This window comes from Leifsonia sp. 2MCAF36, from assembly GCF_052115525.1.
In the GTDB taxonomy this organism is placed as follows: domain Bacteria; phylum Actinomycetota; class Actinomycetes; order Actinomycetales; family Microbacteriaceae; genus Leifsonia.
The window spans coordinates 170,360-228,030 of record NZ_JBFRGV010000005.1 but is presented as its reverse complement, the minus strand read 5'-3'; the positions used below and the strand labels follow the sequence as shown (position 1 = coordinate 228,030).

48 protein-coding genes and 1 tRNA gene (1 of these 49 cut by a window edge) are annotated in these 57,671 nt (G+C 65.7%); 32 read left to right on the top strand and 17 right to left on the bottom strand.

All coding sequences use genetic code 11. The features are described from left to right. Nucleotides 1–69: 69 nt before the first annotated feature. The 6 genes from AB4079_RS09935 to AB4079_RS09910 form a co-directional block, all read right to left on the bottom strand. Complete coding sequence (locus tag AB4079_RS09935; RefSeq protein ID WP_441787131.1) at nt 70–1,092, bottom strand: LacI family DNA-binding transcriptional regulator; 1,023 nt, start codon at nt 1,090–1,092, stop codon at nt 70–72. Nucleotides 1,093–1,119: 27 nt separating this feature from the next. Continuing rightward, entirely contained in the window at nt 1,120–2,586 is a 1,467-nt protein-coding gene (locus tag AB4079_RS09930) for a GH1 family beta-glucosidase (RefSeq protein WP_441787130.1), read from the bottom strand. A gap of 2 nt (nt 2,587–2,588) precedes the next feature. After that, the gene (locus AB4079_RS09925; RefSeq protein WP_441787129.1) at nt 2,589–3,479 is read right to left on the bottom strand and encodes a carbohydrate ABC transporter permease; all 891 of its coding nucleotides are present in this window, start codon (nt 3,477–3,479) and stop codon (nt 2,589–2,591) included. Continuing rightward, entirely contained in the window at nt 3,476–4,540 is a 1,065-nt protein-coding gene (locus AB4079_RS09920) for a carbohydrate ABC transporter permease (RefSeq protein WP_441787128.1), read from the bottom strand. Before AB4079_RS09920 ends, AB4079_RS09925 begins: the two co-directional genes overlap by 4 nt. A gap of 70 nt (nt 4,541–4,610) precedes the next feature. Continuing rightward, on the bottom strand, nt 4,611–5,933 hold the full coding sequence (locus AB4079_RS09915) for an ABC transporter substrate-binding protein (RefSeq protein WP_441787127.1): 1,323 nt from the start codon (nt 5,931–5,933) through the stop codon (nt 4,611–4,613). Nucleotides 5,934–6,155: 222 nt separating this feature from the next. After that, complete coding sequence (locus AB4079_RS09910) at nt 6,156–8,168, bottom strand: MDR family MFS transporter (protein ID WP_441787126.1); 2,013 nt, start codon at nt 8,166–8,168, stop codon at nt 6,156–6,158. A 313-nt stretch (nt 8,169–8,481) separates the two neighbouring features. Here AB4079_RS09910 and AB4079_RS09905 point away from each other — a divergent pair, with 313 nt between their 5' ends. Next, nucleotides 8,482–9,390 carry an amidase domain-containing protein gene (locus AB4079_RS09905; RefSeq protein ID WP_441787125.1) on the top strand — a complete coding sequence of 303 codons (909 nt, stop codon included), beginning with the start codon at nt 8,482–8,484 and terminating at the stop codon, nt 9,388–9,390. A gap of 57 nt (nt 9,391–9,447) precedes the next feature. Continuing rightward, nucleotides 9,448–10,281, top strand: coding sequence for a M15 family metallopeptidase (locus AB4079_RS09900; RefSeq protein ID WP_441787124.1), 834 nt, complete (start codon nt 9,448–9,450; stop codon nt 10,279–10,281). Between the two features lie 144 nt (nt 10,282–10,425). On the opposite strand, the gene pgm is transcribed toward AB4079_RS09900, so the two are convergent. Together pgm and AB4079_RS09890 are read right to left on the bottom strand one after the other, a co-directional pair. Beyond that, entirely contained in the window at nt 10,426–12,045 is a 1,620-nt protein-coding gene (pgm, locus tag AB4079_RS09895) for a phosphoglucomutase (alpha-D-glucose-1,6-bisphosphate-dependent) (RefSeq protein ID WP_441787123.1), read from the bottom strand. A 64-nt stretch (nt 12,046–12,109) separates the two neighbouring features. Next, nucleotides 12,110–12,829 (bottom strand): hypothetical protein, encoded by a 720-nt coding sequence (locus AB4079_RS09890; protein ID WP_441787122.1) that lies wholly within the window; start codon nt 12,827–12,829, stop codon nt 12,110–12,112. Between the two features lie 115 nt (nt 12,830–12,944). On the opposite strand from AB4079_RS09890, the gene pheA reads away from it, so the two are divergent. Continuing rightward, nucleotides 12,945–13,913 (top strand): prephenate dehydratase, encoded by a 969-nt coding sequence (gene pheA / locus AB4079_RS09885; protein ID WP_441787121.1) that lies wholly within the window; start codon nt 12,945–12,947, stop codon nt 13,911–13,913. A gap of 96 nt (nt 13,914–14,009) precedes the next feature. Next, nucleotides 14,010–14,639: a hypothetical protein gene (locus AB4079_RS09880; protein ID WP_441787120.1), complete on the top strand. Its 630-nt coding sequence runs from the start codon at nt 14,010–14,012 to the stop codon at nt 14,637–14,639. A 16-nt stretch (nt 14,640–14,655) separates the two neighbouring features. Here the strand turns inward: AB4079_RS09880 and AB4079_RS09875 are convergent, their stop codons facing one another. Beyond that, nucleotides 14,656–15,651, bottom strand: coding sequence for a diacylglycerol/lipid kinase family protein (locus AB4079_RS09875; RefSeq protein ID WP_441787119.1), 996 nt, complete (start codon nt 15,649–15,651; stop codon nt 14,656–14,658). A 44-nt stretch (nt 15,652–15,695) separates the two neighbouring features. On the opposite strand from AB4079_RS09875, the gene serS reads away from it, so the two are divergent. The 4 genes from serS to AB4079_RS09855 all read left to right on the top strand — a co-directional run bounded on the left by serS (nt 15,696) and on the right by AB4079_RS09855 (nt 19,301). Continuing rightward, on the top strand, nt 15,696–16,961 hold the full coding sequence (gene serS / locus AB4079_RS09870; protein WP_441787118.1) for a serine--tRNA ligase: 1,266 nt from the start codon (nt 15,696–15,698) through the stop codon (nt 16,959–16,961). After that, complete coding sequence (locus AB4079_RS09865) at nt 16,958–17,761, top strand: HAD family hydrolase (protein WP_441787117.1); 804 nt, start codon at nt 16,958–16,960, stop codon at nt 17,759–17,761. Before serS ends, AB4079_RS09865 begins: the two co-directional genes overlap by 4 nt. Nucleotides 17,762–17,857: 96 nt before the next feature. Beyond that, entirely contained in the window at nt 17,858–19,147 is a 1,290-nt protein-coding gene (locus AB4079_RS09860) for an LCP family glycopolymer transferase (protein ID WP_441787116.1), read from the top strand. 69 nt (nt 19,148–19,216) lie between these two features. Continuing rightward, nucleotides 19,217–19,301, top strand: a tRNA-Ser gene (locus AB4079_RS09855). A gap of 186 nt (nt 19,302–19,487) precedes the next feature. On the opposite strand, the gene AB4079_RS09850 is transcribed toward AB4079_RS09855, so the two are convergent. The 3 genes from AB4079_RS09850 to AB4079_RS09840 all read right to left on the bottom strand — a co-directional run bounded on the left by AB4079_RS09850 (nt 19,488) and on the right by AB4079_RS09840 (nt 22,003). Then, the gene (locus AB4079_RS09850; protein ID WP_441787115.1) at nt 19,488–20,072 is read right to left on the bottom strand and encodes a hypothetical protein; all 585 of its coding nucleotides are present in this window, start codon (nt 20,070–20,072) and stop codon (nt 19,488–19,490) included. A 185-nt stretch (nt 20,073–20,257) separates the two neighbouring features. Further along, entirely contained in the window at nt 20,258–21,409 is a 1,152-nt protein-coding gene (locus AB4079_RS09845; protein ID WP_441787114.1) for a tyrosine-type recombinase/integrase, read from the bottom strand. Nucleotides 21,410–21,421: 12 nt separating this feature from the next. Then, on the bottom strand, nt 21,422–22,003 hold the full coding sequence (locus AB4079_RS09840) for a helix-turn-helix domain-containing protein (RefSeq protein WP_441787113.1): 582 nt from the start codon (nt 22,001–22,003) through the stop codon (nt 21,422–21,424). A gap of 133 nt (nt 22,004–22,136) precedes the next feature. On the opposite strand from AB4079_RS09840, the gene AB4079_RS09835 reads away from it, so the two are divergent. The 13 genes from AB4079_RS09835 to AB4079_RS09775 all read left to right on the top strand — a co-directional run bounded on the left by AB4079_RS09835 (nt 22,137) and on the right by AB4079_RS09775 (nt 33,097). Further along, nucleotides 22,137–22,304, top strand: coding sequence for a helix-turn-helix transcriptional regulator (locus AB4079_RS09835; protein WP_441787112.1), 168 nt, complete (start codon nt 22,137–22,139; stop codon nt 22,302–22,304). Nucleotides 22,305–22,751: 447 nt separating this feature from the next. Continuing rightward, the gene (locus AB4079_RS09830) at nt 22,752–23,516 is read left to right on the top strand and encodes a sigma factor (RefSeq protein WP_441787111.1); all 765 of its coding nucleotides are present in this window, start codon (nt 22,752–22,754) and stop codon (nt 23,514–23,516) included. Then, nucleotides 23,513–24,616, top strand: coding sequence for a hypothetical protein (locus tag AB4079_RS09825; protein ID WP_441787110.1), 1,104 nt, complete (start codon nt 23,513–23,515; stop codon nt 24,614–24,616). The genes AB4079_RS09830 and AB4079_RS09825 overlap by 4 nt, the downstream gene beginning before the upstream one ends. 87 nt (nt 24,617–24,703) lie before the next feature. Further along, nucleotides 24,704–25,357 (top strand): hypothetical protein, encoded by a 654-nt coding sequence (locus AB4079_RS09820; RefSeq protein WP_441787109.1) that lies wholly within the window; start codon nt 24,704–24,706, stop codon nt 25,355–25,357. A gap of 4 nt (nt 25,358–25,361) precedes the next feature. Beyond that, complete coding sequence (locus AB4079_RS09815) at nt 25,362–25,517, top strand: hypothetical protein (RefSeq protein ID WP_441787108.1); 156 nt, start codon at nt 25,362–25,364, stop codon at nt 25,515–25,517. After that, entirely contained in the window at nt 25,514–25,837 is a 324-nt protein-coding gene (locus tag AB4079_RS09810) for a hypothetical protein (protein WP_441787107.1), read from the top strand. The genes AB4079_RS09815 and AB4079_RS09810 overlap by 4 nt, the downstream gene beginning before the upstream one ends. A gap of 5 nt (nt 25,838–25,842) precedes the next feature. After that, nucleotides 25,843–26,883 (top strand): hypothetical protein, encoded by a 1,041-nt coding sequence (locus AB4079_RS09805; protein WP_441787106.1) that lies wholly within the window; start codon nt 25,843–25,845, stop codon nt 26,881–26,883. Nucleotides 26,884–26,886: 3 nt separating this feature from the next. Continuing rightward, on the top strand, nt 26,887–28,419 hold the full coding sequence (locus AB4079_RS09800) for a PrgI family protein (RefSeq protein WP_441787105.1): 1,533 nt from the start codon (nt 26,887–26,889) through the stop codon (nt 28,417–28,419). Between the two features lie 2 nt (nt 28,420–28,421). Beyond that, nucleotides 28,422–29,867: a hypothetical protein gene (locus AB4079_RS09795; protein ID WP_441787104.1), complete on the top strand. Its 1,446-nt coding sequence runs from the start codon at nt 28,422–28,424 to the stop codon at nt 29,865–29,867. Then, on the top strand, nt 29,864–31,669 hold the full coding sequence (locus tag AB4079_RS09790) for a type IV secretory system conjugative DNA transfer family protein (protein WP_441787103.1): 1,806 nt from the start codon (nt 29,864–29,866) through the stop codon (nt 31,667–31,669). The genes AB4079_RS09795 and AB4079_RS09790 overlap by 4 nt, the downstream gene beginning before the upstream one ends. Next, the gene (locus tag AB4079_RS09785; RefSeq protein ID WP_441787102.1) at nt 31,669–32,073 is read left to right on the top strand and encodes a hypothetical protein; all 405 of its coding nucleotides are present in this window, start codon (nt 31,669–31,671) and stop codon (nt 32,071–32,073) included. Before AB4079_RS09790 ends, AB4079_RS09785 begins: the two co-directional genes overlap by 1 nt. After that, on the top strand, nt 32,070–32,540 hold the full coding sequence (locus tag AB4079_RS09780) for a hypothetical protein (protein ID WP_441787101.1): 471 nt from the start codon (nt 32,070–32,072) through the stop codon (nt 32,538–32,540). Before AB4079_RS09785 ends, AB4079_RS09780 begins: the two co-directional genes overlap by 4 nt. Nucleotides 32,541–32,653: 113 nt before the next feature. Further along, nucleotides 32,654–33,097: a single-stranded DNA-binding protein gene (locus AB4079_RS09775; RefSeq protein ID WP_441787100.1), complete on the top strand. Its 444-nt coding sequence runs from the start codon at nt 32,654–32,656 to the stop codon at nt 33,095–33,097. A 208-nt stretch (nt 33,098–33,305) separates the two neighbouring features. Here AB4079_RS09775 and AB4079_RS09770 read toward each other — a convergent pair whose 3' ends face one another. After that, nucleotides 33,306–34,424, bottom strand: a complete 1,119-nt coding sequence (locus AB4079_RS09770) for a helix-turn-helix domain-containing protein (RefSeq protein WP_441787099.1) — start codon at nt 34,422–34,424, stop codon at nt 33,306–33,308. 457 nt (nt 34,425–34,881) lie between these two features. On the opposite strand from AB4079_RS09770, the gene AB4079_RS09765 reads away from it, so the two are divergent. Genes AB4079_RS09765 through AB4079_RS09755 form a run of 3 tightly spaced genes read left to right on the top strand, consistent with a single transcriptional unit; the run spans nt 34,882 to nt 36,723 of the window. Further along, nucleotides 34,882–35,178: a multiubiquitin domain-containing protein gene (locus AB4079_RS09765; RefSeq protein ID WP_441787098.1), complete on the top strand. Its 297-nt coding sequence runs from the start codon at nt 34,882–34,884 to the stop codon at nt 35,176–35,178. Beyond that, nucleotides 35,153–36,322: a ThiF family adenylyltransferase gene (locus AB4079_RS09760; RefSeq protein WP_441787097.1), complete on the top strand. Its 1,170-nt coding sequence runs from the start codon at nt 35,153–35,155 to the stop codon at nt 36,320–36,322. Before AB4079_RS09765 ends, AB4079_RS09760 begins: the two co-directional genes overlap by 26 nt. Then, the gene (locus AB4079_RS09755) at nt 36,322–36,723 is read left to right on the top strand and encodes a DUF6527 family protein (protein WP_441787096.1); all 402 of its coding nucleotides are present in this window, start codon (nt 36,322–36,324) and stop codon (nt 36,721–36,723) included. Before AB4079_RS09760 ends, AB4079_RS09755 begins: the two co-directional genes overlap by 1 nt. Before the next feature lie 573 nt (nt 36,724–37,296). Here AB4079_RS09755 and AB4079_RS09750 read toward each other — a convergent pair. The 3 genes from AB4079_RS09750 to AB4079_RS09740 all read right to left on the bottom strand — a co-directional run bounded on the left by AB4079_RS09750 (nt 37,297) and on the right by AB4079_RS09740 (nt 44,292). Then, nucleotides 37,297–40,017 (bottom strand): AAA family ATPase, encoded by a 2,721-nt coding sequence (locus AB4079_RS09750; RefSeq protein WP_441787095.1) that lies wholly within the window; start codon nt 40,015–40,017, stop codon nt 37,297–37,299. A gap of 841 nt (nt 40,018–40,858) precedes the next feature. After that, nucleotides 40,859–43,123 (bottom strand): glycoside hydrolase family 3 N-terminal domain-containing protein, encoded by a 2,265-nt coding sequence (locus tag AB4079_RS09745; RefSeq protein ID WP_441787094.1) that lies wholly within the window; start codon nt 43,121–43,123, stop codon nt 40,859–40,861. Between the two features lie 182 nt (nt 43,124–43,305). Further along, nucleotides 43,306–44,292: a LacI family DNA-binding transcriptional regulator gene (locus AB4079_RS09740; RefSeq protein ID WP_441787093.1), complete on the bottom strand. Its 987-nt coding sequence runs from the start codon at nt 44,290–44,292 to the stop codon at nt 43,306–43,308. Between the two features lie 168 nt (nt 44,293–44,460). On the opposite strand from AB4079_RS09740, the gene AB4079_RS09735 reads away from it, so the two are divergent. From AB4079_RS09735 to AB4079_RS09725, 3 genes are read left to right on the top strand one after another with little or no spacing between them, the layout of a single operon-like run. After that, the gene (locus AB4079_RS09735) at nt 44,461–45,810 is read left to right on the top strand and encodes an MFS transporter (RefSeq protein WP_441787092.1); all 1,350 of its coding nucleotides are present in this window, start codon (nt 44,461–44,463) and stop codon (nt 45,808–45,810) included. Between the two features lie 31 nt (nt 45,811–45,841). Then, nucleotides 45,842–48,340: a family 78 glycoside hydrolase catalytic domain gene (locus AB4079_RS09730; RefSeq protein WP_441787091.1), complete on the top strand. Its 2,499-nt coding sequence runs from the start codon at nt 45,842–45,844 to the stop codon at nt 48,338–48,340. After that, complete coding sequence (locus AB4079_RS09725; RefSeq protein WP_441787090.1) at nt 48,337–49,080, top strand: GDSL-type esterase/lipase family protein; 744 nt, start codon at nt 48,337–48,339, stop codon at nt 49,078–49,080. Before AB4079_RS09730 ends, AB4079_RS09725 begins: the two co-directional genes overlap by 4 nt. A 65-nt stretch (nt 49,081–49,145) precedes the next feature. Here AB4079_RS09725 and AB4079_RS09720 read toward each other — a convergent pair whose 3' ends face one another. Next, on the bottom strand, nt 49,146–50,138 hold the full coding sequence (locus tag AB4079_RS09720) for a LacI family DNA-binding transcriptional regulator (RefSeq protein ID WP_441787089.1): 993 nt from the start codon (nt 50,136–50,138) through the stop codon (nt 49,146–49,148). A 324-nt stretch (nt 50,139–50,462) separates the two neighbouring features. Here AB4079_RS09720 and AB4079_RS09715 point away from each other — a divergent pair, with 324 nt between their 5' ends. The 5 genes from AB4079_RS09715 to AB4079_RS09695 form a co-directional block, all read left to right on the top strand. Next, nucleotides 50,463–51,860, top strand: a complete 1,398-nt coding sequence (locus AB4079_RS09715; RefSeq protein WP_441787088.1) for an ABC transporter substrate-binding protein — start codon at nt 50,463–50,465, stop codon at nt 51,858–51,860. Nucleotides 51,861–51,921: 61 nt separating this feature from the next. After that, nucleotides 51,922–52,863, top strand: coding sequence for an ABC transporter permease (locus tag AB4079_RS09710; protein WP_441787087.1), 942 nt, complete (start codon nt 51,922–51,924; stop codon nt 52,861–52,863). Then, nucleotides 52,860–54,644, top strand: coding sequence for an ATP-binding cassette domain-containing protein (locus AB4079_RS09705; RefSeq protein ID WP_441787086.1), 1,785 nt, complete (start codon nt 52,860–52,862; stop codon nt 54,642–54,644). The genes AB4079_RS09710 and AB4079_RS09705 overlap by 4 nt, the downstream gene beginning before the upstream one ends. Next, on the top strand, nt 54,641–55,465 hold the full coding sequence (locus tag AB4079_RS09700) for an ATP-binding cassette domain-containing protein (RefSeq protein ID WP_441787085.1): 825 nt from the start codon (nt 54,641–54,643) through the stop codon (nt 55,463–55,465). The genes AB4079_RS09705 and AB4079_RS09700 overlap by 4 nt, the downstream gene beginning before the upstream one ends. A gap of 37 nt (nt 55,466–55,502) precedes the next feature. Next, nucleotides 55,503–57,671, top strand: the 5' portion of a protein-coding gene (locus tag AB4079_RS09695) for a glycoside hydrolase family 2 TIM barrel-domain containing protein (RefSeq protein ID WP_441787084.1). The gene runs 345 nt beyond the window's last position; 2,169 of the gene's 2,514 nt are visible here — the first part of the coding sequence; it begins with the start codon at nt 55,503–55,505; its stop codon lies off the right edge, out of view.

Here is a 57,671-nt window from a genome sequence, read left to right as displayed (position 1 = left end):
CGGCGCGGAGAGGCGCGTCTACTCACGACTCGACGCCCGGAGCGCCCCGCCCACGCGGACGGAGAGCGGTCAGGAGCTCTGCCGCACCACCAGCTCCGTAGGGAGCAGCGTTACCCGCTCGACCGGCTCGCCCGCGAGCAGGCCGACCAGCACCCGCGCCATCGCCTCGCCGAGGGCGATCGACGGCTGGTGCACCGTGGTCAGCGGCGGCGTGGACATCAGGCCGAAGCTGTCGTCGTCGTACCCGACTACCGCGATGTCGCCCGGGATGCTGAGCCCGGCCTCGTGGATCGCCGAGTATGCACCTGCCGCCATCTGGTCGTTGGCGGCGAACAGTCCGTCGATGGGCCGGCCGTCGGCGAGCAGCCGGCGCATCGCATCCAGGCCCGACGCGGGCGAGAAGTCGCCGTACGCGACCATCGAGGTGTCGAGTCCCGCGCCATCCATTGCCCGCTTCCAGCCGTTGTAGCGGTCGAGGCCGGCGGGCATGTCCTGCGGTCCGGTGATGAGCGCGATGTTGCGGCGGCCGCGGTCGATGAGGTGTTGGGCGGCGACCTGCGCGCCCGCCACGTTGTCGACATCCACGTAGTACGACGAGTGCTCCGTCTCGCTGACCGGTCGTCCACCGAACACCAGCGGCAGGGAGGCGCCCAGCTGCGCGTAGGAGTGGTCGCCGGAATGGTGCGAGACGACGAGCGCACCGTCCACGTTGCCGCTCATCAGGTAGCGCCGCGTCTTGTCCGGGTTGGTCTCCGACGCGATCACCATGTTGAGCGTGTACTCGGTGTCCGAGAGGCTCAGAGCGACGCCCTGCACGATGGATGCGAAGAACGGGTCGGCGAAGACCTTGGCCGTCGACTCCGGCACCACCAGCGCCACCACCTCCGTGCGCCGCGAGGCCAGGGATCGTGCCGCCCGGTTGGGGACGTAGTTGAGGTCGGCGATGGCCCGCTCGACGACCGCAACCACCTCGGCGGTCACCTTCGGCGAGCCGTTGACGACGCGCGAGACGGTCGCCCGGGAGACGCCGGCGCGCGCGGCGACGGCCTCCAGGGTCGGAACCGCACGGGCTGCGATCTGCTCCGTCGTCATCGGGTCTCCTCGTCGCTTGCGTCCATGCTAGACGCGCGACGCGGCGGCCCTCTCCACTGTGCCCTCGACGGTGCCCTCGCCGGCGCGAGCGGCGGCGATGACCCGGGCGAACGCGTGCCCGGAGTCCTTCACGGTCCGTTCCTGGGTCTCGTAGTCGACCCGCACGATCCCGAACCGCTTCGCGTACCCCCACGCCCACTCGAAGTTGTCGAGCAGCGTCCAGACGAAGTAGCCGCGCACGTCCGCGCCCTCGTCGATGGCGCGGCCGACCGCGTCGATGTGGGAGAGGATGTAGGCCTCACGATCCGTGTCGTGCACGCTCCCGTCCTCCGCCATGACGTCGTCGTAGGCGGCGCCGTTCTCGGTGACGTACAGCGGCGGCAGGGTCGGGTAGTCGCGGGTGAGCCGCCCGAGCAGGCTGCGCAGCCCGTCCGGGTTGACCTCCCAGCCCATCGCGGTGGTCGGCAGGTCCCGCGAGGGGAACGTCACGTACTCGCTGCCGACGAACGGGGACGAGGTCGGACGCGCGGTCGGCACCACGGCCGGGGGTGCGTCCTCCCCCTGCGCGTGCCCGCTGACGTTGTCGTCGTGGTAGTGGTTCACGCCGAGGAAATCGAGCGGCTGGGCGATGGTGGCCAGGTCGCCGTCGTGCACCAGCTCCTCAAAACGGAACTCGCGCACGTCCTCCAGCACGTCGGCGGGGTACGCACCGAGCAGCAGCGGCTCGAGGTACATCCGGTTCCAGAGGCCGTCGATGCGGCGAGCGGCTTCTCGGTCGGCGGGATCCGCCGGGTCGTTCGGCACCGCGGTCGTCAGGTTGAGGGTGATGCCGAGTTGGAGGCCGTCCTCGCGACCTTGTTCCGCAGCCAGCGAGCGGATCGCCGCAGCAGCCAGCCCGTGCGCGAGGTGCTGGTGGTGCAGGGCGGCGAGGCCCGCGCGGGGCTCCCGTCGGCCGGGCGCGTGCTCGCCGCCCGCGTAGCCGATCAGCGATGAGCAGAGCGGCTCGTTGAAGGTCGTCCAGTGGTCGACCCGGTCGCCGAGCGCCTCGTAGACGGCGACCGCGTAGTCGCGGAACCGGTACGCCGTGTCGCGGGACGCCCATCCACCGGTCTCCTCGACCGCCTGCGGCAGATCCCAGTGGTACAGGGTCAGCCAGGGCAGGATGCCGGCGCCGAGCAGCTCGTCGACCAGCCGGTCGTAGAACTCCACCCCGGCCGGATTGATCTCGCGGTCGCCCGGCTTGACTCGGGCCCACGAGGTCGAGAAGCGGTACGACTGCAGTCCGAGGGACGCCATCAGTGCGACGTCCTGCGGCATGCGGTGGTAGTGGTCCACGGCGACCTCGGGGGTGTCGCCGCCCGCGATCGCGCCGGGGACGCGGGCGAACGCATCCCAGATCGAGTCCTCTTTGCCGTCCTCGTGGGCGGCGCCCTCGATCTGCGCGGCAGCGGTGGCCGACCCCCAGAGGAAGTCGGCGGGCCAGGTGCGATTCATTCTCAACCTTTCACAGCGCCGGCCATGATGCCGGAGACGAGCTGCCGGCCGGCGAGCACGAAGAGGATCAGCAGGGGGATGGTGGCGAGCACGGCTCCGGCGAGCACGATCGAGTAGTCGACGTACTTCGCCGACTGCAGCTGGCTCAACGCCACCTGCAGGGTCGGGTTCTGCGGCGCGACGAGCAGCGGCCACAGGTAGTCGGTCCACGCGGTCATGAACGTGAACAGGCCGAGGATGGCCATCGCCGGCCGTGCCGCGGGGACGCCGACGTGCCAGAACGTGCGGATCATGTTCGCGCCGTCCACACGGGCAGCCTCGATCAGCTCGTCCGGGATGACGTCGACCAGGTACTGCCGCATGAAGAAGACCCCGAACGCGGTGACCAGGGTGGGCACGATGACCGCGCCGAGCGTCCCGGTCCAGCCGAACTGCTTCATCACCATGAAGAGGGGGATGATGCCGAGCTGCGTCGGGACGGCGAGCGTCGCGACGACGAACACCATGAGGCCCTCGCGCCCCCGGAAGCGCAGCTTCGCGAAGGCATAACCGGCGAGGGTGGAGAACGCGACGACCGACGCGGTGATGACCGTCGCGACGATGATCGAGTTGCCGAGCGCCTGCCAGAACGGGACCGTGTCCAGCACCTGGCCGATGTTCGTCCAGAACCGGCCGCCGGGTAGCAGCGGCGGCCAGGTGGCCGTGAGGACGCTGCTGTCGCTGCAGCCGGCGACGAACGACCACCACAGCGGGTAGGCGCCGCCGATGAAGATGGCCAGCAGGATGCCGTAGGTCAGGAATCCGGGACGGCGGTCGATGCCGAGCGCGCGGCGCTTGGCTGCGCGGGTGGCCGTGCGCCCTGTTGGCGCGGTGGTGCGGGCGGTGGCGGTCACAGGTTCTTCTCCTCACTGGCGGCGGCCAGGATGCGCGACGCCTGCAGGCGGCGGGCGGTCCGTTTGCGATGAAGCCGGGATTCGGTGGAGGCGATCCGGCGCGAGATCAGGAAGTTGAGCACCCCGAAGATGACGATGAGCAGGAACAGCAGCCACGCGATCGCGGAGGCCTTGCCGAAGTTCTGCCGGTTGAAGGCCATGTCCCACAGGTAGAGCACGGTGGTCTGGTACTGCCGCTGCGGCCCGCCGGGGACGGCGCTGGACGGGTTGAACAGCTTGGGTTCCGTGAAGATCTGCAGGCCGCCGATGGTCGCGGTGATGATCACGAAGATCATCGTCGGGCGGATGCTCGGCAGCGTGATCGAGAAGAACCGGCGGAACGACCCGGCGCCATCGAGGGCCGCCGACTCGTGGATGTCGCGGGGCACCGCCTGCATGGCGGCCAGCAGGATGAGCGCGTTGTAGCCCGTCCACCGCCAGTTGACCATGGTGGCGATCGCGACGTGCGACGGGAACGTCTCGGTCTTCCACATCACCGGGTCGAGGCCGACGGCCTGGAGCATGTTGTTGATCAGGCCGTACTTCTCGTCGAAGGCGCTCGAGAAGATGAGCGTCACAGCGACCGGGGTCACCACGTAGGGGAGCAGGACGCTCATCCGCCAGAACGTCTTCGACCGGATGTTCTGGTCGAGGATCGCGGCGATGAACACGGCCGCGATCAGCTGCGGGATGGCGGACAGCAGGAAGATGCTGAGGGTGTTGAACAGCGAGTTCCAGAAGAACGGGTCCGACAGCTCGGCCGCGTAGTTCTTGAAGCCGACCCACTCGCCGGGTCCGGTGAGCAGGTTCCAGTTGTTGAGCGAGACGACGAACGTGTAGATCAGCGGGAACAGTCCGACGAGCGCGAAGAGGATGAAGAACGGCGCCACGTAGAAGTAGGGCGACGCCTTCACATCGAAGCGGCTGAGCCGCTGCTTGTAGGTGAGGCCGCCGCGGCCGGCTCGCCCGCGCGGCGACGAGGGGGCGGCGGGTGCGGTCTCCCGTGTGGCGGTGGTGGTCATGGCGTTTCTCCCGTGGAGCGGGCCCCCGCCGCACGTCTCACAGCGGGGGCCCGGGGTTTGGTGGTTCGGGTTACTTGTTGACGACCAGCTGGTTGAGCAGCTTCATGGCGTTGCTCCACGCCTGGTCGCCGTTCGCCTTGCCGGAGTCGAGCTGCTGCACGGAGGGGCCGAAGACCTGCGACTGGATGACGGAGTCGTCGGGCCCCTTGTACTGCGCGACGACACCCTTCGCGCGCTCACTGAGGATCTGCCCCACGGGTGCGTTGTTGAAGAACTTCGTCAGGTCGCTGGCCCCGGTGACACCGGAGTCGGACTGCGCAGCCGTCACCGACGGGAACGTGCCGGCGGCCTGGAAGGTCTGGACCTGCGACTTGGCGGTGGTCAGCCAGGCGGCGAGGGCTGCAGCCTCCTTCGGGTGCTTGGACTGCTTCGGCACGGTCAGGAACGACCCGCCCCAGTTGGCTGCGCCGCCCGGGAACACGTTGGCGAAGTCCCAGCCGGTGGTGGCGTCTCCGCCGCCCGCCTTGACCTGTCCCTGCACGACGCCGAGCATCCAGCCCGGGCACACGAACGTGGCGAAGGAGCCGTCGGTGAACGCCTTGCCCTTGCCCCAGTCCCACTGGGTCTGGTTCGAGGAGAGGCCGGCTGCGGCGCCCGAGGCGAGCTTCGACCACAGCGCCTTGAGGTCGCTGTTGTTCTCGATGTTGAGCTTGCCGTCCTTGGTGTAGTAGCCCTCGGGCTGCTGGTTCACCATGGCGTTCCAGATGAAGCCGGACTGGTCGTAGAAGGCCTTACCGGTGGCGGCCTTGTACTGCTGGCCGACTGTGAAGTAGTCGTCCCAGGTCGCGTTCGCGCCGCCGAACAGCTTGGCGACCGACTCGCGGTCGCTGGGCAGGCCGGCCGCGGCGAAGAGCTTGCCGTTGTAGCAGAGCCCCTCCGGTCCGATGTCGGTGCCGTAGCCGATGATCCGGCCGCTCTTGTCGGTGGCCTGCTTGAGCTTCCAGTCGACCCAGCGGTCCGTGATGTCGTTGGCGCCGTAGTCCTTCAGGTCGTTGAACTGGTCGGAGACCTGCATGACCTTGCTGAGCCAGCCCTCTTCGACGGCCTGCACGTCGGGGAGGCCGCTGCCGGCCGCTTCCTTCGTCTGCCAGTCGGTGAGCGCGTTGTCACCGGTGTCGATGTTGGTGGCCTTGATCTTGATGCCGGGGTGCTCTTTCTCGTACTGCGAGTAGAGCTTGTCGAAGCCCATGGTGCCGAACGTGGTGACGCTCAGCGTGATGGGGTCCGAGCTCGATCCGCTGCCGCCGCTCGACGAGCATCCGGCTGCGATGAGGGCGAAGGATGCTGCGCCGGCGACGGCCGCTGCGATCCTCACGCGTCGTGAAAGCTTCACGGTTCACTCCTTTGTGGTTCGGGTCTGTCTGCACTTGGTGCGCTGAGAGCGCTCTCATTCGAAGGGTGTGAGAGCGCTCTCACGCGTTTCATGAGAATCTAGAACGGCTCGGGCGGTCCTGTCAAGTCTTTAATGATCGCGCTCTCATCGCCGTGATTCCGGGAGAAACGCAAAACGGCCGCCACCTCATAGAGGTGACGGCCGTTTCGGCGGAGTGGAACGTCAGTCGATCGCGGGCCGCGGCCGCTGGGCCCGCGTGGATGCGGTGTCGGCACCGGGCTCGATCAAGGCGCCGAACTCCGTTGCCGCCCGGTTGGCGAGGATGCCGGTGTCGTACTCCTCGGCGTCGTCGTCCTCCGCCGCAGACGCGAGTACGCCGACGGGGGTCAGTGCGCGGTCCTTCTCGGCCTGAGCGTCCGCTTCGTCCGCTGCGTTGTCCGCCGCCTCCTGCAACGCCGACTTGGCGCGCAGCGGCGGGGCCTTGAAGAACAGCGTGAGCACGAAGGCCAGTAGCACGACGATCATCGCGACCCAGTAGACCTGCACCGCCGAGGCGTTGAAGCCGACCAGGAACGGCTGCGAGAGCCGCGGGTCCGCGTTGTTCAGGAACGACGTGTCGTTGGTGGCGGAACTGCTGTTCCCCGCGTTGCTCGACTTCTCGAGCTGCGCCTGGACCTGCGGGACCGCCTTGGACACGACGTTGGCGCGCTGGGCCGGGTCCGAGAAGTCGATCGGGGCGGCGCCCGCCTGCTGCGCCTGCGCTTGGGCGCCCTTCTCGATCGGGTCGACGATCTTGTTGTAGATCTGATCCATGATCTGCTTGTTCTCGGGGGCGTTCGCCACCGAGGGCGTGAGGGCGGCATCCAAAGCGCTGGTCAGGGTCGCCTTGTCGGACAGTGCGTTCTGGATGTTCGTCGGGAACACCGTGAAGAGCAGCGACAGCAGCACGGCGGTGCCGAGCGTTCCACCGATCTGACGGAAGAACGTGGAGGCGCTGGTCGCGACACCCATATCGCGCAGGCCCACCGAGTTCTGGCTGGCGATCGTCAGGGTCTGCATCAGCTGGCCGAGGCCGAGACCGATGAGCAGCATCGCACCGGCGATGAACCAGTACGAGTCGCCCACCTTGATGAACGTGAGGTAGAAGAACCCGCCGGCGAGCATGGCCGTACCGATGATCGGGAACTGCCGGTAGCGGCCGGTGCGCGCGATGATCTGGCCGGAGGCGATCGACGAGATCATCAGACCGAGGATCATCGGCAGCAGCTGCAGGCCCGACACGGTCGGCGAGGAGCCGAGCACGAGCTGCAGGTACAGCGGCAGGGTCAGCATCGCGCCGAACATCCCGAAACCGACGAAGACGCCGATGATGGTCGCCATCGAGAACGTGCTGGAACGGAACAGCTTGATCGGGATGAGCGCGTCGTCCTTCATCGCGATCTCGATGAAGATGAACGCGATGACGCCGACGACACCGATCACGTAGCAGGCGATCGCAGCGGGGCTGCCCCAGCCCCAGTCGCGGCCCTGCTCGGCCACCAGGAGGAGCGGCACCAGGGCGACGATGACGCCGGCGGCCCCCCACCAGTCGATCCGGGCCGAGCCGCGCTCACGCTTCGGCAGGTGGAGGAACCGCAACACCATGCCGAGGGCGAGGATGCCGATCGGGACGTTGATGAGGAACACCCAGCGCCACCCGGCGATCCAGAGGATCTGGTCGGCACCGGCGAAGAGCCCGCCGATCAGCGGGCCGATGAGGCTCGAGATGCCGAATACCGCGAGGAAGTACCCCTGGTATTTGGCGCGCTCGCGCGGCGCGAGCATGTCGCCCATGATCGCCAGAGGCATCGACATGAGTCCACCGGCGCCCAGGCCCTGAATGGCGCGGAAGGCGGCGAGCTCGATCATCGACGTCGAGAACGACGCCAGGACGGAGCCGGCGATGAAGATCAGGATCGCGATGACGAACAGCGGCCGCCGGCCGAAGATGTCGGAGAGCTTGCCGTAGATCGGCGTCGAGATCGTCGAGACGATCAGGTATCCGGTCGTCACCCACGCCTGCTCGCTGAGGCCGTGGAGGTCGTCACCGATGGTGCGGATGGCGGTACCGACGACGGTCTGGTCGAGGGCGGAGAGGAACATGCCGGCCATGAGGCCGAAGATCACGAACAGGATCTGCCGGTGCGACATGATCGGTTGGGGAGCGGTGTTCGCCGCGCTGGTCTGAGTGGACATCTGTCTCCGTGTCGAGAGTCGGGTGAGGGGACGCCCGTCAGCGGAACGTCACACCGGTGTGGGGCAAAAGAATTTTGCGGAGACTGCAAAGTTACACCCCCTGCCACGTCGGCCACAACGCAGGCCAACCGGATCGGCGGGGGGCGTTCGCCACCAGCGAACGGTGCGCCGGATCCCGCGATGAAAGCGGCCACATGCGGTCGGGATGCGGTGGAAAACGAACAAAATGGCCCCCTTCCAGGTCACGCAAATAATCCAGGCGTACCGTTGAAAGGTCCCCGCCCCCCACCTCTCAATCCGCCACGAAGGATGTATGAGTCCTCTCAGCGCCCACCGTCGCGCCCGTCGCGCGGTCGTCCTCACCGCCGTCGCCGCGACAGCCGCCCTCGCGTTCACCGCGTGCGCCGGTGAGCCATCGCCCGTGACGAAGGCCGTCGCCCACGCCGTGGCGCCGTCTGCGACCCCGGTGTCGTCGGTGGTGTCGTCCATCCAGCCCGCAACGGGCAGTGTGTCCGGCGGCACGGTGACCCTCACCGGCACGAATCTTCAGAAGGTTGGCACGGTCCAGATCGGCGGTCAGCCGGCGACCGTCACGCAGGCGAGTGCGGACAAGGTGGTCGTGAACGTCCCGGCCGCGGCGAACTTCCAGGCAGGATCCGTCCCCGTCACGGTCACCGACAAGACCGGAAAGCCGGTCACCACCGCGGCAGGCAGCTACGACTACCAGGTGCAGACGCCGGTGGACAAGCAGCTCGCCTACGCGCTCACCTACTGGAAGAACTACAACACCGCCGAGTTCGGTGACCTCAACCCGGTCGGCGGCGACTGCGCGAACTTCGTCAGCCAGACGCTCCTCGCCCGCGGGTGGCAGATGAACGCCCAGTGGTACAACCGCGACGCCGCAGCGAAGTGGAGCCCGGCGTGGGGCTACGTGCCCGCAATGGACAACTACTTCCGCGCCAATGCGGCGCAGCTCGGGCTCACGGAGTACTCGTTCGACCAGCGCGACAAGATCAAGGTCGGCGACATCGTGATGTTCGACTGGAACGACAACGACTCACTGGACCACGTGCAGATCGTCTCCGGCGTCCAGAACGTCAACGGCAAGATCATGATCAAGATGGCCGGCCACAACGAGGACAGCGACTATCGCGACCTCGACCAGGCGATCACCGTCGACCACCCAGGCGGCGTCGGCCACTTCTGGAGCCTCTCGAAGTAACGGACGGCTTGCGGCCGATCTCACCGGACGGCCTCCCGCGTGAGCTATGCTCAGCCCGTGAGTCTGGGGGGTGCCCGCGACAGGCGGGTTCATGCGATGCGGGCTGCCCGCGTGGGCGGCGCGATCGTGGCCGTCCTGATCCTGGCGGGATGCGCGTCCGCGGCGGTCTCCGCCGCTCCCGCCAGCCACCGTCCGACACCGCACCGCTCTGCGCCGACCCCCCGGCCGCTGCGGCCCATACCGACGCCGACCATCCCGCCGGCGCCGACGGTCGTGGGGTTCGACAAGACCGCCCTCTCGGTCGACGACCCGGCCAGCCTCTGGGTCGTGGTCAACAAGCCGCGCGCGCTCACTCCGCTCGGCTACGCCCCCGCCGACCTGACCTACCCTGACGTCGTCTACGTCAACCAGCAGCCGATGCGCCAGGCGACCGCTGCAGGCCTCGTCTCGATGTTCCAGGCGGGCAAAGCCGAGGCGGGGCTCGACTTCTCCGTGCAGAGCGCCTACCGCCCCTTCGATTCGCAGACCCGTGTGTACGACGAGGATGTGGCCGCGCACGGTCAGGCCTACGCCGACACGGACACCGCCCGCCCGGGCCACAGCGAGCACCAGACCGGCCTCGCCGTCGACATCAGCGCGGTGCCGGCGCAGTGCTCGCTCGACGCGTGCTTCGGCGAGACCGCGCAGGGCCGCTGGCTCGCGGCGAACGACTGGCGCTTCGGCTTCATCCTGCGTTACCCGGCCGACAAGGTCGCTGTGACCGGCTTCACGTACGAGCCGTGGCATTTCCGGTACGTGGGCGTCCCGCTGGCGACCGAACTGCACAGCACCGGCGTGACGACGCTCGAAGAGTTCTTCGGCTGCGCCGGCGGCACCGCCTACCCCGGCTGAGGCCCTCCGTCCGAAATCGGCGCGCCTCCGTCGGAGGTCAGCGCGCCTCCGTCGGAGATCTCGTGCAGGCCGATCCCGCTTCTCCGTCTGGCCGCGGAAAGTCGGAGATCCGCGGCACTTCCCCCAACCTTGCGCGGCCCGACGTCAGGCGCCCAGCGCGTCCCCGACGATCCGCTTGGCCTCGTCCTGCACCTCGCGCAGGTCGTCCTCGCCGACGAACGACTCGGCGTAGATCTTGTAGACGTTCTCCGTGCCGGAGGGTCGCGCGGCGAACCAGGCCTTCTCGGTCTGCACCTTCACGCCGCCGAGCGGCGCGTCGTTGCCCGGTGCGCGGCTCAGCTTCGCGGTGATCGGCTCACCGGCGAGCTGGGTGGCCGTGATCGCGTCGCCGTCGAGCTTCGACAGCGCGGCCTTCTGCTCGGGGCTCGCGGGCGCATCCACCCGCTGGTACACCGGGTCGCCGAACCGCTCGGTCAGCTCGCGGTACAGCTCCGAGGGCGACTTCCCCGTCACGGCGCGGATCTCGCTGGCGAGAAGGGCGAGCAGGATGCCGTCCTTGTCGGTCGTCCACGCCGTCCCGTCGAAGCGGAGGAAGCTCGCGCCAGCGCTCTCCTCGCCGCCGAAGCCGACCGTCCCGTCGATCAGGCCGGGGACGAACCACTTGAAGCCGACCGGCACCTCCCAGAGCCTGCGGCCCAGCGACTCGGCGACCCGGTCGATGATCGACGACGACACCAGCGTCTTGCCGACCGCCGCATCCTTCCGCCACTCGGTGCGGGTGCGGAACAGGTACTCGATCGCGACAGCGAGGTAATGGTTCGGGTTCATCAGCCCGCCGTCGGGCGTGACGATGCCGTGCCGGTCGGCGTCCGCGTCGTTGCCGGTGAGGATGTCGAAGTCGGCGCGGCGCGCCACCACCGAGGCCATCGCCGAGGGGCTTGAGGGATCCATGCGGATCTTGCCGTCCCAGTCCAGCGTCATGAAGCCCCAGGCCGGGTCGACGTCCGGGTTCACGACCGTCAGGTCGAGGTCGTAGCGCTCGGCGATCGCCTGCCAGTAGTTCACGCTGGCTCCGCCGAGCGGGTCGGCGCCGATCCGGATGCCGCTGTCTTTGATGGCCTTCACGTCGATGATGTTCTCGAGGTCGTCGACGTAGTGGCCGCGGAAGTCGTAGGTCTCGACACCGGACGGCTCCGCCATCCGCACCTCGGTCATGCCGTTGGCGATGATCTCGTTGGCGCGCTTCGCGATCCAGCTCGTGGCGTCGGTGTCGGCCGGTCCGCCGTGCGGCGGGTTGTACTTGAAGCCGCCATCGGAGGGCGGATTGTGGCTCGGGGTGACGACGATACCGTCCGCCTGGTCGTCATGTCCTTGCCGGTTGTAGCGGATGATCGCGTGCGAGACGGCGGGGGTCGGCACCCAGTCGTCGAACTCGTCCACGAGGACGCGGACCTCGTTGCCGACCAGCACCGCGAGCGCAGTCGTCGTGGCGAACTCGCTCAGCAGGTGGGTGTCCGCCCCGATGAACAGCGGGCCGGTGATGCCCTGGCTGTTGCGGTACTCGACGATCGCCTGGGTGGTCGCGGCGATGTGGTCCTCGTTGAAGGCGGTGTTGAGCGACGACCCGCGGTGGCCGGATGTGCCGAACACCACGCGCTGCTCCGGGATGCTGACATCCGGCTTCAACTCGTAGTACGCCCTGCGCAGGGCGTCGACGTCGATCAGGTCGGAGGGCTGCGCGGGGGTGCCGGCTCGTTCGTCCATGCCCCTACTCTTCCACGGCCGCTGGCTCCCGGCGAGGTCGGGGAGGGACGAGGAGCGCCCTCGATCAGAACCGGGGAGTCCGCTGGCCCGAGATTGTGGCCGGTCGATCGGCGACGATTCCGGGCAAACGCGAGTGCGAGGTGATCCAGGTGCGCAGGTCTGCGCTCACATATCCGGCCAGGTCGCAGATGTATCCATGGTCGACCATGAGGTCGCGAGCGAAGATCGGTTCGTGGTGAGCCGCGCGATTGCGGAGGAGTCGGAGCCGCTCCATCCGGGAGCGCAGTTCTGCGCGCCGCCCGGAGTAGTTCGGGAACGCCTCGGAAAGGCCGCGTTCCCAGAGCGACGCGTGATAACGGTTTACCAGGAGGCTTTCCCAAAACGATGCCCGCAGTTCGGCGATCAGGTGGCCGGGGCTCCAGCAACCGACACCTCTTCGCCTATCGAGATATGCCGCAGCGTCCGCGATCTGGCCCCGCTCGCTCGCACGGAGCGGTGCTTGCGTCCACCAGTCCGCACGCGCGAACACGCCCGTCAGCCGGCCATGTATTGCGTTGCGGACACCGACTTCGAGCGCTGCGAATGCGCCCAGAAGGCCCGCTGAGGCTTCGATATTCCAGGCGTAGAGGCGGAGCCCTTCGGCCTCCGATCCGTCCTGGGCCGCCAGGTAGGGCGCGAAACGATCCGAGCCGACGATGTCAGGGAGCGAGGACAGCGTTGCCGGATCGATGTGTTGCATGAGTTCCTCGATGGTGGTGCAGCGCACTTCGCGCGGGTGGGACAAGCTGATATCCTTTCAGCTGTAAGCCCCGGACGGGACGCCCTGAGCGTCGGCGCGCCGGGGCAATCACGTTAACGCGACGGCTGGCTCCCGCCAACGGCTCGGTAGGCTGAGCGGCATGTCTTCCGCTCCTGACGGCGCTCCGGCCGAGCTGCCCGCCTCCCTCGACGACGTGTACAGCTTCCTCGGGCCGTCGGGCACGTTCACGGAGGCCGCGCTGAAGCAGGTGCCGGAGGCCCGCGGCAAGCAGTGGCGTGCCGTCAACAACCTCGGCGAGGCGCTCGCCGACGTGGTCGAGGGGCGCAGCGTCGCCGCCATGATCGCGATCGAGAACTCGATCGAGGGCGGCGTGTCGGTCGCGCAGGATGCGCTGGCCACCATCCAGGGGCTGCGCATCATCGGCGAGTACCTGGTCCCCGTGAACTTCGTGCTCGTGGCCCGGCCCGGTACGACGCTGGCCGACGTTCGGACGATCAACGCCCATCCGGTCGCCTACGCGCAATGCCACCAGTGGCTCGACAGCCACCTGCCGGACCACGGTCACCTTCCCGCCTCGAGCAACGTGGCCGCCGCGGCCTCCCTCTTCGAGGGCAGCGCAGCGGACGCCGCCATCGCTCCTCCCGGCATCGTGGACCACCACGAGGTGGTCGTGCTCGCCGAGAACATCGGCGACAACGCCAACGCGGTCACCCGCTTCGTCCTGGTCAGCACCACGCGCAGCGTTCCGGAGCCGACCGGCGCGGACAAGACCAGCCTGATCGCCGAGCTGCCCGACGACCGGCCGGGAAGCCTCCTCGACCTGCTGGAGCAGTTCTCCACCCGCGGGGTCAACCTGAGCCTGATCGAGTCGCGACCGGTCGGCGACGAGCTCGGGCGCTACCGGTTCGTCATCGACGCCGACGGTCACATCCGTGACGAGCGGGTCGCGGATGCGCTCCTCGGGCTGCGGCGGTTCAGTCCCTCGGTCATGTTCCTCGGCTCCTACCCGCGCGCGGACGGTGCTGCGGTCGAGTTCGACCAGCGGTACCGGGACGACGTGTTCACGGAGGCGCGCGAGTGGCTGGCGTCGTTGACCGACGAGGGGTGACCGGCGAGGCGTGACCGACGGGACCGGCGAGGCTGCGGTCCACGAGCGACCGCCGTCGGCGTAGGCTGCGAACAGCACGACGGTCGGGAGGTCAGCATGGTCGCCGAAGAGCATGACGACAGCGGTCGAGCCGACGGCTTCGACCCGCGGTTCGACCCGTCCTTCCAGCGCGGCTACCAGCCGCAGCCCGGGGAGCGGCCGCGCACCCGCGTGCGCGAGAACGCGCCGGATGCGGCGTACCGCCGCCCGTCGTCGGTGCTGCAGCGGCCGGACGAGCGGGACCGCGACCCGGATCGCGTCGCTCCAGCGGCCGACGACGACACCACTCTCGCGCTCGCGGATGCGTCGAGCGCGCTCGCCCGTGACACTCCGTCCGGCAGAGAGACGGCCCCCTTCACGGATGCCGCGATCGTGGTCGGCGGCCCCGGCCTGCTCGCCCGACTGGAGCTCGACCCGCGCCGCAACCCGATCATCCTCACGCTCTGGATCGTCGGCGCCGGGTTCGTGCTCCTCGGCATCGTGCTCTACTGCATCTCGGTGACCTCGTCGTACAGCGGTCCGACACCGAGCAGCGACGTCGGTTCGCTCGTCTTCGCGCAGCTCGGCTGGATGCTCGCCGGCCCGCTGATCACCGTCGGGCTGCTCACCCTGGTCGGCCTGCTGTTCCTGACGGCCCTCGCCGGGCGGCGGACGCGGGAACCCGTTCCCCTCGACGACGAGCTCTGACCCGGCCCCGTTCCGATCAGGGAACAGCCACCAGCAGGCTCCGCGCTTCCACGGAGAGGTCGAGGCCGACGATGTCGCCGAACGCGTCCCCGTCGAGCTCGAACGGCTCCGGCGCATCCACCTCGAGCCGCACGGACGCGCCGCGCAGGTAGCTGAGCCGCGTACGCACGGCGCGGTCGGTGAAGCGGATGATCCGCCGGCCGAGGGCGGACTTGCGCAGCACCCGGTTCTCCCAGGTCACCTTGCGCCAGATCGCCAGCCAGCCGAAGACGGACGCGGGCTGCAGGATGGCCACGTCGAGCAGCCCGTCGTCGATCGCTGCGTCCGGGATGAGCTCGATGTTCCCGGGCAGTGCGCCGCAGTTGGCGACGAGGAGGGTGCTGACGTGCGCCGAACGCTCGGGTCCGCCATCCAACCGGAACCGCACGTGCACCTTCACGGAGGCCGGGAGGGCGCGGACCGCCGCATCCACGTAGGCGAGCCAGCCGAAGCGGCGCTTCAGTTCGGGGCGCGCCGCCGCGATCATGGCCGCGTCGATCCCCACGCCCGCCATCACCAGGAACGCGTGCTCGGTGACCGTCCCGTCGGGACGCAGTGCGGATGCCGCCCCCAGGTCGATTCGGCGCGTCTGGCCCCCGAACGCGATGGCGCACGCGCTCTCCACGTTCGCGAACGGGATGCTCAGGTTGCGCGCCAGCAGGTTGCCGGTGCCGCCCGGGATGACCGCGAGCGTGGCATCCCGGCCCCGGAGGGCCTCGGCGACGGCTCGCACGGTTCCGTCCCCGCCGGCGGCCAGCACCAGCGTCGCGCCCCGGTCGAGCGCCTCCCGGGCCTGCGCCTGGCCGGCCTCCTCGGGAGTCGTCTCCAGCCACAGCAGTTCGGTGCGGCCGGCCTCCGCTTGGGCGGCAGCGGCGGCCGCTTCGACAGCGGCCCGCACGCGGGGCACGTCGACCCGAACCGGGTTGTAGACGATCGCGACGAGCCTGTGCTCTTGCCCGCCCCGTCCGTTCACGGTCCTCACGCTACCTGTTCGGCATCGGTCGATAAGCTGGTCAGGTGATCGATCCTGTGCTCCTCCGCGAGAATCCCGATGTCATCCGCCGCTCGCAGGAGGCGCGCGGCGACTCCGTGCGGCTGGTGGATGAGGCGATCCAAGCCGACATCGAGCGCCGCGCCGCCATCACCGCCTTCGAGGAGCTCCGCGCCGAGCAGAACGCTTTCGGCAAGACCGTCGCGCAGGCGCCCAAAGAGCAGAAGAAAGAGCTCGTCGCCCAGGCGCAGCAGCTCGCCGGCCGCGTCAAGGAGGCCCAGCAGACGGCGAACGAGGCGGACGCGCGCTTCGATCAGCTGGTCCGCAGCATCGGCAACCCGATCGTCGACGGCGTGCCGTCCGGCGGCGAAGACGACTATGTCGTGCTCAAGACCGTTGGGGACATCCCCGAGTTCGGCTTCGAGGCGCGCGACCACCTGGAGCTCGGCGAACTGCTCGGTGCGATCGACATGGCCCGCGGCGCCAAGGTGGCGGGCGCCCGCTTCTCGTACCTGCGCGGCATCGGCGCCCGGCTGGAGCTGGCGCTGATGAACATGGCGCTCGACAAGGCGCTGCAGAACGGTTTCATCCCGATGATCACGCCGACACTGGTGAAGCCGGAGATCATGCAGGGCACCGGCTTCCTCGGGGCGCACGCCGACGAGGTCTACCACCTCGCGAACGACGACCTCTACCTGACCGGCACGAGCGAGGTCGCGCTCGCCGGCTACCACTCCGACGAGATCATCGAGGTGGGCGAGCCGGTGCGGTACGCCGGCTGGTCGACCTGCTACCGGCGTGAGGCCGGCTCGGCGGGCAAGGACACGCGCGGCATCATCCGCGTGCACCAGTTCACCAAGCTGGAGATGTTCGTCTACGCCCGTCCTGAGGAGGCCGAGGCCGAGCACCAGCGGCTGCTCGGCTGGCAGGAGGAGATGATGCAGGCGCTCGGCCTCAGCTATCGGGTCATCGACACCGCCGCAGGCGACCTGGGTTCGAGTGCCGCGCGCAAGTACGACGTGGAGGCGTGGATCCCGACCCAGGGCCGCTACCGCGAGCTCACCTCCACCTCGAACTGCACGACCTTCCAGGCGCGACGGCTCGACATCCGCTACCGCACCGAGAGCGGCAAGACGGCGCCGGTCGCGACCCTCAACGGCACGCTGGCCACCACGCGCTGGCTCGTCGCGATCCTGGAGACCCACCAGCAGGAGGACGGCTCCGTGCGCGTCCCCGAGGCGCTGCGCCCGTACCTGGGCGGCCTCGAACTGCTGGAGCCGATCTCCCGGTGAGCGGCGACGACCGCCTGCTGATCGCGCTCGACGTCGACGGCACGCTCATCCACGAGGACGAGACCGTCGGCGACGCCGTGCGGGCGGCGGTGACCCGCGTCCGTGAAGCCGGCCACGAGGTCATGCTCGCGACCGGTCGCAGCTGGGAGACCGCTCGCCCCATCCACGAGGAGTTCGGCCTGACCAGCGAATTCGTCGTGTGTGCGAACGGCGCGCTGACGATGAAGCGCGACGAAACCCTCGAGGGCAGTTACCGGCGCGAGTTCATCGAGGTGTTCGACCCGACCGACGTGCTGCAGACCATCCGTCCGCACCTCCCCAGCGGAAGCTTCATGGTCGAGGGTCCGACCGGTTTCCGTCGGTACACCGAGGGCATGACCGATTGGGAGCTGGTGAACGCCGAGGAGGTGCCGTTCGACGAGCTGCTGGAGCATCCCGCCACCCGCGTCGTCGTCGTCTCGCCCGAGCACGACACCGAAGAGTTCCTCTCCATCGTCGACCGGATGGGGCTGCAGCGCGTCAGCTACTCCATCGGCTGGACGGCATGGCTCGACATCTCGCCCGACGGCGTGAGCAAGGCGACGGCCATGGAGCGGGTGCGGCACGCGCTGGACATCCCGCGCACCCACGTCGTGGCTGTCGGCGACGGCCGGAACGACCTGGAGCTGCTGCAGTGGGCGGGCGCGGAGGGGCTCAGCGTGGCGATGGGGCAGTCTCCGGACGAGGTGAAGGCGGCCGCCACGCGCACCACGGGACCCGTCGTCGACGATGGCCTCGCAGAGGTGCTCGACGCGTTCTAGGTGCACTACCAGCCTCCCGTGTCAAGCTCTTAGATGGCGTGCGCTCTTCCGGGTGCACCCCTGTGGATGCGAACATGGCTGATCGGAAGGAAGTGAATGAGCGAGATGCCCACCCGCGCGCAAGCGCGAGCGCAGGAGAAGGCGGCAGGACCGGCGGTCCGTCACGGACGGCTGAAGCAGCACCATCCGCTCAAGGCACTCCTCAAGATCTTCGTCGCCCTCATCGCCGTTGTCGGTGTGACGGGCGTCTCGCTCGCGGCGTACGCGGCGGTGGATGTGGCGTCCAGCGTCAAGAAGTCGGTCAAGCTGGTCGACGCGAAGGGCCACGAAGTCACGCCTGGCGTCGGCGCAATGGACGGCGCCTTCAACGTCCTCCTGGCGGGCAGTGATTCCGGCGGCGGCAACGCGGCGTACGGCGACCGCGGTGAGAACCTGAACGACGTGACGATGCTGCTGCACGTCTCCGCGGACCACCAGAACGCGACCGTGATCAGCTTCCCCCGCGACATGTACGTGGCCATCCCGTCGTGCCCGGACCCCAAGGGCGGCAGCTTCGACTCGATGAGCCGGCAGAAGATCAACAACTCGCTCAGCTACGGCGGCCTCGCCTGCACGGTGCTCACGGTGGAGAAGCTGACCGGACTCGACATCCCGTACGCGGGTGTCATCCAGTTCGACGGCGTGATCGAGATGTCGAACGCGGTCGGCGGCATACCCGTGTGTGTCGCCGGCGACATCACAGACCCGTACACCGGTCTGGATGTGAAGGCCGGCCAGAACACCCTGCAGGGCGCGCAGGCGCTCGCCTTCCTCCGGACCCGGCACGGCGTCGGCGACGGCTCGGACCTCGGCCGCATCAGCAACCAGCAGGTGTTCCTCTCGTCCCTCGTTCGCACGATCAAGAGCGCGGACGTGCTGAGCAACCCGGTCAAGCTGTACGGGATCGCGAAGGCGGCGACCAGCAACATCACGCTCTCCAACAGCCTCAACAACCCGACGACGATCGTCTCGATGGCCATGGCGCTGAAGAACATCGACATCAGCAAGGTCGTGTTCGTGCAGTACCCGAACCACTACCAGGGCGACGGCGTCGTGCCGACGACGGATGCGGCGCAACAGCTCATGAGCGCCCTCCGGAACGACCAGCCGGTCGCGCTGACCGGCAACACCGGCGTCGGATCGGAGACCGATCCCAACGCCCCGGCCACGCAGGCCCCGGCGTCCCAGGCTCCCGCGACCCAGGCGCCCGCCACGCAGGCGCCGGCAACGCAGGACCCGGGCGACGGCTCGACACCGGCACCGACCGACGGCGCCGTGACCCTCCCGTCCGACGTGCACGGCCAGACCGCGGCGCAGTACACCTGCTCCAAGCCGTTCACCGACTGAGGCCGCTCTCCCCTGACGCGCCTGCCGGTTCGTTAGACTCAGGCGACGCCGGATTCCGATCCGGCGCCGGGAGGGCTGTCCGAGCGGCCGATGGAGCCAGTCTTGAAAACTGGTGGGCAGAAATGTCTCGTGGGTTCGAATCCCACGCCCTCCGCCCCGAAATGCAGGTCTAAATCCCAGTGATATACTGGGATTTCGGGCCGGATTACTGGCTGAACGTGGCTGGTTTGACAACAAATTGACAACAATGCCGTCCACGAGTAGGTCGGTCGAGCTGATTATTCGTGATCGCCAAGCACTGAATCGCCGTTCGCTTCGAGCGAGAGGCGAATGCCGTTTTTTAGCGGTAGCCGCCTGGCGGTTCAGGCGCATCTCCAGGGGTCCCGACGATAGCGTTCGGGACGTCGGCTCGGATATGACCCATCGCCACCCTGGTCCACGACAGCAGAGAATCTCGCGTCTGCCCATCATCGCTGAATGGTCCGCGTAGCCAACGGGGCGCGGTCACCCAGATGCCTCGCAGTCTCCACGCCATCGTCATCAGATCCTGGCTAACGGCGTGGAGTTCCAACAGCGGTCGCGGCGCCGCAGATGTCCGCATCGAGCGCACCAGGTTCGAATCGAAGTGGTCCTGCATCAAGAGATCGTGCGCGACTGTGTTTCGCCTCTGATGTGCCGCGTGGGTGGCCTCGACGACTTCGAGCGCAATTTTGCGGAACGGCTCGGGGACGGCTGGGAGCCGCAGAGTCTTCCGAACCTGCGGAATCAAGAACCCGAAGTTCCGTTGCATAGGTCCGATGGGCAGCTGCGCGTTATGCAGCGCACGCCACACCGAGCGCATCTCGCTCTCGGCCCAGACGTCGTTTCTGACGACCTCACCGATGAGGTACGACAGTCGGTACTTAGCGTCGAGGTCTTCGAGCATGCCCTCACCATATGACTGGGGACTGTTCTGACGCCTTGGTTCGAGTCGTCGGATGTGGACTACACGGAGCGCGGCCATTGATTCTGCCCGGGACGATCCAGTGTTGCGCGTCGCTGGTCCCGGCGCCCCGCTTGCCGGCGGTTCCAATACGGGTTGTCCATGCCGGGGTTAAGTGCGTGGGCAAGCTAGCGAGGTATGTCGGCGGCGCGTATTGGTCTAGTCATCACCGACGGAGAACGCTCGGCGAGGTGGTCTCCGCGATCGACGGACCGTCTTGCGGCAGTGTCGAGCGCTTGGGCAACCGCGTCGAGGTCGTCGTCGAAAAGGTCCGCGTAAACGTCCAGCGTCATCGCGGCGGACGCGTGGCCGAGCATTCGCTGCACCGCCTTCACGTTGGCGCCCGCGCTCACGGCGAGGCTGGCAGCTGTGTGACGCAGGTCGTGGACCGTCATGGGCTCAAGCCCGGACCGTTCGAGAGCGCTCTTGAACCAGGTTCGCTGACCCCGGGTCGCGCGCTTCAAATGTTCGCCAAACCGGCCGGAGAAGAGGAGGTCGTCACCCCGCTTTCCCGAAACAGCTCCGGCCAGCGCGTCGTCAAGGAACGCCGGGAATGGCACCGATCTCCGCTTGTGACTCTTCGGAGTCCCGACGATCGTCTCCGGTCCAACCTCTACCGCGTTCTCGGAGATCGCGAGCCGGCGGCGAGTGAAGTCGACGTCGCGTGCGCGCAGGGCGATCACTTCGCCCCAGCGGAGGCCGGTGTAGGCGAGCAAAAGCACGAGGGCTTCGTGCTTGCCGCTCGCTGCGGCGAGATCATGGACCTGCTGGTGAGTGAGGTACCGGTGAGCACGAGGAACTTTGCGCGGCAGGCGTGACCCTCGCGCGACATTGACCGGCACGCGACGGTCCTTGACCGCGACATCGAGAATGCCGGCAAGGACGCCGAAAGCCCGCAAAACGGTTGTCGCCGACCTGCCAGCGCTCAGCGAGGTCACCCACGCCTGGACATCCGAGTGCCTCACCTCGCCGACTGGGACCTTCCCCCAGCGGGGTTCAACCTGGAGCCGCCATGCGATTTCCAGCGGTCGGAGTGAGGACGGTTTGAGGTGCATCTGGTTCGCCAGCCACTCGGCCCCGAGGGAGGCGATTGTCACCCGCGCGGCGCTCGCGTCGATGTACTCTCCGCGTGCCTTGTTTGTCTCGACAGAGGCGAGGTACAGCTCGGCTTCACGTTTCGTTTTGAATCCGCGCTTCGTTGTCTGGCGGTGATCCGGGGCTCGGTACAGAACGCGATAGCGTCGACCACCCGCAGACTCATAGGACAGGACGCTGCCCATTTTGACCCTCCCCTAGGGTGCTCCCACTTCTGCGATGCCAGCCGACATGAGAAGTGCGGCTAGCCGCGTGACCTCACGCTCAACCGATTGGAGGCGGTCCTCGAGGCCGGAGTCAGATGCGAGTTCGGAGTCTCCAGAGGACTTGCCGACATCGCGAACCAGCCGTAGGCGGTCAATCTCCCGTCGCAATGTGGCGAGCTCACGAAGTGCGTTCAACGTGGCGATGTCTTCTCGCTCGGAGGCGAGTCTGGGCTGGTAGGAGCTCAGAGGTGTGGCCGAAAACCAGCAGTCGAACTCGGCTGCGGTCATTCCGGTGAAGTCGTCGCTGAGGTTTGGTAGGTCAAGCTCGGATGAGGGTGCACCGATCGGCGCCAGCAGCATGCTCACGGGCACATCCAGCCCGCGCGCAATGTTGAGCAGCTGGCTAACGCTGATGTCTGCCTTCCTGCCGGACTCGATGTTCTCGAGGACTGCCCGGGTGACATTGCCGCCGGGAATTACGTCCGCCAATTCCCGAGTTGTCCGGAATCCGCGTTCCCGCCGCGCCGCCTTGATTCGCGCGCCAACGCTGGTTTCGGATCGGTAGTCCGTCATTTCGACAGCCTAACGCACAAGTCCTTGTCAATCTACAGAATGATTGCTATCGTCGATCTAACAATTCAGTGACTCCCCGGTTGTCGAAACGAAGGAGATCGAAATGACGGGAGATTTCATTCAGCCATCAGAAGTGGTTGAAATCACGGGGCTCTCTCTCGCAGCGCTGGCCCAGCTGCGTTATCACGGCAAGGGGCCGCGGTTCTATAAGCCGACGCCTCGCACCGTCCTCTACAAGCGGGCGGAGGTGTTGGCATGGCTGGAGGCGAGCGCCCAGACGAGGACGGGAGTGTACGCGTAATCCACTCGCTGCCGCCCGCTCCTGGGGTCATCCAGGACTTCGTTGACGGGTATCTCGTGCCGGTCGATCCGATGGATGACCTGCAGTGCGAGAGCTGTCAGTAGAACAGCTGGTTCGCCTCGGCGTGCCGCTCATCCGCGACCCCTGTTCGGGGGTAGCGTGCGGCAGCAAATGGAGCGGTTGGTCCTTACCCACTTCGCCGTAACGCAAGGCTCCCGATTCGAGTCCGGGCGGCGGTGACGCATCGTGGCTGAGACTCCCGGACCCCTTAGTCGCAGTCGCCTCTCCACCTCTGAACCAGGGCGCGCCGCCCTCAGCGATACATTCCCGGCGTCGCCTTGGACATTCCTCGCTGCTTACAGGGGGCTTCCGCGCGCTCAGTTGCGCTGAGTCTCAAGCTCTGACGGGTCTAGAACCCGAACTCGATCCTTCGCATTAGCCACCTCCGTGAAGGAAGGTTGTGTTCTCGTGGCTGGAGGAACCCAAATCCGCACGCGTGCGGATGCCCGGCTGACGGAGTTGCTCCGTGAAGTCGACACCCTGCGACCGTATGTCCGCTTTCAACTGCGCGGCCGCCCGAATGAAATTGATGCTGTTCTGCAGATCGTCCGGGAATCGGTCTGGCGCCGAGTCTCCGTGTATGACCCCCAGCGGGGGTCGCCGCACGCGTTCGTTTTCGGCATCGCCCGCCATGTCGTGCTTCGGGAGATCGAGCGGAAGTACGTCCCGATGGATGAGGTTCCCGACGACATCGAATCCCACTCAGACCTCGACCCGCTGGAGGCACTCATCCGCCGGTTCGACGCACACCGGTGGATGGTGCTCGTCGCCGACTTCGTCGGTCCATCCGACTGGCACGTGATGAGCGATCTGAGCCTGGCAGACGGCGACGCCGAGCGGGTGGCAGACGCCCATCAGTTGTCCAGGCGCGGTGTCCGCACGATCCATGACCGGGTGTGCCAGACCGCACAGACCGTGCTCGCCGCCTTGGCGGCCGCGGACGCGGGACTGCCGCTGACCGGGTCCGTGATCCTGTCGTGCGTGCCCGAGACCGGTGGCTTCCGGGAGGTCGCAGAAATGATCGGCGACGACGCAGCCACCATCGCGGCGACACTGCACATCCATCCCGGCTCCGCGCGAGCGCGGATCGCGACCGCGAAACGGTTGCTGATGATCGCCCGGACCGTCCTCGAACAGGAGGAGGCGGCATGATCAGCGCCGGCGCGGCCGCAGCTCACGCGTTGTCGCATCCGAAAACGACCCGCAACGTTCTGATCGTCGCGGCCGTCATCGTCCTGGTCGTCCCCGTCGCGCTTGTCGCAGTGCCGGTGTCGTTGGTGCTCGCGATGGGAGCGAACGGGTTCGGTGGCGGCGGGGGAGTATGTGGCGGGTCCGCCCCGTCCGTGGAGGCCGGCAAGACCGTCGACGGCTACGGACCGGACCAGCTCAAGATCGCAGCGACGATCATCACCGTCGGCCAACAGATGAGCGTGCCACCGCACGGGCAGACACTTGCACTGATGGTCGCCATCGGCGAATCCGGACTGCAGAACCTCGATCACGGGGACGCCGTCGACAACACCACCATCGGTGTCTTCCAGCAGGGCGCCAGCTACGGGACCCCTGCAGAGCGGATGGACCCAGCGACCGCGGCCGCGGCGTTTTATACCCGGATGCTGCACGTCCCGGATTGGCAGACACTCGCACCGACCCTGGTCGCGCACGCGGTCCAGATCAACGCCGACCCGAATCACTACGCCCCGTTCTGGACACCTGCCGAACAGGTACTGACTGCCCTGACGGGGGCGAGCGCGGGCACCTGTCAGGTGCCGGCGGACGCTCGCGCGGCCGCCACGGTCCTGGTGGCGGCGATCCAGGCGAAGAAGCTGAACTTCCTCGAGCCCCGCTACCAGCAGCAGATCATCAACATGGCTGACGGGACCGCGACACCGGACTGCACGATCGACGCGCACGTCCTCCAGTTGATCGTCGTCGCCGTCCAGTCCTTCCAACAGGTCGGGGTCAGCGACCTCAACCGCCGTTGCACAGGAATGACCCCCGGCGCGGGAACCGCATCCGCGCACTGGAAGGGCAAAGCGGTCGACTTCTACGCGATCAACCGTCAGTCCCTCACGGGCGCAGACAACCTCTCCCTCCAGCTCATTCATGCGCTGGATCCGTACGCACCGCACGGCTCATCGGCCGGTCAAAGCGACTGCCGGTCCCGCGCCCACGTGTCGCTGGGCCTCCTGCTCAACATCACCAGCGACTTTCCCGATACCTGCAACCACCAGCACATACAGGTCCCCTGACCAACGAAATCCCGAGATGCGCGCCAGAATCCGCCCCCAACCGGAAGGTCTAAGTGAAGGGCGCACACGAAACCGAGGTGAATTGAGATGACCAAGAAGCTGATCGCATTCGCAGCGCTCCTGCCATGCCTGGCCCTCGCCGGCTGCGTCACCGCCGCTCCAGCCAAGAACCCGTCCTTCACAACGGTCGCACCGGCCCAACCGACCGCGATCCCATCCAGCGACGCAACACCGGCTGCCAACGGCATCGTCGACACCGTCTACGTTCAGGTCTTCCCTGGAAAGACCATCAAGGCAAAGAACGGCTGCCGCTGCACTCTCCCAGATTCGAAACAAGAGCTGTTTCCCGCTGGTACGTCGGTGATCTTCGTCAAGTTCACGATGACCGGCGAATGGAAGCCCTCACAGGGCAACCAGACCTACCAGGACGTCACCGGTACCACGCTGAAAGGGACTCAGTTCGACGGCCGACCGGAGCCGGCCGTGCTCGACACCGCCGACGGACCAGCAATCGCCCATGCCGCGGATTTGCCATGGTTGCCGAGCGGTCTCTTTTACGGCCAGTCGACCTGGAGCCTCCCGAACGACAAAGAGCGTTCCTTCGCTGCCGCCTGGTACTTGCCCGTCGGTGTCGACCGTCTCCTGCTCACCATGGACGTCCCTTCCGAGGGGCAGCCACTGCACCTGACCGTTCCGCTGCCGGCCTCAGCGACCACTGCGGCGAATGCCGGCGGGGAGTGACCTCATGGATATCTTGCTCAACCTGCTCGGCCTCCTGGCCATCGTCGGCATTGCCCTCCTCGGCATCATCGGCTCCGGGCTTCTGGCCGCGAGACGGATGGCCGAGATCAGCCAACCCGACCCGAGAACCGATCCCACCGAAAGGAACACCGAATCATGAACGCACTCAACGAAGCCCTTGTCACCGTCCACGCACGCATCATCACCGTGGCGGCCGTCCCAAACCCCAGCCCGGACTTCTCCGGCCCTGGCGTGGGAGCCCTTCAGTCGATCGCGAATGTCGTGTTCGCGATCGTGCTCATCCTCGGCGTGATTGGCGGTCTGATCGCCGGTGGCTTCATCGTCGTCGGCCACGTGTCCAGCAACGGCCGGGTCCAGAAGGCCGGCATCGTCGGAGTGGTCAGCTGCGTCGCCGGCGTCGCCATCGCCGGCAGCATTGCCGGACTCATCAACTGGGGCCAGTCGCTCCACGTGGCGTGATCATCATGGTCATCGTCGCTGCTGCTCCGGCGGACCCGTTCTCGCCGAACTACAGTTGCTTCGTCGCCGACTTCGGCTGCCAAGCCTCGCAGACCATCGCCCAGTTCATGGGCTCCACGATCCGCAACCTTGGCGACTTCATCGCCACCATGATCGCCGGAGCGTTCAACACAGACATCGATCAAGGCAGCTGGGAGATCGCGCACTCGCAGTTCCTGTTCTGGATCGCCGTCACCGCGCCGGTCATCCTCATCGTCGCCCTGGTCCAGATCGGCATCGCCATGATCCTGCAGGACTGGGCGCGGATCGGCCGCACCGCCGCCGGCGCGGCCCTGGCCATTCCGTTCTCAGCGATCTGTGTGTGGGGCATGCAGAAAGCATCGGGAATCACCGACGCCGTGACGACTAGTCTCACCACCACCGTCCAAGGAGGGGACCTCAGCACGGGCCTGCTACGGGTCGTTGGCCTACTCGACATTACGAAACAAGCGCCGAACGTAATCATGCACAACGCTCAATTCACGCAAGGCGGCGTGATCTTCACGGTGGCTGCACAAGGCGCTCAGGGACCGGCCGCGGTCGGCGATTACGTCATCGCACTGCTCGTCGTGGGGCTGATGATGATCGCGTCACTGTTTCTGTTCATCGCGATGTCGATCCGAGAATTCGGACTCCTCGCGCTGGCGGCGATGGCCCCGGTCGGGTTGATGATGATCGGGCAGCCCAAGCTCACCGCCTGGGCACAACGCTGGATCAACCTTTCCATCGGCCTTCTGATCGCCAAACCCCTCGCCGCCGGCGTTGTCCTACTTGCGGTCGAATTGACGAAGGCGAGCCTCAACATCGGGGTCGTCCTGGTCGCCGCAGGTGCCGTGATCGCGGCATCGTTCTCGCCGTTGTGGGCCACCAAGCTGGTCTCCTTCGCTGGCGCCGAAGTCGGCACCGCCCTTCATCACCGGTTCTCGGTCCGTGACCAGTTCTCGCGGGCGTCGACCGCCGCCGCTCCCGTGCGCTCGGCCGCGCGGGTCATCAAGGTTGGGAAGTAGCTCATGACCACCTTCACCGCTGAGCAGCTCATCACTGACGAAGGAGCACCACGTGTTCGCTTCGCCGCCCGGGAGCGCCGCGGCATCTTCCTCGGGCTCACGTTCGTGCAGTTGGTCGTGATCGGCGGGGCGGTCGCCGTCCTGCTGGCGACCCTGTTCATCAACCCCAGCGCGCTTTGGGTGATGCTCCCGCCTATCGCGCTGATCGTCTTCTTCGCTCTCGCCACCTACCGCCGTGAACCCGTCCTCGTAATCGCGACACAGGCCGCCCGTTACGCGTACCGGAGTATTGCCGGCCAGACAATGTTCCGCCGAGATGTCTGGCTGCGAGTGGCCACGGCGTCCCTGAACGTCGGCCATGCTCAGATCGCCGCGCTCACCCCGGTCGTAACCTCGAAGTTCCTCCTCCCTGGTGCGCTCGGAGACGTACAGATCGTGCAGATCCCAGGAGCTGGCGGGTTCGTCTACAACGCCCGCGGCAGACTCGCCTCGGTGACCATGAAGGTCGGATCGAAGGCGTGGACGCTGCGAGACAAAGGCACCCAAGAAGCCGCCTACGACGGTTTTGTCGAATGGCTCAGCTCCCTGGAGAACCTGCCCGGCCTCCGCGAGACCACGATCCGGATCCGCGTCGACCGAGCCTCCTCCAACGAGCTACGTGACTACCTCGTCGTCCGAGAGAACGAACACGACCCGAAGGTCACCGCTAAGCTGCGCGAGCAGTATTGGGCGCTGACCCAGGCGGCCTCGAAGCGGTCGATGGGGTTCACGAACTACATCACCCTCACCTTCGACACCGCCGCCCTCAACAGTGCCATCCGCGATGGGGGCAGAGGCCTTACCGGGCTCGCCGCGGTGCTGAAGGAACGGGTCGCGGGGATAGAAACATCGATGGAGCACGCCGGTCTCACCCCATCCGGGTGGCTCACCTCCGACGAGCTCGACGAGCTGAACGCGCTGTCCGCTGACCCGGTCGCGGCAGCGACCCGGCGTGAGCACGATTCGCGCTTTGCATCTGCGCCGTCGCCGGTGATGGGGATCGACGAGGGGTGGGATGCGATGCGTGTGGACGAGTCCTGGCACCAGACATTCTGGGTCGCCGAATGGCCGCGCACCGACGTACGCACCGGGTTCCTGGAACCGCGCCTCTATGCGGGCGACGCGACCCGGGTGATCACCTTGCAGGTGCGGCCGGTGGCGACACATAAGGCGCTAGCCCAGCTGAACCGCGCCCAGTCCGACATGGAGACCGCAGCGACCATCCGGATGAGGCTGTCCTCCCGGATCCCGCTCACCCACCTCCGTGAAGAGGAAGACCTGGCCGTGCGAGAGCACGACCTCGTCGACGGATACGGCGACGTCCAGTACCGCGGGTTCGTCACCATCTCCGCCGAGTCGAAAGACGCACTGGCCAAAGCACGGACGGACATCGAGCAGGCCTCGCACCCCGCCCGACTCCTGCTCGCATCGATGTCCGGCCAGCAAGCTGCCGGGTTCGTCACCGCAGCCCTGCCGGTGCCGCTGGAAGGAGAATGACGATGAAGCAATCAGCCGTCATCGGCCGAATCCCGGCCGGCGAAAAGCCTGGGACCAACGGGCGCCACCGGCAGACCATCGCGGACAAGAGCACGAGCTGGAAGCTTCAAAGCGCGGAGTTGCCAGCGTCCAAGATGCCCGCATGGGGGTGGAAGCAGCCGCACAACCTGCGTGGCCCACTGCGCGCCACCCCGCCCGCGCACCGCTGCTCCTCCAAAGTCCTGGGCGGCGCGTACCCGTTCCTCGCCGAGACCGGCGACATCCTCACCGGCGCGTACATCGGCGAGAACCTGCTCTCCCGCGCCCCGTTCTGCTTCGACCCCTGGGACGCCTACTCCGCAGAGGCCGTCCGGTCGCACTCGGTCGCCATCCTCGGGGTGAAGGGCACCGGCAAGTCGATGCTGGCCAAGTCGTGGTCATCGCGACTTGCACGGCTGGGCAGGAAGATCGCGGTGCCGCATGACCCGAACGGGGAGTGGGTGCGCGTCGCTGAATACGTCGGCGGCACCTCCGTCTCGGTCGGCCCCGGCAAGAGCGCTCGCATCAATCTCCTGGACGAAGGCCCGCGGGATGCGACGTTCTCCGATGAGGATTGGAACCAGAACGTGCTGCAGTATCGGCGGGCGACGGTGAAGACGATCATCCGCCGCCTCCGCGAAGGCGGCAACCTGGAACCGGTCGAGCACACCGCCCTCGACGTCGCCCTCGACGCGCTCCGCGGCCAGTCCACCGTCACCATCACCCACGTGTACGACCGTCTCGTCGACCCTGACCAGAGTCAGCCGCTCGAGGTGGTCGAGGCCGGCCACCGACTCGCGCACTCGCTGCGCCGGATGGTCTCCGGTGACCTCACCGGGTTCTTCGACGGCCCCTCCACCGTCCGCTTCGACGCGAACGCACCGATGATGGTCGTCGACACCTCCGCCCTCAAGGGGGCATCGCCGGAGGCGCAGGCGCTGGCCCGGTTGGCGACTGCGAACTGGATCCGCCGCTCTTCCCTCGGCGCGAACCGTCAGGCGCGGGTGATCATCCACGAAGAAGCCGCCGTCGAACTGCTCAACGACGTCTCCGGCGGCGACGGCCTCGCCGACCGGGTCGAGGACGAGAAAGTCGCCCGCCACCTCGGCACCTCCAACTGGTACCTCCTTCACCGCGTCGCGGACCTCGACGCGCTCGGCGACCGCAACAGCGCCCTCCACTCCCGTGCCCTCGGGCTCCTCGCGGACTGCGAGACCCGGATCTCGTACGCGCAACACTCCGGTGAGATCGCGAGGTCACGGGAGATCCTGGGCTGGAACGACACCCAAGCCGACCTCGTCCGCAAACTGCACAAAGGCGAAGGACTCTGGCAAATCGGCCAAGACAGAGTCGCGAAGGTCCGCAACATCTGCACCCACTACGAACTCGGCATCTTCCGCACCGACACCATGGGAGGCGAACGAGCATGAGAACCCACAACTCACCGTGGCACACACTCGCCCTGTACACCCTCTTCGCGATCGTCGCCGCCGGGGCGTTGTCCACTGGTGTCGCCACTGCGACGATCACGGCTACCTGTGGCGGTGGCGGGCAACCGGGAAGCGTCTTCGCCGGTCTGGAACTCGCGATGGGTGGCGACGCCAGCGGATTCGTGCTCCTGCCCGGATGCACGGCTCCCGTGACGTTGATCCGGGTCCTCGATCTGCTCGCCGTCTTCCTGCTTCTCAGCGCGATCGCCGCCGGGGTGGTGTGGTGGCTTCGCTACCGGCAGTCGGACCGGTACTTCATCCACGACCTCCGCGGACGCGACGGACTCGCCAAGCCCGGCGAAGTCCGCAAGCACACCTCCGCACGCACCGCCCTCCGACGGGCGAAGACGCTGCGCCCGTCGCTGGTCAATCCGACACCGTCCGCCGCCGGATGGAGGGTCGGCGGCGCCCACGGGCAAGACGTGTACGTGTCCATCGAGGACTCGATCGTCGTCGAAGGCGCACCCCGCTCGGGCAAGGGCTACCGGTTCATCATCAACGCCATCCTCGACTGGGACGGCCCCCTGATCACCACCTCCACCCGCAACGACAACCTCTCAGCGACGATGCGCGAACGCGCCCGCGTCGGCGAGGTCACCGTGTTCGATCCTCAGGAGCTCACCGGCGTCCGCTCCGCGCTGCGGATCTCGCCCGTGGCGGGGTGTGAGGACCCCCTCATTGCCGACCAACGCGGGCAGGCGATCATCGCCGGCACCGCGCTCGGAGCATCCAAGACCAACCAGGAATGGGCGCAGGTCTCCTCCTCGGTGCTCTCCCGGCTGCTGCACGCCGCCGCGGTCTCGGGCCGCGGCACCGACGCCTTGGCGCGGTGGGGGTCCAATCCGCGGATCGCCCGCGAAGCCGTCAGTGTGCTTGCCAACCAAGGAACGCCCGGCTGGTCGGAAGACCTGGACGCGATCATCAACGGCGACGAGAAGCTACTCGCCAACACCTGGTTCGGCGTCTTCGGCGCACTCCGCCCCCTCTCCATCCCCGCGATCCGGAACGCCATGACGCCCGGGCCGGGGGAACAGTTCGATCTCGACGCGTTCCTCGCCGGATCCAACAGCCTCTACCTCGTCGGCACCGGCGCCGGCGCAGGCTCAGTAGGAGGGTTCCTCGGCGCGGTGCTGGATGACATCGTCGAAACCGCACGCCGCAAAGCCCTCGCCTCACCCGGCTCCCGCCTCGATCTCCCGCTTGCGCTGATCCTGGACGAGATCGCGAACATGTTCTCCTGGCCGGCCTTGCCGCGGATCATGGCCGACGGTGGCGGCATCGGCATCTCCACCATCGTCGTCCTCCAGGCGCTATCGCAGGCCGAGACTGCGTGGTCGCGGTCCGAGGCCGACACGATCTGGTCCGCCGCCACCGCCAAGCTCCTCCTCGGAGGCGCATCCGACGTCGACCACCTCCGCGACATCGAATGTCTGCTGGGGCTGCGCCGGATCCGCAACACCGGGCACTCCTACAACGACAACGGATCGTCGACGAACGTGCAGAACGAGAAGGTGCCCGTGATGACCATCGATGAGATCCGTCGCATGCCAGAGTCTGTCGGGCTGCTCGCGTACCGAAACCGCCGCGGGATCCTTCTCGACCTCCGCGGCTGGACCGACCGCGACGACGTCGCCGTCATTAGGACCGGGAAGAAGCTCACCGAGCTCGACCAGCAGGCTGTGTTCGCCGAACAGTATCAAGCCGCGCTCGATCGCCGAGGATCCGCAGGGGAGGGAAACTGATGTCCAACCGACGTCGTCCCGCCCGGGACAACACCTACCGCAACCACTACCTGCACTCCGGAGCCTGGTTCGCTCGCCGCGACCGGTGGTTTCTCGACGAAGAACATCGAAACGGCGTGATCCGCTGCGCACTCTGCCTGGGCGCAGGTTCGTCGCGCAGCCTCGAACTGCACCACCTCGACTACCGCGGCGTCACCCAGTCGCCTCACGGCTGGACCGCCCACGAGCAGCATGAGGACCTCGCGGCGCTGCATCCGCGTTGCCACGAATTCGTGCACCAGCTGATCGACCGCGACCGCGCCCTCTCCGGGTTCGTCTCCCGCCGCACCGCCTCCATCCGGGCCATCGCCCGGCTGCAGGCCAAGATCGCCCACTACATCGAAGCCTCACTGGACCAGCAGTGACCGACGACATCCCCCTCGACGACCTCGTCGCCTCACTCGCTGAAGAGTGGGAAGACCAACCACCCCGGCAGAGCCCGGGGATGCTCGGCATCCGCGCCATCAACTGGCGCACCCTCGAAGACGGAGACGCTCCACCGGTCTGGACCGACCTACAGGACTGGGTCGCCTGGTTCACCCACCGCTACAACATCGCTACCCGCAAGATCCCGCCATGCTGGTTCAAGCACGGCGCCCTCGTCGAAGAACTCTCCGCCCTCCATACCGCGTGGCTGGTCTCCTACGACAGCCTCGACGCCGGCTACGGACCCATCGGCTGGCACGAACGCCTCGCCGTCGCCATCCCGCGCCTGGCGACCTGGTACAACGGCGAATGCCACAACGGCCACACGGAACTCCCACAAACCGGCGACGACGCCGTCCCCGCCGAGTGGGCCGACTGGATCCGCCAGAGCCACGCCAATTCGTAGCGCGCAACGCTCTCGACGTGCGCGCCGTGTGCGCGCTTTTTCCGTCCTCGAACCGGAAGTTCTAAGTGAAAGCGACCCAACCAGCGGCCGCTGAAATTGAAAGGAACAGGACAATGAGCACACGAGTCCCGATCAGCATCGAAGGCAACCTCGTCGCCGACCCCGACTACGGCGAGTCCCAGAACGGCACCAAGTTCGCCAAGTTCACCGTCGCCGTCACCGACCGCAAGCTCGAAGACGGCAAATGGGTCGACGGGGACACCCAGTACCACCGCACCACCGTTTTCGGCCGCACGGCCGAGAACGTCCGCGCCAGCCTCGGCAAGGGCGACACCGTCATCGTCAACGGCAATCTCGAGTTCCGCCACTGGACCGACCAGGCCACCGGCGAACCCCGAGCCGCCACCGAAGTCGTCGCCGACAGCGTCGGCCCCTCCCTCCGCTACACCACCGCGGAGGTCACCCGCCGCGCCCCAAAAGCTGACGGCCCGGACGTAGCCGCGACCGGGCCTTCCCGTCTCGTGAGTACGGTCTCGCGCCTCGAACCGAGCGCGTAGCAATAGCGTCAATGGGTGGAACTCGCCGCTGGCGGGCTCCACCCACGCTTTTTGCCACATCATCGGCATCGGAACGGTCGTGAAGCGTACCGCTGCGCGACCATAAGCCGATGCATTCGGCGGCGATGTCACCACCAAGAAATAGACCGCCAAAGTCTGGTGACTCGCTCTAGTGATTGATTAGTTCGGTTGCTCGGCGCTTGGTCGACTACTGTCTGCCGTCCGTCACCCGCAAAGACACGAAGAGTTCAGGCGTCCCAAACTTGTAATCTCCGCGGTCGTGTTGGATTCGACCGGCGATGATCCCTGGATGAACACCCAATTGTCTGGCGAGCCGGCGTGCATCCGCGGGTGTCTCTACAGCCTTGAGTTCTGACTCGGCGGTCACAGGAATTAACGTGGTTCGAGCAAAGTCGTTGGCTTCGTGTTCTTGATCTATCCGACCACCGTCGTGGCCGAGCTTCGATTCGACGAATACTTCCTTCTTGCCGTGAAGCAGTACGTGGGCCAATTCGTGGAAGAGTGCGAACCACAAATGATCGTTGCGCTTATGTCGAACACTAAGTTGGACCAATGCCTTGGTCGGCGATAGCCATCGCGTGGCACCGCTCGCACGGGCGCCAGTGACTTCGGGCACGACGACGACCGCCACTCCAGCACGTGCACATATCTCTTGCACGAGCGGCCAAAACTCCTCCGGCGAGAGAAGGGTCAACTCGCGCAACTTGGGTATTGCAGCCCTGAGAGTTGCCTTGTCGAACGGTTTCGCCTCAACGCCCTGCGCAGCTTGTTCACCCAGCCGCAGCCACGCAGCGACCGCACCCGGCTCTGCTTGAAAGGCGGACGACTGGAGGAACGCCGCGGAGGGCCGGGCCCACGCCGCCTCCCATGCTGAAATTGACGATACGCCAAAGAACGCCAGCACTTCCTGCAGCACTGTTCCGGGATCGCGCATCGTGGCGGTCACCACTCCGCGGCTTCGAAGGGCGGACACCGGCATCTGGCGTAGCCAGTCTTTTGAGTCCGCGAGGGTCTCGCGTTCTTCCGCGCGAGTGATGCTATCCCTGTAACGCGCTTCTAGGTTGTTCCAGGTTGTGGCCGGCACTCCCGTCGCGCGCTCGAGCCTGATAGCGGTGTCATGCGAGAGCGTGGCCGATCCGCTAACCAGTTGATTAACGTGTTTGATCGACATGCCCGTTCGAAGCGCCAAGTCGGTCTGTGAAAGAGGGAGCGCTTCAAGGGTCTCTCGCAGTGTTTCTCCGGGCGCGCTGGCGCGGTCCGGGTCGAATGGAATCCAGTCCGGTTGTCCGCGGTCTTTCGTCTGCATCGTGAGCTCCTGCTGGTTCTAGTGGGTGTCGGTGATCCCGAGAACTACGACTCGAGTTACATGCGCGATATTGATGCCCCCATCAGGTAGTCGGGGCATTGGGTCATCTGCCGCCCTGAAAAGTAGCTGGCACGAATCGTCGAGGTTGGTCGAGAACTGCTCGTCGCCCCGAGTCCCCAAGTGGCGACAACGGACTTGGGGGAGCTTCTGGAAATCGGCGAGGTTCGCAGAAGCGTCGAGTTGCTCAAGACGGCGGAGCACTTTTTCGGAGCGCTCAGCGCCGAGGTTCCGAACTCGCTCGGACGTGTCGTTGCACGTCCTCGCGAGCTTTGTGGTCGCGAAGCCGACCTTCATGCCGACCTCATAGGAAAACTATACACCAGATCGGTATGCTAAACTGTTTCTTATACCGATTCGGTACAAAATAATCCGGAGGTTTCCGGAGGAGGGCAAGATAATGACTGACACCGAGCAGGCGGCCGCGGGATCATTCCTCGGTTCGGCGGAGAAGAAGAAGCACGACTTCGAGATCGTGGTCAACGGCGAACAGGCGCTCGTCGCTGAGGAAGTGGTCACGTTCGAGCGGCTCGTGGGCATCGCCTTTCCGACGCCCACCGTGAACGACCCGACCTACACCGCGACGTACCGGCACGCGAAGAGCAAGCCGCATGAAGGCGAACTCGCTGCTGGCGAGTCGGTGACGATAAAGAAGAAGGGAACCGAGTTCGATGTCTACCCCACTGGAAAGTCCTGACCTCCAGCGGCTGCTCGCGGACGGATACGAGGTATCCGTCCGCGACGGCCACCTGATCATCGAACACGTACCGTTCCTCGACGTCGAGGGCTGCCGCCAGTACGGAGTCCTCATCTCTGAGCTCAACGTCACCGGTGACCGAACCGATCGACCGGCGCCGCATACCGTCGTTTTCACCGGCGTGCCCCACGATGCTACGAAGACTCCGATGGCGCGTCTCATCGCGAACTCCGAGCCCCAGCCGCCGGTCGCGGGTTTCGCTCCGCTTTCGCTTCTCTCGACCAAGCCAGCGTCCGGTTCGTACGAAAATTACTACGACAAGATCACGCAGTACGTCCGGGCGATCAGCGGCCCAGCAAGAGCAGCTGACCCAACGGCTACGGCTCGTACCTATAAGCCGGTGCCAGTAAGTGACGACGTCAGCCCCTTCGTCTATCTCGACTCGGCTTCCGCAAGAGCGGGGGTTAGCGATATCAGCAAACGTCTTGCGGTAGGACCGATCGCGATCATCGGCTTGGGTGGAACCGGTTCGTACATCCTCGATCTCGTCGCGAAGACGCCTGTCCCGAGGATCCACCTGTGGGATCCAGACGTCCTACTCGCACACAACGCCTTTCGCGCTCCCGGCGCCGCCACGATCGACCAGCTGAACGCGCGGATGACCAAGGTCGACTACTACACACAGCAGTACGGCGCCATGCACAGAGGAATCGAGCCCCACGCTGCCACTCTCGACGCGAGCAACGTCGACCAGCTAGCCGGGGTCGACTTCGTTTTTATCGCGATCGACACCGGTCCTGGAAAACGGGTCATCGTCGACTGGCTTGTCGCGCACGGAATTCCTTTCATCGACGTGGGCATGGGCATCAGGCGTCAAGGCGACACGCTCGGCGGTATCGTCCGTACGACTACGGTCACTCCAGATCACGCAGATCATGTTGCAAAGCGGATCTCTTTCGCGGATGAGCAAGAAGACGAGTACGACCGCAACATTCAGATCGCAGACCTGAACGCACTGAACGCAACCCTGGCGGTGCTCAAGTGGAAGCGGATGCGAGGCTTCTATCGCGAGCACCCTGACGAACGGCAGACCACCTTTACGATCGCACCGAACCAGTTGACCAACTCGGACGTGGTCGAGTGATGAAGACGATTCGCGCAGAGTTCGTAGAAGGCATCCCGTCAAAACGGCTTGAGGGAGTCCTCTACGTCTCCCTGCGCTACAGCACAGCTGTCCACAGTTGTATGTGCGGATGCGGGAACAAAGTCGTCACACCGATCGGTCGGTTCCGCTGGCGACTCTCGGGCGGCGAAAACGACATCAGTTTGTTCCCCTCGATCTCAAATAACGCGTTCCCATGCGGATCCCACTACTTCATTCGGAATGGGCGCGCTGAGTGGGCACACAAGCTCACGGAACGGCAGGTTTCGGCAAATATCGCTCGAGATCGTCGCGAACGAGATCGCTACTTCCGGTCGCGAACCCTCGTCAGTCGGATCAGAATCGGCTTGCGTCGTTGCTTTGGGCGCCCGCCTCGCAGCTGATAGCCACAACGTCGATGCTCAGACTCCAGTTTGCGCGCCGTACAGAACGGCATCGGTTTCACCGCCGCTTCACGCTTGTTTGTGCGAGCCCGTTAGGAAGGGATTCGTGTTCCCAACCCTCTGACCCGTACTCAGACGACATGGGGTCGGTGCAGACTGTTTACGTGAGCACGGAAACACCGTCTCCGAGGCCCTGGGGCGTCTCGGACGTGGAAGCAGTCGAATTGTGTCGTGAATGGATGGTTCACCTCGGCGCAACGGACGCGCGCGCCACTGATGTAACCGCGAACCAGGTTTGCGACCTTTACAGCTCCCACTTTCTCGGCTGGGTAGAAAACCGTAGGGGCAACCTCGACGTAGACCTCGTTGAGCGTGCCGCCGCCACCTCAGCCGGGGACGGGCGATCCCCTCTGCTCTTCTTGCCGGGGGGTGTTTTCCCGGAGGCCCGTGATCGCGCTGACGCGCTTGGCGTAGCGCTCCTTCGGTTTCGGGCACAGGACGGCGCGCTAGAGGGCGTCAACGGGCTTGGCCGGCAGGCTCGGACTCGCGGACTGTTTAAGAGTTAGTCCTACGTCATCGGCCGAGGACCGCACTTCCGTCTAGATGCGCCATGGTGGATGGCCCCGTCTCGCTCTTGGCTGCGCGACTAAACTCCACTCGTGCGGCAGCCTGGGACGCATCGAGCGTCTCTTCGATGGACTGGCGCTGCATCATTTCGACGAGTTGCGTTCTCGCCGAAGCTTCCGTCGGCGCCACTAGAACGATTTCGTTCTTCTCCTTACCTCGGGTAAGACCGACGTAGAGTCCAGCGGCGTCTACACCGGGCCCGACGAGCGCACGATCCGTGGTCTCGCCCTGGACTCCATAGACCGTTGATGCGTAGCCCAGGTGCATGTGAGCGTTGGCGTATTCGTGGGTGACCTTCTTGAGGTCGGTCGAGTCCGAAGAGGATGCGAGAATCACATGTGCTGCCGTGATTTGCTTGACCACCCAATGCTGGCGATTTTGGACATCCGAGCCGCGATCATTTCGTCGGGTTTGAATGACGTCGCCGACGAAGAGGGGCTGACCGGATTGACCCGAGGTGGATTCACCGGTGTCGATCTCGCCGGCACGGATTCTCCGACCTTGGATATCCTCACTGATCGCCAATGCTTCAGCGTGCGTCGCGGCGACCAGCGCGATCGACTGTCGCTGCTCCTCCGCGTCGAACCAGGCTGAGACCATTCGGGTTCGAGCCTCGGCCTCGCTGTTTGCGAGAACGACATGCCCAGTATGGACGAGCTCGTCGGCGACGTTCTCGGATTCTTGGCGACCATATGGATCGCGCAACCTCAGCGTCAAGTCCGACCAAGCGGGATCCTTGAAACGGTGGATGGTCATGAGCTCCACCTGATCCGCCGAGTGAGTCCAGAACAGAGCCATCGCGCCGGAATGTCCAACTGGCAGCGCCTGACGCTCGTCGCCGACGAGTGCCACCGTCGCGTGAGTTCGTTCCAATACATCGACGAGGGCGTTGGCAGCCTCCAGGTCGAGCATCCCGGCCTCGTCCACCACGATCCGATCGCCGGGACGGATCGCAATGCGCGGACCGCCGTATACGAGCTTTGTGCTGCGATCGAGTTCTCCGAGCTGGAGTCGGTACCAGTCAGTTCCTCCGGCCTCGTTCGTGGCCCAACGCCAGCCATAGTCGTGCAGCAATTGATGCAGCGACGAGGACGCACTCTCCGTTTCACGGCCAGCGACGGCCGATGCCTTTTTCGTCGGCGCAACGATGATCATGTTGCGGCCACGACGACGAAGGGCTGCGCCAGCAACCCTAAGCATTGTCGTCTTGCCGGTTCCGGCAGCGCCCGATACTGCGACACTTCTCGAGGTGCCGGCGATGGCGGCGACACCAGAAAGCTGACCTCTGTCTAGCGAATGTTCCGGTTCGACAGCATGTCCAATTGCTATCACCTCGGCTATGTTCAATGCAGCACCAGGAGCCGAGATGCGTTCGATCCTTTGAGCGAGGGTGGCTTTCAATGTCGCGGTCGAGGTGGCCATTCGCCGCTTAATGTGCGCCGGAACATTCGTCTCGCTAAGCAGGGTCACGGTGTAAGTGCGGGTGGCGTAGGAGACCACTCGGTCAACAATCTCAGCCAAGCGCAGCCGGTCGGCGAGGACGCCGGAACTGGCGATCGCGCGAATCGCGCCGGCCAAAACGTCCATGTCGCTGAACCGACCTCCCGTGCTGGTGGACCTGGCGTCGGCATCGACAATCGCCTTCGCGGCCAGCAACTCAAGATCGAGGTCCTCGGCACCCACCGACTGTGCATCGACCGGGGTGCGTGGTCGGCTGAGATTCGGATCGGCATGCCGAAGCTCGGCCATCACTACCGACGCCCAATCCTCCTCGTTCAACTGGGCCGGCTTGTTCGGCCGACCCGCCGCCCACGCCCACTGATCGATCTGAGTCAGAACCGTGGCGGAGGGCTCCTCGCCAGGGTGCTGCTCCTTCCACTGACGTAGATGCGCCGCTCTGTTCGATTCGATTTGTGCAGAGCGCTTCGACAGCGGCCGCACCAGATGTTGCAGCTGCTCGATTTCCCCGTCCGAGTTCAAGGTGAAGCCTTTCGCCGCCAAGGCGCTGACCCATGCTGGGTCGGTTCGTGAAGCGAGATCACCCTCTGCGTTCACGACGTTCTGGAACCGGAGAGCGACGCGAGTGTCGATGTTGGACCACTTCCCGTCGAGCCCTTGGACCTTGACGTTCAGCCACAGGTGACGGTGCTTGTGCGGGTCCAATGAACGCGACCTTTCATGCCGCAACTCAACGACTTCGATGCGAGCCAGGTCCTCACGAATGGAACCCTGCTTGCCGCGGCGGGCGTTGAGCTCGGTCTGCCACAGCTTGATGATCCGATCCCGCAACCGGTCCTGCAGATCCTCGTACGCGGCCGCCAACTCCGGGTCCAGCATCGCTGCGATCGAGAACGACTTCGGTGCATTGATCGTCGCATCCAGGATCAGGTCAGCGACCGGCGATTCGAGATCGCGGCCGCGGCGCTCGCCAGTGAGCGGGTCGACACCGTCGACCCAATCCTTCAACTGGGGGCGGGTGAGCAGGTCGTCGCGGATGGCGCCGTTCTCGACGATGGAGCGGGTCATCACTGCATCCGCGTAGCCGGCCGCCGCCAGCGCACCGTCGGCGGTCTTAGCCGTCAGGGTGGCGTCACAGACGCCGCCGAAGGCGTAATGGACCGCCTGCTTGACCCCTTGAGCCGCTTGCCCGCGCTTCCAGCGCGCCACTCCACCTCTCACACTTAGAACTTCCGGTTGCGGACGCCTTTCGGCGCGCATTGAGCGCGCACACTCTAAGAGTGCCTACGTGCATTGGCTCTTTTCCTTCAACTCGTACCCGAGCCTTCCCTAACGCTTGCGTCCTTTTTCCGTTCCGCCTTGCCGCCTTGCCTCCTTGCCTCCTTGCTTCTTGTCCTCTATTCGCCGTCGGTTCCCACCCTGCTCCCGGCCGTTGCTCTGACCCGATCGGCGGGGGCAACATGTGGTGGCGGCTGTTCCAGAGCCATTAGGACCCCAGTCACCGGGGGACGACGGGGGTCCTGGGCCAGTGATTTGTGCCGGTGATGGTTGCGTTATCTCATCGGAGTTGATCAGCTCGGAGCGAAAGGTGTTGACGTCGTTGCGTTTGTCGTCGAGTCAGTCCGTGACGCGCCGCGAAGTGGAGACGCAGGCGCTCCATGAGGTCCCCGTCCAAGCGATTCGGGACGACGGCGTATTGGACCTCATGGTGACCGCTCCGCCCTTAGCTGGTGTTCAAGAGGGTGCCTTGGCTCCGTGGTGCAGTCGCACCATCACAGCTGATTCGACCCGGATCGTCCCGACAGTGGTGATGAGGCGTTCGATATTCTTCGTAGCGCCGAGGGCGATGAGAGAAGCAGCGGGATCATGCTCAAGCTCCGACCGCGATTGCAGACCCTCATCGCCGAAAATCATTAGGTCCCGAAGATCGGCGCAGCGAGAGCATCGTTCGGAGTGCGTGACCCCAGGACCCGACTCGCGGGATGACCACCGCCCGCACGCGCAGCAATGTTTCGCACGTCCCTGGGCTTCCACTGGCACATGTGAAGCGTTACAACACGGTAAGCGTCGTGCCGAGATCCGCTCGCGAACTTCCGCCGACCCAGATATCGAGCAACGTTGCATCCTGCACCTCGCTGTTCGTTGCTGCGCTCCAGTAGCGGAGCTGGCGCGGGCCGAGCTCGAGATCCACTGTTCGGGATCCGCCCGCTGGCACAGCCACGCGTGTGAACGCCTTCAGTTCGCGGACGGGACGCGATGACGTGCCGTAGCGCTGGTGGATGTACAACTGCACCACCTCGTCACCATCCCGGTCGGATTCATTGACGACGTCGACCGAAACGAGCGCTGTCTCGCCGATCGAAAGCTCAGGGCGATCCACCCGCAGATTCTCGTATCGGAAGCTCGCGTACGAGAGGCCGTGGCCGAACGGGTAGAGAGGCGCGTTCGACTCGTTGAAGTAGCGGGAGTCCCGCTCATGGGGAAGGAAAGTCCGGTAGTGGTTGTACACCAGGGGGACCTGGCCGACGTGCTGGGGCCAGGTGAAAGGCAGCCGGCCGGCCGGGTTGACATCGCCGGTCAGGACGGCCGCGACGGCCTCACCACCTCGGGTCCCGGGGTACCACGCCTGAACGATGGCGGCCACGTTCTCGTCTGGCCATCGGAGGTCCAGCGGCCGACCCGACATCACGACCAGCACGATGGGCGTTCCGGTCGCGTGGATTTGCTGCAGCTGCTCGAGCTGACGCGCTGGGAGGTCGAGAGTGCTGACCGACGCCTTCTCACCGATCTGGTTCTGCCGCTGACCGACGACCACGATCGCGACGTCTGCAGATTCAGCAGCGGTGACCGCGCGGCGAATGGCCGATTCGTCGTCCCAGTCGGCTGGTGTGCGTTCGACGGTGGGATCCAAGACGTCGAACGGGGAGGGATGCAGCCTCTCCGGGATTCCTGCCCCTGGCTCGAAGACGATCTCTGCTGCCCCGGCGAACCGGTTGCGGACGCCCTCGAGGATGGTGACGGTCTCCTCGGTGTCGTGATCGAAGATCCACGGGCCCAGGGTGTCGCGCCGGCTGTCGGCGAGCTGTCCGATCACCGCCACGGATCGGATCGTGTCGAGTTGCAGGGGCAAGGTGCCCGCCTCGTTCTTCAAGAGAACGAGCGAGCGCTCTGCCGCGGTCTGGGCCAGCGCGCGGTGGTCGGGCGACGCGAGGGTGGTCGCGGTCGCCGCCTCATCCGAGTACGGCCGCTCGAACAGTCCCAGTCGGAACTTCGCCGTGAGGACGCGCCGAACGGCGGCGTCGAGGAGGTCCTCGCTCACTCGTCCCTCGGCTACCGCTTGCGGGAGGAGGTCGAAGGCCGGCCCCATCATGCACATCTCCATGTCCAGCCCGGCGGCGAGGGCGCGGACGGCCGCATCCTCGAGGTCCTTTGCGAAGTGCTGTGTCTCGAGCGACCTGACTGCATTCGCATCCGAGACCACGAAGCCGTCGAAGCCGAGCTCTTCCCGCAACAGCTCGGTGAGGAGTCGGCGGTTGCCGGACGCGGGAACGCCGTTGAGGTCCATGTAGGCGCTCATCACTGCGGCAGCACCCGCCTCGACGGCCGCGCGGAAAGGCGGAAGGTAGACATTGCGCAGTTCCGACTCCGAAATGTCGACGTCCTCGTAGTCGCGGCCCCCGCGCGCCGCGCCGTAGCCGAGAAAATGCTTGGGAGTCGCCATCACGCTGTCGGGACCGAGGTCGCCCTGGAAACCGCGCACGTGGGCGGCGGCAATGGTGGCGCCCAGATGGGGATCCTCGCCCGACCCTTCGATCATCCTGCCCCAACGCGGGTCGTGGGCGATGTCGATCGTCGGCGCGAAGGTCCAGTGGACACCGACGGATCGCGCTTCACGAGCGGCAGCGGCTTGGACCTGCTCGATCTGCGCCGGGTCCCATGTCGCCGCCAGCGCAATCGGTACCGGGAAAACAGTCCTCCAGCCGTGCACAACGTCAAAACCGAAAAGCAGCGGGATACCGTGCGCTGTCTCTTCTACCGCCAGGCGTTGGAGTCGGTTGATGAGTCGTCCATCACGGACGAACAGCAGGGATCCGGCGCGGCCGTCCTTGACCGCTTCTTCGATGCGGCGGGGCAGGTCGATATGCTCTCGATACTCAGGCGGGAGCGACTCGATGTCGAAGTCGTCGGGGAGCGGCTCATCCGTGCCCGTATAGAAGTACTGCGTCAGTTGCCCGGCCTTCTCCTCGATGCTCAGCCGGGAGAGGAGATCTTCAACCCTGTGCGCAATGGGGAGAGTGTGATCGCGGTAGGACATGGAAAGGGCTTCCTGGTCGGGGGCGGTATCGAGCGAAGCCGCTCGGTGTTCCCAGCAGACTCCGTCGTCTGCGCGCCGGACCCTGAGAATCAACTGGCGCGCGCTAGTAATGAACCCTCACCGTAAGCGACAGTAGCTAGTGCGCGCAAGCTGTTGCCGGTGACGGACCCCATCCAGTCGGCTCAGGTGCTCTCTCGCTTGATCAAGGAGACCTTCGGGCTCTGGTCCCACTGGGGTTCCGGCGTGCCTATAGTGGCGTTCAGCGCCTGCTCGGCGAAGTAATGCCCCAAGCCTTCGTCGTCGACGTGAATCGTGCTGATCGACGGGACGAACACGTTCGAAAGTGGGGAGTCATCGTGTCCGACGACGGCGAGATCGTCTGGCACAGCGAGACCGAGCCGGAGAGCTGCGCCGACGATACGTGCGGCTACGTCATCGTTGAACGCGATCACTCCAGTGATGCCCGACCGGTGCCAGGCCGCGACGAGGTCCGTCGCGTTGTCCGAGTGCACGCCGGCCCGTGCCAGATCCTCGATTCCGTGGGCGCGAGCAGTCTCAGCGGCAACGGCGTACCGGGATGATGCCAGGTCGGCGAGTCGCGGGTCGGGCGTCGAGGCGAAGACGAGCTGCCTGCGACCGCGCTCGAGGAGGTGCTCGACCTGGAGGCGCGGTCCATGGCCGAAGCTCAGATCACCAGGGGGTTCGGTATCGTCCGGGCGGGGGATGACGGCGGCGACTCCGGAGTTCCGGATCTCGGCGTAGCGCTCGGGGCTGAATGGGAGCAGCCCGATCACGACATCCGGTTGCAGTGTCTCCCACAGCGGTCGGGCCGTGCCGCCCTCGTGCGGCGTCGACGTGACCAGGGAGTACCCGGCCTGGTCGAGGAGGATCGACGCCTCCTCGACGACGCGCCGCATGCTGTACTCCATCGGCCAGTCGGGAAGCACGAGCAGGATGATCCGGCTCCGACCGCTGGCAAGCGCCTTGGCGGCAAGGTGCGGGCGGTAGCCGAGCCGCTGTGCAGCGTCGATGACCTTGTCGCGAGTGGCCTCGGAGATCGTCTGCCCAGGGGTGGAGTTCAGCACGAAGCCCACGGTCGCGCGAGAGACGCCGACCTCCCGCGCGATATCGGCTGCCGTCACTCGCCGTTCGGACGCTGTATTCGTCATGTTGCCTCCGCCGGAACCCTACTACTTGTGCGCGATAGCTCTCCCGTTACGCAGTCCTGATGAAACGATCCAAATTCTACTTGCACGCTCTAGTTATTCGAGATACAGTCTCCTGGACCAGCCCGGGCTAGCACAGCTACCCGCGGAGAATTGACAATGGAGTCCACAATGGCGACACACTCAGGCGACACGCCCGCCCTGCCCCCTGCTACGGCGCAGCCGATCCCGGCCGCGCCAGGTGCCACCGCGGAGGTGCTGCACAGCGAGGCGGCCCCGCCCGGGCAGAAGAAGGCGAGCGCCACCTATATCTGGTTCCAGGTGCTGGGCCAGTTCGGCGTCTTCGTGGCGTTCATCACGCCGCTGGCGATCTCGCTGTCGATCCGTCTCTCGTCCCTGGCCCCCACTCACCAGGAGTACCTGGGGTACATCACTGGTTCCGGCGCGCTGGTCGTAATGTTGACGGCCCCATTGTTCGGCGTACTCAGCGACCGCACGCGCAGCCGGATCGGCCGTCGTAAGCCGTTCATGATCGGCGGCACGCTGCTTGGCGTCGTGTCTCTGGTCGTCATGGCTCTCGCGCCGAACGCACTCGTGCTGGGGGCCGGCTGGATCCTGGCGCAACTCGGCTGGGGGCAGGTGCTGCAGGCGCTGACGACCTCCATGGCCGACAGCCTGTCCGAGTCGCAGCGCGGGAAAGTCGCGGGCCTCGCCGGTTTCGCCACTCAGGTCGCTCCAGTGGTCGGCGTTGTGATCGCCGGCAGCTTCGCGGGTGATGCGCTCCTGCTCTTCCTGCTGCCAGGCGCGGTTGGCGTGATCTTCGTGATCCTGTTCGTCCTCTTCACGAAGGAGGCCGACTCTCGCGGCGCCCGCTTCGCCGACCGCCTGTCCGTGGCCGGCATCTTCAGCAAGTACATCTACAACCCACGCTCTTACCCGGACTTCTCCTGGGCATGGGTTGGCCGATTCCTGTTCTACTTCGGCCTCACCCTGAACACGACCTTCTCGGCCTTCTTCTTCGCCGAGCGTCTCGGTGTCAGCGTTGCAGCCTCCGCCCCGATCATCGCCACCCTGAGCCTGTTCGGAATCGTCGCCACCACCGTCGGCGCGATCGGTGGTGGATTCCTCTCCGACAGGCTGCGCCGTCGGCGCGTCTTCGTCCTCGGCGGCGGAGTCCTCTTCGGGGTGGGCACGGTCGTGATGGCCCTGGCCTCCGACCTGCCCGTGCTGATTGCCGGCTCGCTGATCGTGTCAGCGGGGATCGGGATGTTCGCGGCGGTCGACCAGGCCCTGGTTCTCGACGTCCTCCCGGAAACGGCTACCGACGCCGGACGATTCATGGGCATCATCGGGTTCGCCACGTCGATTCCGCAGGCCGTCGCTCCCTTCGTTGCCCCACTCCTACTCGGGATCGGCGTGGCGAGTGCGGGCCACAAGAACTACACGCTGCTCTATCTGGTCGCGGGCGTCTTCACGGTCCTGGCCGGTGTCGTGATCATGCGCATCCGTTCCGTCCGCTGACTCAGCCCCACCGTTACAAGGAGTTCGAAATATGACCGCTCAATGGTCTGCACAGTTCATCACGCCCACGAGTTCCACCGGCGAATCCGGCGAGCCCGCGGCGTACCTCCGCCGGGAGTTCGAGGTGCCCGAGCTGCCGACGAAGGCGACACTGCGCAGTACCGCGATCGGCTTGATCGAACCGCATCTGAATGGGAAGTCCGTCGGTGACGAAGTGCTGGCGCCGGGTTGGACCTCGTACCGGCACCGTCTCGTGGTCAGCAGCCACGATGTGATCGGCATGATCGGCGTCGGCTCCAACGTCATCGGGGCGGTGCTCGGCGAAGGGTGGGCACTGGGTCGGCTCGGCTGGGAGGAGAAGCGCAACCACTTCTCGGACCGGCCGGCCGCGTGGCTCCAACTTGAGCTCGAGTACGCCGATGGCCGTGTGGATGTCGTCGGAACGGACACGACGTTCCGCGCCGCGACAGGCGGTGTGCGCGAGAACAGCATCTATGACGGCGAGCACTTCGACGCCCGCCTCGAGCCGGCGGGCTGGGACAGCGCGGGATTCGACGATTCGGGATGGGGTGCTGTCGAAACGTTCGCTTGGCCGCTCGATACGCTCGTCGATCCCGTGGCCCCGCCCATCCGCCGGATCGAGGAACTGGCGCCGGTGGAGATCATGACGACGGCCGCCGGGCGCACCGTCGTCGACTTCGGCCAGAACATTTCCGGCTGGGTGCGACTCCACGTCGAGGGCGCTGCCGGGACCACCGTGACGCTGCGGCACTCCGAGGTCATGATCGGCGGAGAGGCCGACTTCGACACTCTTCGCACGGCCGCGGCGACCGACCGCTACACGCTTCACGGGAACGGGCCCCAGGTGTGGGAGCCGCGGTTCACTTTTCACGGATTCCGCTACGTCGAGGTCGACGGCTGGCCCGGCGAGCTGACATCCGATTCGCTGCGTGCGGTGGTGATCCATTCGGACATGGCCCGCACGGGATGGTTTGAGACATCCGATGCGCTGCTGAATCAGCTGCACTCCAATGCGGTCTGGTCGATGCGCGACAACTTCGTCGGCGTACCGACCGACTGCCCGCAGAGAGACGAGCGCCTCGGCTGGACCGGTGACATCAACGCCTTCGCCCCGACTGCCGCCTTCTTGTACGACGTGCGGGGTGTGCTCGGATCCTGGCTGCTCGACCTCGCCGCGGAGCAGAAGGAGAAGGGCTTCGTGCCGTGGGTCGTGCCGGATGTGCTGTCCACGCCCTCCTCGCCGACCGCCCTCTGGAGCGATGTCGCGGTCAGCCTCCCCTGGGCGCTCTACCGCGAGTACGGGACGGAGCAGATCCTGGTCGATGCCTACGAGTCGATGGCGACCTTCATCCGCCAGGTCGCGGCGCTTTTGGATGAGAATGGGCTGTGGAGCCGCGGCTTCCAGTACGGGGACTGGCTCGACCCGGACGCACCGATGGACAACCCGGCGGGCGGTAAGACCGATCGGCACCTCGTCGCAGCCGCCTACCTGTGCCGGACCACCCGCGAGATGGCGGACACTGCGGGCATCCTCGGCCGCACCGAGGATGCCGCCGAATTCACCGCGCTCGCCAGGCGCGTCCGCGACGCGTTCCGGAACGAGTTCGTCAGCAAGACCGGCCGGGTCGTGAACGAGACCGCCACGGCTTACGCGTTGGCAATCACATTCGACATCCTCGATGACGCGCAGAAGGCGCACGCGGGCGATCGACTCGCCGACATTGTGGCTCGCGCCGGCTACCGGATCTCGACCGGCTTTGCCGGAACCCCGTTGGTCACCGATGCGCTTTCCGTCACCGGCCACCTGGATGAGGCCTACCTCCTTCTGCTGGAGACCGGATGCCCGTCCTTCTTGTACCCGGTGACGATGGGGGCGACGACCATCTGGGAACGGTGGGATTCGGTCCGACCAGACGGCACCCTCAATCCCTCCGGAATGACGTCGCTGAACCATTACGCGCTGGGCGCCGTCGTCGACTGGATGCACCGCACCATCGGCGGCCTCAACGCGGTCGAGCCGGGGTACCGGCGCATGCGCATCGCGCCGCAGCCCGGCAAGCAGCTCACGTCGGCAACACTGCGGCACAGCATCGGGTTCGGAGAGGTCCTCATCAGCTGGCGCATCGAGGAGGGGACAGCCGAGGTGGATGTCACCATCCCCGAGGGTACGACCGCTCAGGTGGTCTTGCCCCAGCATCCCGACGGGGCGACCGTCGACGTCGCAGCAGGCACCTACCACTGGACGTATCCCGCAGACCGCGCGAACGACCGCGGGTCGTTCGACCTCGACTCGACGCTGCGCGACGTCGCCGACGACCCGGCAGCATGGCGGCTGTTCACCGACGCCTTCGCCAGCCACTACCCAGGCGTACCTCTGGATGCCAACGCCCCGGAAGCGGCAGCCATGTCCATCCGGACCCTGCTCGAGTACATCCCCGGAGCGTCGGACGAGTTCCGTTCCGATCTGTCCGCCTCGCTCGCGGCCGCGTCCCCTGGCTCCTCGGCATGAGGGCAAAGCCTTCACGATGGAACTCCACGAGCCCGGGGCGCCCGGCTGTCAGGCGAGCGGGACTGGTCGCGGCCGCCGTCGTCGTCGGTTCGGTGGCTGCCGGCGCTTACGCCCTCTTCAGAGTCGGACGCGATCATCCCGCGCAGTACGAATCGCGGGTCCGGGAAATCGAAAGGCGGCAGGAGGCAAACCGCGGCCCTGTTCACGTCCTTCTCACCGGAAGCTCCTACATCGAGTATTGGTCGACATCGGGGCAGGATCTGTCTCCCCTCGAAAGCATCAACATCGGAATCGGCGGTACCAAAGTCGGTGACCATCTCGCCTACCTCGAGCGGATGGTCGTCCCGTTCTCGCCGGAGGTCGTGGTGGTTTACGTCGGATCGAACGACATCAACGGCATTCCGTTCTATTCGAAGGACGCGGACGAGGTCGTCGCACTCGTCGTCGCGTACCTGTCAGCTCTGCATGAGCGCCTGCCCGACGCGGAGATCTACTACGTCGCAATCACCGAAGCGCCCATCCGCGCGCGGGTGCGCCGGCAGATTCAAGCGGCGAACCGCAAGCTCCGTGCCATTGCGGAGTCGAGTCGCCATTTCGTCTTCGTCGACACGGCCGCAGCGTTGCTGAACCCTGATGGATCCATCAACAACTCGCTGTTTCGTGCCGATCGGCTACACCTGAACGATGAGGGATACCGACGTTTCGCATCCGTCATCAGGCAGAGCCTGCTGGCGAGCTAAGGGCGTCGCCAAACAACGGGCAACGCGGAATAGCGAGCGAGTTCGTGCTGCGAAAAACGCGGGTGCTACGCCGTTTCTCCGGGGACGACCGAGAAGAAGTCTTCCGGCAACTCCTCGGCTCTGTGTGTTCTGCCGGCAAGCCTGTCGCGCAACTCAGCCGCCAGGGTAGCGATGAGCGGTTGCATGTTTATTCGGATGGACGTGAGCCGGGGAGACCAGAGTTGTCCGGCGATGATGTCGTCCATTCCGATGATTGCGACCCTGCCCGGTACCTCGACGTCCATCTCACGCGCGGCGGCGAGGAGGGTGAGGGCGACTTCGTCGTTGTAGCAGGCGATGGCGGCCGAGCTGTCCGAGGAGAGCACGCGCGAAAGGGCCAGCTTGCCTCCCTCGATATCGAGGCTCACCTGAACCAGGCCGGGTGGGGCGAGCCCTTCGGCGGTGCAATAGCTGTGAAGTGCCGCGAAGCGGTCGTCGCTGTAGGGCTCCGGTTTGTCGCCTTCGGCCTCGGCGTACCAGAGCGGTCGGTCCCCGTGTGTGCGGAGCTGCTCGGCTTGCAACCGTGCGAACCCCGGGTCGCCTGTTGCCTCTTCGGAACCGACCACTTCGGGTACGACCATGACGCCCCGATTCTCGAGTTCCACGATCTCGTTGCGACTGAGCACACCGAGGTTGAGAACCGCCAACGGTCGAAGCTGCTGCAGTGAATCGACGGTGTCTTTCGATGCTGACGTGACGAACCTCAGAACGACATTGGCGCTGTACGGGCGGGTTTGACCCGCGACCTCGTCGAGAGCATCTTGAACGTGGCCGCTGAAGCGCGAGTTCGGAGCGACGATGACGATGGTGTCGTTGTGGCCGGTGACCAGCGAGCGGGCCGCTGCCGACGGCCGGTACCTCAGCTTTGCCGCTGCATCGCGAACGCGCTGTTTGGTCACGTCCGGGAAGGGCGCGTCGTCACCGTTGAGGATCCGGCTCACCGTCGAGCGCGAAACGCCGGCCAGTGCGGCGACGTCGGAGCTCGTCGCGGGTCTCGTAAGTGCGTCAGTTGGGCTCACCTACCCATTCTCGCAGGAAACCATCGTGTTGCACGTTCTCGTGACACTCAGGGCTAAACACGCGCGTTACTGGCAAGGCCCAAGACCACCCAATCGCAGTGAACATTGCGCTTGTAACACGTGTGCGTTAGAGTAAAGCACTCGCGACACTAGCGGAGGCGACCGCGGCGTCGCCACATGACAAAGGAGTCCCACATGAAGATTCGGTCCGCGAGCCGTGCGGCGGTTATTTCCGTCGCGGCGGCTGTTGCATTGTCCGCTTGCACAGCGGGCGGAGGAGCAGGCGGGGCGGCCACGGTTTCCACCGACCGCACCCTCAACCTGATGATGAACGCACCACCGTCGGACATGTCGGTCGGCAACTCATCCGGCGGAGAGACGACCCTGCTGAACTCGATCTACGACACGCTCGTGATCCTGGCCCCGGACGGCTCGATCAAGCCGGGCGTGGCCTCCTCGTGGGCTTACTCTGCCGACCACAAGACGCTCACCTTTCACATCCGCAAGGGCATGAAGTTCACCGACGGTGAGAAGGTCGATGCCGCAGCGGTGGTCGCATCGCTGAACGCGTCGAAGACCGGTCCGGCGACGTCCGACAACTTTGCTTCGGTCACCGACATCACCTCCACGGATGACTACACCGTGGTCCTCTCTCTCTCATCGCCGGACGCTGCGCTCGTGAGTCTGCTCACCGAGGTGTCCGGCGTGATCGGCGCACCGAAGTCGCTGGGGTCCGCGGAGTCCAAGCTGTGGCCGACCGGCTCGGGCCCGTACATCCTCGACAAGTCGAAGTCCGTTGTGGGTTCCAAGTACGTGCTGGAGCGCAACCCGGACTATTGGAATGTGAGTGCTTACCCGTTCAAGACGGTCATCGAGAGCATCATCACTGATCCGACCGCTGCCGAGAACGCGCTCCGGTCTGGCCAGCTCGACGTGCTGCAGTCGGCCACTGCGAGCGACGTCGCGCAGTTCCCGAAGGCCCAGTTCAACTCGGGCGACAACAAGCCGCTCGCGATCGCGGTGCTCTGGCTGGCCGACCGCGACGGCACCGTCGTCCCTGCACTGAAGGAGCAGAAGGTGCGACAAGCGATCAACCTCGCGTTGGACCGCGAGACGATCGCCAAGAAGCTGCTCGGGCCGGGCAATGCGGCCACTAATCAGGTGTTCAACCCCAGTGGTGACGTGTTCAGCAAGTCCTTGCTCGCGTCCCAGCGGTTCAACGTCGGCGCGGCCAAGAAGTTGATGGCCGAAGCGGGATATCCGAACGGGTTCACGGTCGCAATGCCCAGCAGCGTCGTGACCACAACGTACGAGTCGACTCTCACCCAGGAACTCGGCGACATCGGAATCAAAGTGGATTGGCAGTCAGTTCCCTTCGAAGATTTCAACTCGAAGGTTCTTGCGAAAACGTTCGGCATGTACGTGCAGTACAACGGCTACAACACCAGCCCGGCGGTCGAGGCCGAGGGTTCGATGGCCGGCGTCTTCAACCCTTTCAACACCACGACGCCAGAGCTGACGCAGCTCTTGAACGCTGCCAACGCGGCTCCGGATAAGGACCAGGCAGCGGCCTGGGGGGCGGTCAACAAGTACTTCGTCGACAACGCCTGGTTCGCACCGATCGCCTCCTCCAGCGGCTTCTGGCTATCCGACAAGAACGTCAAGTACACCGCACCGACCCAGTACGGAGTGAACCTGCTCCCGTACGCCCCGGCGAACTGACCGTTCCTTTCATTGCGGCGCGGGAGCCCAGGCTCCCGCGCCGTACGGAGGAGAGAGAATTGTGACCCGTTTCCTGTTACGCCGCATCGGCGAAGGCCTCGTGCTGATCTTCATCGTGACCGCGATCACGTTCTTCCTCACGGCGGCCGCGAACATCCCTATCGCGCGAAACCTCCTCGGTCCCTCGGCATCCGAGGCGCAGGTCGCTGCGATGAACGCGAAGCTAGGCCTCGATCAGCCGGTGGTTCAGCGCTACTTCGAGTGGCTGGCCGGCGTGGCTCACGGTGACCTCGGCACTTCCTATTTCACCAGTCAGCCCGTCGGGGACGCGATCATGGCACGACTGCCCGTCACCCTGTCGGTGCTGCTCGTCGCGTCGATTCTCACCATTCTGATCAGCGGTGTCCTTGGCATCGTGGGGGCCTCGAAGGGCGGAGTCACCGACGGCGTCATTCAAGGCGTGTCGATTGTCACCTACGTATTTCCGGGAATCATCCTGGGCATCGTCATGGTGTACGTCTTCGCCATTCAACTCAAATGGGTTCCTGCGATCGGATACGTGCCCTTCGCGGACTCCCCGATCGGCTGGTTCCAATCGATCATCTTGCCGGCGATCCTGCTGTCCATCGGCGGCATAGCGACGGTGGCTTCACAGCTTCGTGGGTCGATGGTGGATGAACTGGGTCGGGAGTATGTGCGCACCCTGCGCAGTCGAGGGGCCGGCACGCGGTCGATCCTCTACAAGCACACGCTTCGAAACGCGGCAGGACCCGCGCTGACCACCTTCTCTCTGCAATTCATCGTGATGTTCGGCGGCTCACTGTTCATCGAGAAGATCTTCGCCCTGCCCGGGTTCGGCACCTACGCCTACACCACGACGATCCAGGGCGATCTTCCCGCGATGCTCGGCGTGACGCTCGTCAGTGTGGGGCTCGTCGTGGTCGTGAACACGATCGTCGATCTCGCAAACGGCTGGCTCAACCCGAAGGTGAGGACAGAATGACCGCCACCCAACTGGAGGCCGTCGTTCCGACGGCAATCACCGGCAAGCGCAAAGGCGCCTTGTCCCGGCTACTGAGGAGACCCCTCGGCCTGTCCGCACTCATCGTGCTGGGTCTGCTGATCCTTCTGGCCATCTTCGGGCCGCTCACGACGAGCCATTCGCCCACCTATAGCTCCCTGAATTTTGTCAACGCCCCCCCAGGCACGCCCGGGTGGCCACTCGGTGCAGACCAGAACGGTCACGACATCTGGGCCCGCATCGTCGCCTCCATGCAGGTCTCGCTGATCTCCGCGGTGATCGGCGCAGGCGTGGGAATCGTGCTGGGTTCGGTGTTCGGGCTCATTGCCGGGTACGCCGGAAAACGTGTCGACTCGGTTACCGAGTGGGTGTTCAGCCTCTTGATGACCTTCCCATCGCTGATTCTCGTGATCGTCCTCTATCCCATCACCGGCGGCGCGTACCAGTGGACGATGTTCATCTTCGGGTTCTTCCTGGCACCCAGCATTTTCCGCCTCGTCCGCAATCTCGTCGTCGGCGTACGAAACGAGCTCTACGTCGACGCGGCACGGGTGTCCGGGCTTTCAACACGCCGGATCCTCTCCAGACACATCCTTTATGTCATTCGCGGCCCGATCGTCATTTCGGCTGCGTTCCTCGCAAGTGCGGCAATCGGCGTCCAGGCGGGTCTCGCGTTCCTCGGATTCGGGTCCACAACGACCCCCAACTTCGGCGGCATGACCAGCGACGCCTTCCTGAACATCTACTCCTACCCAATTCAGTTGGTGTGGCCCTCGCTGTTCCTCGCTCTGCTGAACGGTTCCCTCGTGCTCCTCGGCAACGCTTACCGTGACGCACTCGCAGCCCCACAGGCGAAAAGCAAGAAACAGCCGACCGACGCCAAGACGACGGTTCCCCCTGTGAAGCACTCGGGGACATCACCGGAGCGAGGCGGACTTCTTCGAATCCGCGATCTGTGGGTGCGCTACCCCCAGCCGGACGGGTCCAGCAAGGATGTCGTCCGCGGCATCTCCCTGGATGTCGCCTCCGGCGAGATCGTCGGACTGGTCGGCGAATCCGGATCCGGGAAAACCCAGACCGGCTTCTCGATCCTCGGCCTGCTTCCCCCTGAGGCACACGTCCACGCGGCCGCACTCGATCTCGCCGGCGACTCGCTGCTGACGAAAGACCAGGCCGGCTTGCGCGCCCTCCGCGGCAGCGTGATCGCCTACATTCCGCAGGAGCCGATGTCCAACCTCGACCCGTCCTTCACCGTCGGCAGCCAGCTGGTGGAAGGGCTCTCGAAGGCGATGTCGCGGCGCGAGGCGAAAGCCACCGTCCTCCAGCTTCTCGCGCGCGTCGGCATCGCGGATCCGCTTCGCACTTTCGCGTCGTACCCGCACCAGATCTCCGGAGGGATGGCGCAACGCGTTCTCATCGCTGGCGCGGTCGCAACGCGTCCAAAGCTGCTCATCGCCGACGAGCCCACGACTGCGCTCGACGTGACCGTCCAAGCCGAGATCTTGGATCTTCTTCGCGACCTGCAAGGCGAATACGGCATGGGCGTGCTCCTGATCACCCACAACTTCGGTGTCGTCGCCGACCTCTGCGACCGTGTCCTGGTGATGCGGTCAGGCGAGCTGGTCGAGAGCGGTGACGTGCGCTCGATCTTCCACCAGCCACAGCACGAATACACGCAGGAGTTGATCGCCTCCATCCTCGACGAGGAGACCATTCGAACCGACGAACCGTTGGTTTCGACCAGCGTGGAGGAGACGCGATGAGCCCGCTGACCGTATCCGATCTTCGCCTTCGGTATCCCGGACGTGGTGTGAAGAAATCTCCAGAAGTCCTTCGCGGCGTATCGATCGAGATCGCCCCGGGCGAGACGCTCGGCCTCGTCGGCGAATCCGGTTCCGGCAAAACCACCCTCGGGCGAGCGGTCCTGGGCCTTGCCTCACCGACCGGTGGGACGATCGCCTTCGATGGCAGGGACATCACTCACGCACGAGCCCGGGAGCGCCGAGCGCTCGCCAAGGACATCCAGGTCGTCTTCCAGGACCCGTATACGTCATTGAACCCGTCGATGAAGGTCACCGACACGCTCGCCGAACCGCTCATCGCGCAGGGGATAAGCGTGCGAGACGCGCGACTCCGAGTCGCGGAACTCTTGGATCAGGTCGGGCTTCCTGCGGATTCGGCCGAACGATACCCGAGGGAGTTCAGCGGGGGCCAGCGACAGCGCGTTGCAATCGCTCGGGCACTGGCCCTGAGCCCGCGCCTCATCATTTGCGACGAAGCCGTTTCCGCTCTGGACCTGACGACGCAAGCCCGCGTGCTGGATCTCCTCATCGAGTTGCAGCGCAGCAACGGAATCGCCTACTTGTTCATCACCCACGATCTTGCTGTCGTCCGCCACATCAGCCACCGAGTCGCCGTCATGTACCGCGGCGAGATCGTTGAGCAGGGTCCGGTGGCCGAGGTCACCTCGAACCCGCAGAACGAGTACACGCAGCGACTTCTCCTGGCCGCCCCGGTGGCCGACCCGGATCGGCAGCGCGAACGACGGATGCAGCGTCGTTCCCTTATGGCCGCCGCCCGCTGAGCACCTCGCGACACTGCAACAACAAGGAGCGCAAACGATGACCACCCCCTCGTTCACCGACGGCTGGACGGTCGGCCCCAAGACCACGATCTACGCCGCGCTTCAAGGCGCAGGCCGGACCGGGACCCCCGTCACACTTCCGCATGACGCTCTCTTGGCGAGCGAGCGGTCGGCCGACCGCGGCGAGGGCGCGCACTCCGCATTCTTCCCCGGCGGGGCCTTCTCGTACAGCAAGACCTTCGATGTGCCCGATGAGTACCGTGGCAAGCGGCTCACCCTCGAGTTCCAAGGCGCATACCGCGATGCGGTCGTCTTCATCAACGATGTCTTCGCCGCTCAGCGTCCGAACGGATACTCCACTTTCTACGTCCGACTGGACCCGTTCCTGACGTACGGCGCGCCGAACACCGTCACGGTGGACGTGCGCGCGTCCGACGATTCACGCTGGTACACGGGCGCCGGGCTGTACCGCGACGTGCGACTCCACATCGACGAACTCGCTCACGTGGTGCCGAACGGTGTCCGAATCACCACGCCCGACGTCGACCCCGAGCGGGCAGTCGTCGAGATCGCGACGTCCGTGCGCAACGAAAACCTGGAAACCGAAACGCTCACGGTCGAGACGGAACTGCGCGGGCCCGATCATCAGGCGGTGGCATCCGACTCCGCGCCCGTGACTCTGCGCTCGGGCGAAACTGTCACCGTCCGCCAGCGCCTCTACGTCGATGACCCCGAACTCTGGAGCACCGATTCACCACGCCTGTACGAGGTGCGAACCCGCCTCACCGACGTGGTCGATGTGCTCGCCGACCAGGTGACCGCCTTCGGCATCCGCACCCTCCAACTCGATCCGCGCCATGGGCTGAGGATCAACGGTCAAACGGTGAAGCTGCGCGGGGCGTGCATCCACCACGACAATGGACTCCTCGGAGCAGCGGCGATCGCCCGCGCCGAGGAACGCCGGGTGCGAATCCTCAAAGAGGCCGGCTTCAACGCGATCCGGAGTGCCCACAATCCGGTCAGCCAGGCCATGCTCGAGGCCTGCGACCGCCACGGTCTCCTCGTCATGGACGAGGTCTCCGACGTGTGGACCGTTTCGAAGTCGACGAACGACTACTCCTTGGCTTTTCCCGAATGGTGGGAAAGGGACGTTCAGGCAATGGTGGAGAAAGACTTCAACCATCCCTCGGTGATCATGTACTCCATCGGCAACGAGAACCCTGAAACGGGCAACGGACTCGCCGCGCAATGGGGCCGCCGACTCGTCGACAAGATCCGCTCTCTCGATCCAAGCCGGTACGTGACCAACGGCGTGAACGGTCTTGTGGCCGCCATCTCCGAGGTGGACGAAATCATGCAGCAGAACGCCGCAGCCGCCGCAGCCGGTGATGATCAGGGTGTGAATGGAGCGATGAATACGGGCGACTTCATGAATCAGGTGAGCGCCTCAGCGCAGGTCACGGAGAGGACTGCGGAGGCGTTCTCCATGCTCGATATCGCCGGGATGAACTACGGCGATGCCCGGTACGAACTCGACAAGACGCTGTTCCCCAACAGAATCATCGTCGGCACGGAAACCTTCCCGTCGCACATCGACGTCAACTGGCGTCTTGTCGAAGACAACCCGCACGTCATCGGAGACTTCACCTGGACGGGCTGGGACTATCTCGGCGAGGCAGGCGCAGGACGCATCGCATACCTCGAGGACGGCGATGGTGGTGCGCCATCGTTCGAGGGAGGCTTCCCCTGGCTCACGGCATGGAACGGAGACATCGACATCACCGGTCATCGCCGGCCCATCTCCTACTACCGCGAGACGGTTTTCGGTCGTCGCCATGTGCCGTACATCGCAGTCCAGCGGCCGGAGACCTACGGTAAGCCCGCGTTTGCCGGACAGTGGTCCTGGTCGGACACCGTTTCGGGCTGGAGCTGGAAGGCCGATCCGGGCACGGTCACGACCGTCGAGGTGTACAGCGACGCCGATGAGGTGGAGCTGGTGATCAACGGGCGGTCGGCCGGCACGCGACCCGCGGGTCGGGAACGCGCATTCAAAGCCGTCTTCACGGTCGAGTTCGAGCCGGGGGAGGTCGAAGCCGTCAGTTACATCGGTGGCCGCGAGCAGGCCCGGGCCATACTTCGCTCGGCCAGCGGACCGCTCCACCTTGATGCGGCGGCCGAGCGCGCCGTGATTGCTGCAACGACCGCG

What these genes read in the sequence shown, in the direction of transcription:
- AB4079_RS09715 (WP_441787088.1), top strand. Translation starts at nt 50,463, where the DNA reads ATGATGAACGCACCACCGTCGGACATGTCGGTCGGCAACTCATCCGGC.
- AB4079_RS09935 (WP_441787131.1), bottom strand. Translation starts at nt 1,092, where the DNA reads ATGACGACGGAGCAGATCGCAGCCCGTGCGGTTCCGACCCTGGAGGCC.
- AB4079_RS09740 (WP_441787093.1), bottom strand. Translation starts at nt 44,292, where the DNA reads ATGACGAATACAGCGTCCGAACGGCGAGTGACGGCAGCCGATATCGCG.
- AB4079_RS09920 (WP_441787128.1), bottom strand. Translation starts at nt 4,540, where the DNA reads ATGACCACCACCGCCACACGGGAGACCGCACCCGCCGCCCCCTCGTCG.
- pgm (WP_441787123.1), bottom strand. Translation starts at nt 12,045, where the DNA reads ATGGACGAACGAGCCGGCACCCCCGCGCAGCCCTCCGACCTGATCGAC.
- AB4079_RS09730 (WP_441787091.1), top strand. Translation starts at nt 45,842, where the DNA reads ATGACCGCTCAATGGTCTGCACAGTTCATCACGCCCACGAGTTCCACC.
- pheA (WP_441787121.1), top strand. Translation starts at nt 12,945, where the DNA reads ATGTCTTCCGCTCCTGACGGCGCTCCGGCCGAGCTGCCCGCCTCCCTC.
- AB4079_RS09880 (WP_441787120.1), top strand. Translation starts at nt 14,010, where the DNA reads ATGGTCGCCGAAGAGCATGACGACAGCGGTCGAGCCGACGGCTTCGAC.
- AB4079_RS09930 (WP_441787130.1), bottom strand. Translation starts at nt 2,586, where the DNA reads ATGAATCGCACCTGGCCCGCCGACTTCCTCTGGGGGTCGGCCACCGCT.
- AB4079_RS09805 (WP_441787106.1), top strand. Translation starts at nt 25,843, where the DNA reads ATGGTCATCGTCGCTGCTGCTCCGGCGGACCCGTTCTCGCCGAACTAC.
- AB4079_RS09760 (WP_441787097.1), top strand. Translation starts at nt 35,153, where the DNA reads ATGTCTACCCCACTGGAAAGTCCTGACCTCCAGCGGCTGCTCGCGGAC.
- AB4079_RS09910 (WP_441787126.1), bottom strand. Translation starts at nt 8,168, where the DNA reads ATGTCCACTCAGACCAGCGCGGCGAACACCGCTCCCCAACCGATCATG.
- AB4079_RS09840 (WP_441787113.1), bottom strand. Translation starts at nt 22,003, where the DNA reads ATGACGGACTACCGATCCGAAACCAGCGTTGGCGCGCGAATCAAGGCG.
- AB4079_RS09770 (WP_441787099.1), bottom strand. Translation starts at nt 34,424, where the DNA reads ATGCAGACGAAAGACCGCGGACAACCGGACTGGATTCCATTCGACCCG.
- AB4079_RS09705 (WP_441787086.1), top strand. Translation starts at nt 52,860, where the DNA reads ATGACCGCCACCCAACTGGAGGCCGTCGTTCCGACGGCAATCACCGGC.
- AB4079_RS09765 (WP_441787098.1), top strand. Translation starts at nt 34,882, where the DNA reads ATGACTGACACCGAGCAGGCGGCCGCGGGATCATTCCTCGGTTCGGCG.
- AB4079_RS09800 (WP_441787105.1), top strand. Translation starts at nt 26,887, where the DNA reads ATGACCACCTTCACCGCTGAGCAGCTCATCACTGACGAAGGAGCACCA.
- AB4079_RS09725 (WP_441787090.1), top strand. Translation starts at nt 48,337, where the DNA reads ATGAGGGCAAAGCCTTCACGATGGAACTCCACGAGCCCGGGGCGCCCG.
- AB4079_RS09795 (WP_441787104.1), top strand. Translation starts at nt 28,422, where the DNA reads ATGAAGCAATCAGCCGTCATCGGCCGAATCCCGGCCGGCGAAAAGCCT.
- AB4079_RS09745 (WP_441787094.1), bottom strand. Translation starts at nt 43,123, where the DNA reads ATGTCCTACCGCGATCACACTCTCCCCATTGCGCACAGGGTTGAAGAT.
- AB4079_RS09825 (WP_441787110.1), top strand. Translation starts at nt 23,513, where the DNA reads ATGATCAGCGCCGGCGCGGCCGCAGCTCACGCGTTGTCGCATCCGAAA.
- AB4079_RS09820 (WP_441787109.1), top strand. Translation starts at nt 24,704, where the DNA reads ATGACCAAGAAGCTGATCGCATTCGCAGCGCTCCTGCCATGCCTGGCC.
- AB4079_RS09850 (WP_441787115.1), bottom strand. Translation starts at nt 20,072, where the DNA reads ATGCTCGAAGACCTCGACGCTAAGTACCGACTGTCGTACCTCATCGGT.
- AB4079_RS09905 (WP_441787125.1), top strand. Translation starts at nt 8,482, where the DNA reads ATGAGTCCTCTCAGCGCCCACCGTCGCGCCCGTCGCGCGGTCGTCCTC.
- AB4079_RS09845 (WP_441787114.1), bottom strand. Translation starts at nt 21,409, where the DNA reads ATGGGCAGCGTCCTGTCCTATGAGTCTGCGGGTGGTCGACGCTATCGC.
- AB4079_RS09810 (WP_441787107.1), top strand. Translation starts at nt 25,514, where the DNA reads ATGAACGCACTCAACGAAGCCCTTGTCACCGTCCACGCACGCATCATC.
- AB4079_RS09785 (WP_441787102.1), top strand. Translation starts at nt 31,669, where the DNA reads ATGTCCAACCGACGTCGTCCCGCCCGGGACAACACCTACCGCAACCAC.
- AB4079_RS09775 (WP_441787100.1), top strand. Translation starts at nt 32,654, where the DNA reads ATGAGCACACGAGTCCCGATCAGCATCGAAGGCAACCTCGTCGCCGAC.
- AB4079_RS09735 (WP_441787092.1), top strand. Translation starts at nt 44,461, where the DNA reads ATGGCGACACACTCAGGCGACACGCCCGCCCTGCCCCCTGCTACGGCG.
- AB4079_RS09790 (WP_441787103.1), top strand. Translation starts at nt 29,864, where the DNA reads ATGAGAACCCACAACTCACCGTGGCACACACTCGCCCTGTACACCCTC.
- AB4079_RS09700 (WP_441787085.1), top strand. Translation starts at nt 54,641, where the DNA reads ATGAGCCCGCTGACCGTATCCGATCTTCGCCTTCGGTATCCCGGACGT.
- AB4079_RS09860 (WP_441787116.1), top strand. Translation starts at nt 17,858, where the DNA reads ATGAGCGAGATGCCCACCCGCGCGCAAGCGCGAGCGCAGGAGAAGGCG.
- AB4079_RS09815 (WP_441787108.1), top strand. Translation starts at nt 25,362, where the DNA reads ATGGATATCTTGCTCAACCTGCTCGGCCTCCTGGCCATCGTCGGCATT.
- AB4079_RS09755 (WP_441787096.1), top strand. Translation starts at nt 36,322, where the DNA reads ATGAAGACGATTCGCGCAGAGTTCGTAGAAGGCATCCCGTCAAAACGG.